Source organism: Bacteroides sp. AM16-24, from assembly GCF_003471885.1.
Classification (GTDB): Bacteria; Bacteroidota; Bacteroidia; order Bacteroidales; family Bacteroidaceae; genus Bacteroides.
Genome location: NZ_QRKI01000012.1, coordinates 1 through 57,671, shown reverse-complemented (window position 1 = coordinate 57,671; position 57,671 = coordinate 1). Strand labels below are relative to the sequence as shown.

Sequence of the window (57,671 nt, the reverse complement as noted above, 5' to 3'; positions counted from 1 at the left end):
TCATGAATTCAAGCATGGAAAAACCCTACGTAGTAGGTATTGACATAGGCGGAACAAACACCGTCTTTGGTATTGTAGATGCACGTGGAACTATTATTGCAAGCGGCTCTATCAAAACCGGCGCTCACGAACAGGTAGATAATTATGTAGACGAAGTCTGCAAAAATCTGTTACCTTTGATTATCGCCAACGGTGGCGTAGACAAAATTAAAGGTATCGGTATTGGTGCTCCCAACGGTAACTACTACAGCGGTACTATTGAATTTGCCCCTAACTTGCCCTGGAAAGGTGTAATTCCTTTGGCAGCCATGTTTGAGGAACGTCTGGGTATCCCGACTGCATTGACGAACGACGCCAACGCCGCAGCTATCGGTGAAATGACTTATGGTGCTGCACGTGGTATGAAAGATTTCATCATGATCACTCTGGGTACAGGTGTAGGTAGCGGTATCGTTATCAACGGTCAGATGGTTTATGGTCACGATGGTTTTGCCGGAGAATTAGGTCACGTCATCATACGTCGCGAGAACGGTCGTCTCTGCGGATGCGGACGTCATGGCTGCTTGGAAACTTACTGTTCGGCTACCGGTGTAGCTCGTACAGCCCGTGAATTCCTAACTGCACGTACCGAGCCAAGTTTGCTTCGTTCTATTCCTGCTGAAAATATCACGTCTAAAGATGTGTACGATGCAGCCGTTCAAGGTGACAAACTTGCACAAGATATCTTCAACTTTACAGGTACTATCCTGGGTGAAGCTATAGCAGATGCTATCGCATTCTCCAGCCCCGAAGCTATCATCCTGTTTGGTGGATTGGCTAAATCCGGAGATTATATCTTCAAACCTATCCAGAAAGCTATCGATGACAATGTGCTGAATATCTATAAAGGTAAAGCCAAGTTGTTGATGTCTGAATTGAAAGATTCCGATGCTGCTGTATTAGGTGCCAGTGCATTGGGCTGGGAACTAAGAGACTTGAAGTAAAAATAGTCCATCATAATTTTAAGTAGAATCCTCCTTTTGCCGGTAAAACGGGAAAGGGGGATTTTTTTATCTCACAAAACTCCAAAAGTTTTCAGGCGTAATTATCTCATAAACAGAGTTTGGATAACTTTCCATAAAAACCTTAGGCTGCTTACTTTTAGCCTTAGCGTTCCATTTAAACTCCAATGCACCCGCATCCGTTCTCAGTTCTAACGGAGCAAAATTGGAAATCACTGCATTTCTGATTCCATTATCATAAAAATAAATTTTCTTTCCTTTTTTTATTTCATTCCTCAGATTTCGACTAAAGAAATCCAGTCTGAATACAACAAAGCATTTTTCCAGAAGACATATATAGTTTTCAACGGTTTCTTTATCTATTCCCAACAGATTACTTAGTTCATTATAAGACACTTCACTTCCTAACTGTAAAGCTAAAGCTCTAACAAGTTTTTGAATAACATCAGGCTTTTTCAAGCCCTTATAAGAAAACAAATCTTTATACAGATAATTGTTAGTAAGAGATGTCAATGTTCTTTTGGCATCCCCCGGCTCCGTTATCACTTCCGGATATAAGCTATAAATCAATCTATTCTCTAACAATCGTTTTTCCTCCCGTTCAGAAGTATCAGCAGCCAGCTCAGCCAAAGAAAAAGGATAAAGATTATATTCTATCAAACGCCCAGTAGCCGATTCATTGATTTCATTTGCCATATCAAACGAAGAAGAGCCAGTGACAACAAAAGTTTTTTTTACCAACCTGTCTTGCTCCCAATAATACAATTACTTTCTTGCGTTTGAAATCAGCAAGAATTGATTTCCGGATTTCCCGTTCAAGCATAACCACTTTTTTCTACAAAGATATAATTTTTTCGATTACAACCGAAAAAATAGTACTTGCAAAACTTCAGACAGTAATTATATCAGTATTGCTGTACATACCGGTCCAAACTATCCTTACCCGACAAACCTATTTTATTCTTAATACGCTGCTTCGTCTTTAATACCGACTTAGGAGTAATAACTGCAATCGCTTTATTGCACAGCCGGGCGCGAATCAGATAACATAGTTTCAAATCCTGCGCACTTAAACCAAACGAATTCAATACAAACCTTTTACGACTGCATATCACCATACCTAAACTATACCCGAGATACACTTGCTCCGTAGTATCTCCCCTCACAAGTACCCCTGAGTGGAGAAACTACGGCCTTGGTACGGAACAAGTGCATCCCAAGTATAGTACGGATAGACCATCTCACACCATTCTAATTTCAACCTCTCAACTCCCTGCATACAAGGAGTTAACTCCCTGTCGGCAAGAAGTCAACTCCTTGCTGACAGGAAGTTAACTTCTTGTAAGGCACAGAATGTCAGCTACCATATATTGCAATAAAAAAGGGAAACCAACGAATTGGCTTCCCTTTTTTATCTCGAAATTAGAGTATAACAGATTAGCTATTAACTCTTTTTTCTTTAATTCTTGCTTTCTTACCGGTAAGAGCACGCAGATAGTACAATTTAGCGCGACGAACCTTACCTACCTTGTTCACCTCGATGCTATCGATAGCCGGTGATTCGATTGGGAAAATACGTTCTACGCCTATGGTACCGGACATCTTGCGTACAGTGAAACGCTTCTTGTCTCCGTGACCGGCAATCTTGATAACAACACCACGGTACAACTGTACACGTTCTTTGTTACCTTCGACAATACGATATGCTACTGTAACAGTGTCACCTGCTTTGAAGCTCGGGTGTTGTTTACCGGTAGCAAATGCTTCTTCTGCAATTTTAATTAAATCCATTGTTATTGTTCTTAAATTGTTTGATCGTTACAACGCAACATACCAGGCTTCTCTCTGGGTCCTGACAGCGATTGCGCGAAAGCGGTGCAAAGGAACGAATTATTCGGCAGATACACAAATAATTCGCTCATTTTTTACTTAGCGGCGATCACCCGAAGAACGGCGGGAAGTGTTACTGGAAGAACTGTTCTCTTTACGTTCCGTACCCGGCTTGGTAGTGGTGCTACGGCGAGTAGTGTTCGTTTTGCTTTTCGTTTCACTGCTGCGATTGCTACGGGAATTATTACTGTTACTGCGGGAACCGCTATTGTTGCGCGTGCTGTTATCTGTTCTGCGCGTAGTGCTACTATTGCTGCGTGAGCTATTATTAGTATTGGTAGTAGCATTACTGTTCGTACTTTCACGACGGGTAGTACCGGTAGTGGCAGAGCGGTTATTATTGGAACTGCTACGACGGGTAGTGTATACATCGTCTCTTGCCGGTGCACGATTGGAACCCGGACGTACAGTTACAGAACCGAAATCCGAACGGCGGTGCGTAGTATAGGATTTAGTATCACGGATGCGGTACGAACCGTTATAGAACGGATGTTTGTAACGTCCACGATAATAGCTTGTATTATTATAATGTGTACGATAGTGCCCACCTGCGTAGGTACGATAATGATATGGTCGAGGGAAATAGAAATGATTGTGATTGGTATACGTGATGTAAACACGGAAGTACCAACGGTTTCCACTGGTATAGATGGGGCGGTAGAAATACTCTGCCTGCATAAAGCGGGCATACTGCCTGCTGCTAAGCACCCAGCGGAGATCGTCATTTCGTACATCCAGATAATCATAATAACGATTGAGCGCCCACTCATTGCCATACAATACATCATCCATCAGATAGCGTATGCCGGAAATGAAATCATAATTGATTTCATACACATCATTGTATTGCTCGGTGTTCAGATTCAACTCATAAGCCATTTTATCGGTGAGGAAACGGGTTTCCTTACGTACTTTGCTATTACTCATAGCGTTGGTGCCTGCACTGCAAACAGCAGTACTCAAAGTGGCAAACAGGATAAATAATATTCGTTTCATGGTAGCGTTTTTTACTTAGTTCATGAATATCTATTCTTTTATTGAAAACAAAAATAGGGGAAGATTATCCCCTATCCGCTTGTTTCTCTCTATTCTTATATAGGGATTTCCCTAATCAGTTTAGGACTTCGGGGAAGTTACCAACACAATACCATCTCCCGGCAAGAGGATGAGATGCTTTTTATAAAGATCGCCCACTCCTTTCTTAAAGGTCTTCTTACTCACCCCAAAGGTAGAGTAGATTTCATCTGCCGGACTTTTATCATTCAATGCAATCCGTCCGCCATTATCCTTGATGTATTGCAACAGGGTTTTCGAAAAATCGTCTACCTTCTCGAAACCGGGTTTCTGGAGTATCAGGTCTATCTTGCCATCTTCGCGTATCTGCTTGATAAAAGCTTTCACCCGGTCGCCCGTGTGCAGGGACTGGAATATTTCACTATCATAGAGCAAACCGCTGTACATATTTTCAATGATTGCCTTGAAACCTAAATCCGTCTTTTGCCAGATCAGTATATCTACTTCATCCCCCGCCTGATAAGGGGCAGCCTCCTTGGAAAGATAGCGATCCACTTTGGCAGAAGCTACGATGCGGTAACTTTCATCATCCAGATGAGCATGAATGACATACTTCTTCCCAACCTGCATCTTCATCTTTTGTTCACGGAAAGGAACGAAAAGGTCTTTCATCAATCCCCAATTCAAGAATGCCCCGTACTCATTTACCCATGCCACTTCCAGACAGGCAAATTCGCCCACCTGCACCAGCGGGGTCAGCGTGGTGGCAACAAGGCGTTCCTCGTTATCCAAGTATATAAATACATTCAGTAAGTCTCCCGGCTGGCAACCTTCGGGCACATAGCGCAAGGGAAGCAGGATTTCTCCGTCTTCACCACCATCCAGATACATGCCAAACTCTACTTCTTTGACTACCTCCAAGACATTGTATTTTCCTAATTCGATGCTCATAATTTCTTTTCCTTTGGGGCAAAGGTAATGTAAACCGAAAGCAGTACAAAATAAGCTTGCTTATTTTTAACGCTAAGATACAGCTAATCTTCGCTTTTGAACAAAGATTAGATATAAGGAATAACTTTTTAATCTAAACCATAACTTTTTTCTATGAACAATTCTCCTGGAAAACAGTTATTTTTGTACCGCGAAATCAGAAATGAGAGAAATAATATTCACCTTTAAATACATAAAAGTTATGGAATTTCTAACAAACGAAAAACTTACGATTGTAGGAGCTGCCGGCATGATCGGCTCTAACATGGCACAGACTGCCATTATGATGCACTTGACACCAAACATTTGTCTGTATGATCCTTACGGCCCGGGCTTGGAAGGTGTAGCGGAAGAAATGTTCCACTGCGGTTTCGAAGGACTGAACCTCACTTACACTTCCGATATCAAAGAAGCACTGACAGATGCCAAATACATCGTATCTTCGGGTGGTGCTGCCCGCAAAGCCGGCATGACACGTGAAGACTTATTGAAAGGCAACGCCGCCATCGCCGAGGAATTCGGTAAGAATGTAAAGGCTTACTGTCCGGATGTGAAACATGTAGTGGTAATTTTCAATCCAGCTGACATCACCGGGTTGATTACCCTGTTGTACTCCGGCCTGAAACCTTCACAGGTAACTACCCTTGCCGCTCTCGATAGTACTCGCCTACGCAGCGAACTTGCCAAGCATTTCCACATTTCTCCCGATAAGGTGGAGAACTGCCGTACCTATGGTGGCCACGGAGAACAAATGGCTGTTTATGCTTCCACTGCAAAAGTAGACGGTAAACCTTTGTTGGAAATCATCGGTACTCCTGCTCTCACAGCCGAGCAATGGGCTGAAATTCAAAGCAAGGTAACCAAGGGTGGTGCCAATATTATCAATCTTCGCGGACGCTCTTCTTTCCAAAGCCCTGCGTACGTATCCATAGAGATGATTGCCGCTGCTATGGGTGGCAAACCGTTCCGCTGGCCTGCAGGTACCTATGTACACAGCCACGGTTTCGACCACATCATGATGGCTATGGAAACAGAAATCACCAAAGACGGCGTACATTACAAAGAACTGAAAGGTACTCCGGAAGAAGAAGCCAAACTGAAGGAGAGCTATGCACACCTTTGCAAGCTGCGCGACGAAGTAATCGGAATGGGTGTACTTCCTGAAATAAAGGATTGGAAAAGCATCAACCCGAATATTGATTAATGTAACGTTCTAAAAATAAAAAGGTATAAATGTATGTGTGCCCAATAAGAAAAATATATTTTCCCAGTAGGAGAAAAAAAATTAGGCAATAGGCTAATAATTTATTGGGAAATAAACACAAGCCTAACCAGAGATTCCCTCTTGCGTCAGCAGAAGCCGAAGGCAAGGGGGATTTTTCTTTTATTTTTTCAGAAATCCTTTGGCTGTATTAAAAAAACTATTTATCTTTGCACCCGCAAACGAAGAAGGTGCCATAGCTCAGTTGGTAGAGCAAAGGACTGAAAATCCTTGTGTCCCCGGTTCGATTCCTGGTGGCACCACTTTTCGAAAGCAAGTATCGGAATGTAGCGCAGTTGGTAGCGCACTACGTTCGGGACGTAGGGGTCGGGCGTTCGAGTCGCCTCATTCCGACACAAAAAAGGTCTGACTCTCAACAAGAGTTAGACCTTTTTTGTTATATATCGGTTCACAAAAGACAATATTTTTCCAAATCCATATCAGCATGGTTGACATTTTACTCATCACATTAGGAGGGATATGCCTTATCGTAGGCTTATTGGGCTGTATCCTGCCTGTCATTCCCGGGCCGCCTATATCTTACGTCGGCTTGTTATTGCTTCACATTACGGATAGATCGCAATTTTCTACCACCCAGTTACTCGTGTGGTTGTTGCTGGTTGTGGTGGTGCAAGTGCTGGATTACTTCACTCCTGTCATAGGAAGTAAATTTAGCGGTGGAACCAAATGGGGAAGTTGGGGATGCCTGATAGGTTCTATTGTCGGAATCGTGTTTTTCAGCCCGTGGGGAATTGTTTTAGGACCTTTCGGAGGGGCTTTTATCGGAGAACTTTTAGGAGAAAGAAGTGCCCGGGACGCCTTCAAATCGGGCATCGGGGCACTGATAGGTTTCTTGGTAGGAACAGTATTCAAAGTAGTGATATGCGGGTATTTCGTATGGTGCTTTGCCAAGGGATTACTTACCGTTGCAGCGTAATGCTCATCAATCCGATTACCACATCATTAGAAAGAGTTTCGAGAACAAGGTGAGAAAGCTTCTTACCGGGGTTCAAAGGCATTTCGAGCAACACAGCCGCTCCACCATCCAATTCACGGGAAGCACCGGGGAATCCCAACTCCTCACCGAAATTATTACTGATTTCGCCTGTTTTAAGTCGCAGGCGGTAGAGTGCCGGCGTATGGCGATTGAATGCTAAACCATCTTCAAAGAAGATGTGTTCGATAGGAGGCCAGTTATCCGGATTGCGCAAGAACATAACATCACGGGTACCGTCTTTATAATAGATACGGATAACTCCATTATCGATATGACACTGCATATGATTCGTACTGCCCGCCATAAGCAAATAAGCACGGGAAGCTTTTCCTTTGAGAGGAATTTCCAGGCTATCCGGATAATTGTCCCAAAGAGAAGTAAAAGCCACATTATGACCTTCAGCAGGAGTACGGAAAGGTATGCCCAACTCAGTATTCAATATACCATTCTGAACAGAAGAACGAAGCCCGGCATCATTAATATCCACTGTATGTAAAGGATGACACCACTCCCCGATACCCTGTTTGGGTATTTGCAAAGTAGTATAAGGAGAACGGGGAGAAAGATATTCGTTACGGAAAATATCCGTCACAGATGAGTTGAAACGGGTATCCATCACTACCGGCTCACATTTTGCAAAATGAACTTGGGTGAAAGTACTGGGTTCTATCAAACTTTGATTAGCTTCAGAATGAGGTCTGCCAACAGGATACCACCATTTCATTTCATCCTGTTGCATAGGAACAAAGCAGACAGGAGCCTCAGCATATATAACGTTGGCAGGAACTGATGCAGGAGAAGAAAACTCTTCACCACCCCATTCAATACGTACATCTGTCTCTTCACCGGAAGAGGCAGGTACCACGACAGACAGCATTGGACGAGTAATAGATTTCTCAACCAATGTCCACGTGGCAGGTTTCCCATTGATTGTAAGTTTTGCCACCTTAGAACGTTGTGCCGGAAACTGAAGTTCCAAGGTACGGACAGCAGGCAAACGATGAGTTACGACATAAGAGGTAACTCCTTCCTTATCTCCCCGCTGAAAATCGAAATCAATATCCGGTGTATGCAGAGAGGCAGACGGCCATGCGGACGGCAAACCGGGTTTCACTAACAAACGTTCGTTCATTGCATCCGGCAGAATACCATAAAGACCTTGTATCAACACGCGGGAAGCAACACCGATAGGATCACCGAAATCGCGGTAACACTCTCCACGGGCAGCATCATAGAAGCTGATCTGCCCAAAGTTGGCAGGGCTTTCACCTAAATACATACCATCCAGAATGGAACTTTTCAACAATTTGAAACCGGCATCGGTACGACCTGCCTGGAAATAAGCAAGGGCGGTATGCATCACTTCGGCAAAAGCTACATTATTAATACTCTAGGAATAAGGTAGCCAATTGGTAGTGGAAATGGTAGCATATCCTTCATCTTTCAGACCTTCGCCACGAACAGGAATATGAGGAATTTCACGGTCTACATAACTGGTGGCAAGGTATGCCTGGAAAGGATCGGCAATATCGCTGTCGAGCGCATGATAGATGGTCCACACACCGGGAGCGGTATGCAGGCGTTTATGTCCCATGAAGTCCTGGAACTCAGCCCAATGTCCACGTTCGGGCATCCAAAGGCGGGCATTCAGTGCTTTCAATATCTTATCAGCTTCCTCGCGGTAAGGTGTGGAATCTTCCCCTATTTTTTCAGCAATCAGAGCAGCAAGGCGATTGGCACGATAGTTATAAGCAGTACTGTGAGTGACGGCACCGCTGTTGTAGTAGAGGGCATCGCTTGCCCAGATACAGGCGTAGGCATCGTAAAGACCGTCATTATCGGGATCATAGTTGAGCTTCTCCCAGGCAAGATGACGAGTAAATACAGGCCATATACGACGGGCATATTCCAGATCACCGGTCCAGTTAAGATGCCACAGGAGTTCATCTATATAACAAAGATTCATATCATAATGATGCATCTGATCGTTACGACGCGGATTACGACAAATATATCCGTTACTGTACTGCGGTGTACCCCATTGCTTTACGGAACGAGCCAGAGCAAGGGCAGAATCCTGTGCAGGATGTGATATCGTATTGGGTACCTCAGTCACCTGGCTGGCAGCATAGGCATCGAAATGCGTACGGGCACGATCGTGCCACCCCAAAGCATCGCCTGTATAAGCTGCACGCCAGCCGCTAAGGGGCATACGCCAACCAATGGCACCATGCAACCAGACTTCACCATCCCAAATACCATCGGCAGCTACGGCAAGGGCACCACCCAGGGTATTAAAAAATGGATCGGGAGTTGTAATCCGAATGCGGGAAGCCAGTTCGGCACGGGCTCGCTCTGATTTATCATAGAGAGCAACACCCTCTTCAAAGGAAGGAATCACCAAGGAATAATCGCGGACAAGAATATAGATATTCTGTGGATCAGTATCCAGAGCTATATCCATAGTCTGTAATTGTTCAGGGTGCTCCGGCGCATCGAAGCAACCCGGAGGATCAGCTCCCATATCACCGTTACGGCTCAGTTTGTCAAGACGGATTTCGCTCAGCAAAGAGCGTAAAGTAGCCCCCTGAGGCATATTGATGGGAGTAATCTTCCAGATAGCAGCATCTTCATCGGGCAAGGCAAGAGCGAAGATCTGCAGTTCTGCATTTTCACCCCAGGCAGGATGCGTCAGGCGATACGAACGGCGACCGGGAGTGTAGCGTGATTCACACCAGGCAGTAGAGTCAAGAGCTACAGAACTGCCATCACTCAGCAGAAGACGAAAACTGATATTCTTACTATTACGTTTCTCATAAACGGCAAAAACGGGACGGTCGCTCGTCTCTAAACGGAAAGCTGTGTGGCTGCCATAGAGAGCGCGGGTATAGCGGTTCTTACCGTTGACGCTTACAAAGTCTTCTCCATCCGGACGATATTGCAAGGTACGGGAGGCACCACGTTTATGATCGTTGAAAGAGGTGGACTCTATGCGATCGCCAGCACCTTGCGGTTTATTGCCAGTGGTATACTGTGCATAAGCGATAGCAGGCAACAGAGAGATAGCGGCATAAAGAAATATTCGTTTCATATAGGGTGATGGATAAGATGTGATAAAGAGTGATAGCACTTACGGCATCGGACTCAAACCTTCCCAACGCACATCCCATGTTCCGTCCTGCGGGAAGCCCGGATTCTTCACCTGACACCCATCCCAACCGGCACACATCAATGCTACGGCAGTCAGCAAACCACCATTACCGGGCAGGTAACAGCGCAGACGGCCATCCTGATAATTATGTCCATTCAACAGGTAGGTATTAGTGCGTTTATCCATCAGTAAAGCGCCTACAGCCTTTTCAGGTTCGCCCAGACGAGTGGCGTTCATTGCAGTCATCGGATAGTCCCACCCCCAGGTTTTCCCCCAATTCCAGTTGTCCCACACCCAGTGCAGGGTATTCTTCATATAGTCGTCACGAATGAGCTTGTTTATCGGAAGGATACCTACGGAACCGAGCACGGCCATGTGGTCGCTGGTAAAACGAATATCTTTGTAAGTATCAACGGCATCTTCGGATGCCAGGTAGAGATGATCCTCGTTATAAGCAAGCGGAGAGAGTTTGTCTATCATTTCGTCCCATTCCAGATTGCGCTTTCCACCGGCACGCTCGCGCCACTTCTGGGCTGTCTGCATAGCAAAGTGCCAGTAAGAGAGTTCGAAAGGTGGGTTGATGGTGGTAGCTGCACGCAATGTTTCCTGTGCAGGGATGGCACCTTTCAGGATGAAACGACCGTGGAATTCATCATAAGTTGCGAAAGCATACATGAACTCGGCAGTTTCCTGCACCAGTTTGTTGTACTTTTGAATCACTTCGTCTGAAGGATTGGAACGGTAAACAAGTTCGGCCAGATAAATGAAATGCGGTTGTTGCCAGATCAGGAAAGAACCTACATTGGAAGGCGCTTCCGTACCGCTAGGATCGGTCATCTTCATCCAGCGCACACCGGGAAACCCCTGGCGACGGGCTATTTCACGGGCAACGGGTTCTACGGTTTCATACCAACCCAACGTACGGTCCAGCAGATCAGTATGCCCCCAAAGCGGCTGCCAGGCTTGATGCCACCAAATCATTTCGAGATGGAACTTACCGAACCAGGAATTATAAGTCAGACCTGTCTCCTGCGGAGGTACACTACCGGCAGACTGGATAGCGAGAAGATACTGACTGAGTACCACACGACGTTCCAGCTCCTTTGCACGCGGATCGGTGCAATGTGAGAAATCGACAGCAGCGCCATTCGTCCAGAAGTTCGTCCAATGAGAGGCACTGGCAGCAGCAGTTTCTGCGAAAGAGGGCAATACCTGACCGTCAGCATAGACAGGAGGTTCACTTTCAAATACGGTTCCCTGAAAATTCGGTGTAAAGAGACAGGAGAATGCCAGCATATCTTCATCCGGAGTCAAGACGAAATAGTTCTTGGACTTCTCGGCCAGGTTGGCTTTACCTTCCCAACGCAGGGTTACATAATAAGTGGTTTCATCGAGCACACGCTTCAGCACGGCACTTTGGGCATCCTGACGGACAATGGTTGTAGAATGTTTATCGTTCGCATCCCAATTGCAGGCATCATCAGCATGTGCACCCGTGGGATACGGAAAGCGCAGATTGACACCGGCATGTGCACGGCTGGTGACACTGGCGGAAATCATATCCTGATCGGGATGGCAGACTGTCTGTACATCGAAAGCGTTACCATTCAGTGTGAAGTGGCTGGTGATTTCACCTTTCCACATATTCAGTGTTTGGCGGATATCGGTGATATCAGATGCTTTCACTCCGTCACCCAGTTCCAAGCCAACGATCCCCAAGTGCAAGCGGTGCGGATTGACGCGGAACCAGTCGGAAGCTTCTTTTTGCCGTCCCTCTTCCTTGAACTGGCAGGCGTAGAGTTCTTCGTGTCCACGACCGAAGTCAAAGGCTTTCAGGACTTCTTCAGACTTGTATCCCTGCGGATTGGCAAATGAATGCCAGCCCCACTGGCTCTGTGTCCCCAAAGGCACACCCTTACTATACATAGACGGGAATGTTTGTAAGCCAGTAGCATCTACCGTGAACGCAAATTCACCATTACCCACGCTGAGCGAAGCCAACGAATCGAACGAGGCCACTTGAGGATTGTTACGAGTCACCAATGCTTCACGGTCTATCGGAGCTTGTTTCTCCGAACCGCAAGCCGTCAGCACGAAAGCGGCGAAAAGGGAATAAAATACTTTTTTCATGGTATTCTTGATAACAGATAATTAGATTAATAGTATTTTGGGGAAGCTAACGGAAGTCGAACATCAGATTCAGCCGTAGTCCTTCGTCTCCTTTCTTGATGCGGATAATTCCCGGCTGGCTCTGTGGACCATGTTGGCTGATGGGCTTGAAACAACGGATACCCGGAATATCGAGTAAGAAAGAAATATCTCCCGCGGGGAAGTCGGGCATGGTATTGATGCCATCCTGGCGGCCGTGGGGTTCTTCGGGCGTGAATACCCGCAAGAAGATGCCATCACTGGCGGCATACACGGTGAAAGGAACCGTAGGGCTTTGCAGGGTAGCCCAATAGAAGTTGGCATGATAGCCCTTGAACTCGGGGTACACAAGGCGGTCGGTGCTTTCACCGGTAATGGTATTGTTATAATCTTTCTGCCAGATGCCATAATTGGCACCGGGGATACGGTTCTTCCAGACACGGTACGGGCCACGTCCCATCCAGCGCATGCCGGAGCACTCGGATTCGGGATATGAGAAGGTGAGTCCAAGGTTCAGGACTTCGGTGTCGGTAAAGGCATCGTCGAAGCCACCGCCACCGGAAGCACGGTTCAACAGCACGGCATCCATAGAGAGGAGACCGGCAGGGGTAAGACGCCAAATGATAGAGTCGGCAGCACCCCGATAGCGTGCACAAAGAACAGCATCACCATTTTCCGTACGAGCGGAGAGATTAGACAGGATCATCTTCATACCCACGGCAACAGGACCATCTTTCAGAGGGATAACCCGACTGTCGGCATTCCTTATCACAGAAGTGATAGTAGCGTCACTCTTCCGGAAAGAGACGGTAACGGCAGGAGAATGCAAAGTAATCAGAGTATCGGTTTCTTCAACACGGCAATTACCCGTGACTGAAGTTTGTGAAGCGGACGAATGAGCATTTGCCTCCAGTTCACCTTGCAGATAATCTTTCGCATAATGTATCGGGAAGGTACGTGTACAGATACTTTCGCCATCCACTCCATACGCTTCAAGTTCCAGAATGTCCCCCTCAAAAAGCTTGGGAGCAGTGATTCGGGCGAACCCAGTCTCACCGGGAACCAACGAAGGAAGTTGTACCATTCCGCTATCTACTACCTGACGCCAGGCTTGGGCACCTCCATCGGCTACAGATACCGGGCTGCCCACAGCTTCACCTTGCAACGGCGATGCACAATGGAGTACGCGCCAACGCATGGAACACTTGTCCAGATTCGTAAACAGGAATCGGTTCGATACCCGGAATTCACCACGGAACGAGGGGGTAATCATCAGAGGCTCCACATATATAGGCGACCAGACTTCACGGACAGAATAGTAACTGCCCTCCTTTTCGCGATAGGGACCGAGGATACCATCCGGGGCATTGTAATCTTCACTATCCAGCGCTCCGCCACGGTCGGAACGGCGTACAGCTTCGTCGCTGTATGCCCACATGAAGCCTCCGGCAAAGAGAGGGTGAGCAGTGTAACGTGCCCAGAAATCCTCCAACCCGGCACCATGTCCCTGATCGTACTGGCCATGCATGAATTCGGCAGGCATGAAGACTTTATAGCCATTGGTAAAACGAGCCACACCGGTGAGATAAGCAGGATAGTGGTGCGTATCGAGTTCGTCGAAATCCGCCCAGGGATGGATGACATGACGTTTTTGCGGGTCGTAAGTACGGAACAGGCTATCAATTGCAGTATTCCATCCACCTTCGTTACCATTACTCCAGAGCACGATACAGGGATGATTCACGTCACGCGTCAACATTTCACGAACAAGACGAGTACCTGTAGGGGTATCATAAGCATCTTGCCAACCAGCCAACTCGTCGATGTAGAGTAAACCAAGGGAGTCGCAGGCATCCAGGAAGTGTTCATCAGGGGGATAGTGAGAACGGACGGCATTCATGTTCATCTCTTTTATAAGCTTGACATCCTGTATGCTGAGTTCTTTATTCGTAGTTCGTCCGCCATCGGGGTGGAAGGTGTGTCGATTGATGCCTTTCATAACAAGCTTGGTACCGTTCAGGTAGAGTCCGTCGCGAGGACGGAAATCAATGGTGCGGAAGCCGATGCGGGTATCCATGGAGTGAATGACGTTTCCTTCCTTACCGAGCAGAGAAACTGTAAGCCGATAGAGTACAGGAGACTCAGGAGTCCACGGAGATATACCGTCGAAATGAGCAGTCAGCAACTGAACGGAATCTTTAGTAACTTTCACGGGACGGTGTTCGGCATCCTTGGCAGATATCGGCGCCACTTCCATGGAAAGACTTTCTTCTCCGGTAGTACCTTGCAAATGTACTTCTACTTTTAGCTCTCCATCCGCACGGGCATCTACAGCCAGACGTTCGATATGCGTAGCCGGCTTTGCTTCCAGCCATACGGGGCGATATATTCCACCAAAGAGCCACCAGTCCGCCTTGCGCTCGGCAGCGTTGATGGACTTGTTGTCAGAGTGCTTCTTTACACGAACTTCAATTTGATTGTTGCTTCCGAATTTCAGCAGATCGGTGACGTCATAAGAGAAGCGATAGAAGCCTCCCTGATGTACGGGGCCTGCGGATTGGCCATTGACGAAGACTTCGGTATCAGTCATTACGCCACCAAACCAGAGGCGTACATTCTGTCCCTGCCAGTTGCGGGGAACACGGAAAGAGCGCTTATAAGTACCTTCTTCCATCGAAGGATTCTTCACTCCGGCTTTCTTATACCAACGGCCATAGGTATATTCACCGAAGCCTTGCAGTTCCCATTGTGAAGGAACTTCTATTTTACTCCAACGCCCGCTGTTGTGTCCTTCGGATACACGAAACTGCCAGGTTACGGTGTTACCCAACCCTGTGCCGGAAAGATATTGACGTTCTGTTTCCTGAGCTTGTACAACCCAAGCTGTCAGTAAGAAAAGGATGGTACCCAAAAAGTGCTTTCTAGTCATAGTATTTGGCTTTATTATTCGATTTTACAAAGAAAGACATTCTCTGGCAAATAATAAATAAGCAGAATGATTTTCTGGCTGTACAAAATGACGGAGAGAGAATCTCCGCTTCTTCCCACTTAACTCTTTATATCACAAGAAGTCACTCATTCCGCCTCACTGCGAACAAAAAGCTATCAAAACAATCCTTTTCCCAACAGAACATTTTCCACAAACAGTTCAAATAGAATCCGGCTGCATAATCTATAGAATATAAATGCTGTATTTCCGTATAAAACAGACAACGAATGCAATACTTATGCAAGAAACTATAGTTCTTTCACAAAGGAACTATAGATCTAACGCAAACAATCTATAAATGAAACACGTCTGATCTATAGATGAAGAACAAACGATCCATGGATCGAACATAAACGGTCTATAGATGGGAAGCAAACTATGTGTTTTCAGTGGACAGACCATCTGTTTTTCTTTTTTCAGAGTTGTACGTATTTCTGTATTCCACTCTCAATCAACAATATGCTGATTTCCGTTCGTTTCTTTTCGTTCTCCCCCTCCGTCGGACGGAAATATCACATTCTCATTATGCATAAAAAGCAAAGTGTCAAAGTGCTTTCCGCTTTAACTTTACAATAAATCTTCCTCCTCTACATTCGTCTCACGCCCGAAAGACCTGTATTCTAATGGAGTAAATCCTGTACGTTTTTTGAAGAGAGAGAAAAAGTGTTCAGTAGATTTATAATCGAGCATAAACGAAATTTCCTTTACCGATTGGGAAGTGCCAACGAGTAACTGCTTTGCCTTACGCAACTTAAGTTCCTGGAAATACTTAGCAGGCGCATATCCCGTATAATCCTTAAAAACCTTACGAAACCAAGAATAACTGATATTCAATTTCATGGCCAACTCTTCCGGGTCAATATCCTTGAATATATTCTCATTCATAATAATTTTCGCCTGTTCAATCTTTTGATCAACATCACCCATCTCGAATATCTTGTTCTTGGATATGGAAAGAATCATTCCTATCATGTGCAATACAATACCTGAAAGATATTGCTGGGATGAAATCTTATCAGCCTCAGCTATCTCCAATGCACGTGAAAAAAGGGTAACCAGTTCCTCATTCAGACCTACTTCCAGTATTTGATTGTCTTTAGAGAGGAAGCCTCCTCTCAGCATATCATCGATGACCGGCCCCTCAAAACCGATATAATACTCATTCCAGCCTGTTTGCTGATATGGATGATACGTATGCCATTGCCCAGGGAAAAGAACCATAAGCCTGCCTTTACAGACTTGTTTCTCCGGAGTAGAATCGGAAGCAAACAAACCTCGTCCTTTAGTTATATAAACCAACTGATATTCACGTAAAACACGCCCCTTCTGGGCATTAAAGAAATATCCTGAAGGATGATCCTTCAAGGGATAAGGAGAATTTGGCTGAATGGACTGGAACCCCACGGTATTTACCCACAGACCAAATTTCTGGTCCATATCATTCACTATCAAATATTTGAATTCAACCCCTAAATCATTATAGTTCTTAGTCATAACACGTGTTTTACATAATAGATATGTGGCAAAAATAGAAATTATTTATGAATAAAAAAATGTCCGTTCCTGCTTTATTCTAAAATATACCGGAGCGGACTAATAAAAACGAGTAATAGGGGAAAGATTATTTTTTTACAACAATTTTATCATATTGTTCTTCGGCCTTTATTTCTGTGTACTTGGGTGCATCTATCATTTCAACCAATGCACGGAGTACAGGGCCTTCACCCATAGGATCATTTTCCTGTGTAGGACGGTTATAATAATATACCAATGAAGGCATGATACCTGTTCCTACACAAATAGAAGTAACATCTCCATTATCAGAAATCTTTTTCATCATACCTTTCAATCCCTGCTCAGCTACGTAAATGAAATCAGGATGTAGCCATCCTTCTTTCACACCACGGGCAATACCAAAAACAAACATTGCTGTTCCTGTGATTTCTTCATAAGAATCTTCTTTATCCAACAACTGATGCCAAAGTCCATTCTTACCTTGATAACGGGCTACACCACTTGCTTGTTGGCGGAAATTTTCGATAACAGCTTCACGCATCGGATGATCTTTCGGCATCATACTAAGCAGATCAGCCTGTGCCATAAATACCCATCCGTTAGCACGGCTCCAGTGAGCTACTCCATGCTCCTTGTTATCCGTATGATAACAATGATAATAAATCTGTTTTTCAGGACACCAAAGATAACGGGTATAGTTTAGCACCTGATTGGCTGCATCATTAAAATACTTCTCATCACCAGTCATCTTACCCATGCGTGCCAGAAAAGAAATTGCCATAAAGGCATCATCTGCCCAAATCGTATTGACATGCGGCCATATACGGGCAATAGTTCCATCCACCAAACGAGGTTCACCGTAATTCAGGTGTTCGGCTGTTTCGTTAACATAATCCAGAAAAGATTGATTAGGATATCTCATCTGCAGTTCAATCAGACTGGCTCCCATCGGACCATTATCATCCAGACGCTTGCCACGGAAGATCATGTGCCAACTCAATTTTCGCACGGCATTCCAACCATCTTGTTTAAAGGCCTCATCGTACTGTTTGCGAAAGAATTCAAGATTACCTTCATTGAACACAAAATTCATGTTCTTCAAAACATATTTCTCATACTTCTTGTCAGCAAGTTTATCCCCCAGTTCCATGAGAGCCATATTGGTTACACCATTCGTATAATGCCAGTTATTGTACTTGCATGCTACCTTCACATTCATGTCAAGAGGTAATTTCTTGACGGACTTATAAGTTTCACCAGTCTTCGTATTCTTAAACTCGTATGTGGTACTGGCAAGAATGCGGTCTGCAATCTTTACAGCAGCTTCTCTTGCCGTCATATTGGTCTGGGCGGCGAGAGTTGTTACTGCCAGCAGCAGAGCGAGAGAAAAGAATATTCGCTTCATATTATACTTTTAAAGAATTAGTAAAGTAGATAGCAGTCAATAAGAAATGCCTGCCATCTACTTAAGAATCATTTAGGCAGATTAAATGCACGAGTCATTTCCTGCATTTGTTCTTGGCTCATACCGTCAGGTTCAAAGCCCATATTTTTGGCTGCAATATAAATCAGGGCAGACTTATTCAGTACATCCACCTGATCGAAAGCCGACATGATATCCACATCCACTGCAAATACACCATGCTTTTCCCACATAGCCACATCATAATCTTCCAATTGTTCGATGGTAGCTTCTGCCAATTTTACGGAGCTTGGCAATTCATAAGGAATAATACCCAAACCACGCGGACAGAAAGCCTTAGTTTCGGGAATCATACTCCAAAGCAAATTGGTAGCAACATCTTTTTCAAGGAATTTCTTACAATGAGTCATAGCAATCAATTCAATGGGATGAGTATGCAACGAAGCTTTATAAGGCGAACCTTTCTCAATCAGACGATTGTGTACACTGAGATGGGCAGGTAATTCAGAAGTAGGCATCACAGGATGATCCGCAATAATCACATAACTGGCACAGTCATCCAGAATACGAATTACAGAACCATGTTCCATCGGCCAACGAGCCAAATCGCGCATACGCTTATTAGTTCCTTTGCAATAGAAATAGCAACCTTTCAGATAAGGTAGAGTAGCACCGATCTGCTTTACATCGCTAATAGCAGGCAACGCCTTTATCTCATCGTCTACAAATTCAGTAATATTCAGTGTGATGTTGCCGCCATTACGTTCAGCCCATCCCTTTTGCCAGAGATATCCGGCAACTTCTGCCACTTGATTGACTGCATAAGTCAATGCCTGGCGATTTTCAAGAATTGATTTCATTATAATAAATTAAGTTACGATTTATAAGCTACGAGTTGCTGCGCTATCATACCGAAAAGTACTTGTAGCTCGTAACTCGTAGCTATACACTATTATACCTGTGCCATTGCCACTACTATAATGGAAGATATCAGAACCACCAAGCCTAAGATAAGAACGGCAATCGTAGTATTGCTGACACCTTTCCACTCTTTCAGCAAAATACCCCAAACATTACTGAACGTAACATTCAGTGACATCAGGATACTCCAAGAGAAAGCAAGAAGTATAGGACTGTCTGTCAGGAAACTCTTACCCATTTCAAGACCAAAGAACTGTGAATACCACAGTACACCGGCAAGAGCACAAAATAAGAGATTATTCGTCAATGTCGTACCTTTTACAGAGAAATATTCCTTACCGGTTTTATTCTTGATATTCTGCCAAATACAATAAACAGCATTTGTACAGAAACCACCGAGAGTAACTAGGAAAATTACAGGTAAACCAGCATAAAGAGCTTCTACTCCACCTACCAAAGCAGCTCCTTTGATAGGTGTTCCGGCATCCAACCCAAGAGCAAAACACGCACTCATCACACCTGCCAGCAATGCCACGAGCAAACCTTTCGTCAGGGCAAAGTCCTTAACAGCTGCCCGTTTTTCTTCTTCCGTCATATTCTTAGAGCGAAGACTACCGGCATATCCGATGATAGCAATACCAGCCAGCGTTATGCAGACGCCAATAAGTAGCATCAGTCCTTCACCATGCAGCAAATCTTTTCCGGCAAACAAAGCAGGGAAGAGTGTTCCGAATCCGGCGCATGTACCGAGGGCTATACTTTGTCCAAGTGCTACACCCAGATAACGCATACTTAACCCAAAGGTCAATCCACCTACGCCCCACAGAACACCATAAACCATAGCAGGCAAAGCACCGCCTGCCCCCCAAAGTTCAATCAGCGAACTTCCCGCCGGAATGGCAAGCAATGCCCCCAACAACGGGAAAACAAGCCATGCAAAGATTCCCTGTACAAGCCAGAAACTCTCCCACGACCAGTTTTTCACCTTGTTAATGGGTACATACGAACTACTCTGCCCGAAGCTCCCGATAGCTATAATCAACAATCCTATCAGTGTATTCATGATAATAACGTTTAGTAATCACTAACCATTAATCACTTAATTACGTTTCGACGTAACGTCTGCTTCGTATTTCTGTATCTCAGTAATGAATTCTTCACCTACAGGTACACCGTTCTTTAAGCAGAACATATCCCAAACTGCATTCCAAGGTAAAGATTTTCCTTCTTCGAGCAAAGCAAGACGCTCAAATAACTGATCATTTGCTTCATATTTGCGCAAAGTATCCAGCGGTTCCAACAGAGCTTGCAACACACATTTCTGTGTAGCACGGCTACCTATAACATACGCACCGATACGGTTAATAGAAGCATCAAAATAATCCAGACCGATATGTACGCGATCCAAAGCATTACAACGTACAATTTCTTTGCAGAGATCCATTGTTTCATCATTCATAATCGTCACGTGGTCAGAATCCCAACGTACCGGACGGCTCACATGCAACATGATTTCCGGAATGAATAACAATAAAGAAGACAGTTTGTCCGCAACGCTTTCAGTCGGGTGGAAGTGGCCTGTATCCAGTGTAACAATCTTATTACGGCTCACACCATAACCAATATAGAAGTCATTGGAACCTACCGTATAACTTTCCAGACCGATACCAAATACTTTAGACTCCACACAGTCTTTCATATTCTTGTATTCCACTTCGAAAATGCGATCCAGAGAATCCTTCAGTAATTCACGATACAACATACGGTTCACAGTGATATCCTTGCTGCCATCATGTACCCACAGATTCATGATACAAGGATCACCCTGGCGCTTACCCATCTCTTCTGCAATAGCACGGCAACGCTTTGTATGCTCTACCCAGAAGTCACGAATACCTTTATCAGGATTAGAAAGGGAAAGATTACCACTCTTCGGATGAGAGAAAGAAGTGGAATTGAAATCCAACTTCATATTATTTTCAGCTGCCCACTGTATCCAACTTTCGAAGTGAGCCGGTTCTACTTGGTCACGGTCAACAAATTTGCCACCGAAGTCACCATAGATTTCATGAAGATTCAAGCGGTGAGTTCCAGGAATATAGCTGGCTGCTTTCAATACGTCTTGTCTCAGTTCTTCCATATTACGAGCCTTGCCAGGATAGTTTCCGGTAGCCTGAATGCCTCCGGTCAATGCACCCTGTGCTTCAAATCCGGCTACATCATCTGCCTGCCAGCAATGCAGGGAGAGGGAAATCTTTTGCAAGGTGTCCATTGCTTTCTCTACATCTACGCCGATAGCTGCGTAACGTTCTTTTGCCACTTCATAGGCTTTTTGAATCAATTCTTCTTTCATGATGGTACTAGTTTTTTAGTTATTAGTTATAATTTATTAGTTATACGTTATCACTGACAAGTAATATTAGGCTAACTGCAAGAAATGCAGATAAGCGGTATTCCAAACTTCAACGTTCTCCGGAGTAAAAGTCTTCAATGGAATAGAACGATTGATAAGTTGGCGCATGGAAACAATGTCACTTGCTGCACCTGCTGTGAGAGCTTGTATCATTACGTTGCCGATAGCGGTCGCCTCCGACGGTCCGGCAACAACAGGAATACCTACCGCATTGGCAGTCCACTGATTCAGCAAATCATTACGGCTTCCTCCTCCAATAACGTGCAGTACTTCTACAGGACGGGGAGAAAGGCTGCACAGGTTCTCCAAAACTTGGCGATAGCGCAGTGACAGGCTTTCAAAAATACAACGTACAATTTGTCCACGTGTCTCCGGTATCGGTTGATGATGGTCAGCGCAATAAGTACGAATAGCCTGTTCCATATTCATCGGGTTGGCAAACAGAACATCATCCGGATTTATCAGACTACGGAAAGGTTCGCATGCCTCTGCTTCAGCAATCAGCTCAGGATAAGATATTTCTTCCCAATCGCAACGGCAGCGTTCCAACAACCACATGCCACAAATATTCTTCAGTAAACGAATCGTCCCCGCAACACCTCCTTCATTCGTGAAGTTCAGTGCTTCTGTTTCTTCATTAATAACCGGTGCATCTGTCTCCACTCCCATCAATGACCATGTGCCACTGCTCAGATAAGCAAAGTTACGGTCCAATGCTGGTACGGCAGCCACAGCGGAAGCCGTGTCATGTCCGGCAACTGCAATCACAGGTATTGCTCCCAGTCCGGTAATCGTTTGTATTTCTTTGGTCAATACGCCTATTTTCTCACCCGGATATACAAAACGCCCGAAGTTATCTTCCGTTAATCCAAGCTCTTTCAGCAATGCCGGTTCCAGACGACGCGTTTCAGCATTTACCAATTGAGCCGTACTGGCAATGGTATATTCAGTCACCATCTCTCCGGTCAGTAAATAACTAAGTGCATCCGGCATGAAAAGGATCTTATCAGCCATTTCCAGTGCACTATCCTTATTCCGGCGTAAAGTATCCAACTGGAAAAGCGAATTGAAATTCATGATCTGAATACCTGTCCATCCATATACCTGCTTGCGGGGAACGCGGGCAAAAAAAGCCTCAGGAGCTCCCATCGTATGCGGATCACGATAAGAATAGGGCTGACGAAGCAAACCACCATCTTTACCCACACATACAAAATCGACTCCCCAGGTATCAATTCCAATAGAGGTTATCTGCACATCATCCATCCGGGCAGCCAGTTTCAAACCTTCCAGAATATGACGGTACAATTCGTAGATATCCCAGTAGTAATGTCCTCCAACTTCAATCAGATGGTTAGGGAAGCGGTTCACATCTTGTAGTTCTAATCCTTGCGGAGTGAATGTTCCCAGTATGGTACGGCCGCTGGTAGCACCCAAATCAACCGCAAAAAAGCAATGTTTCATGATATTAAATAGATTTTTGACGATACAAAAATAGGGGATTACTCCCCTATACTCTGTATTAGTTTTGATTGAAAAGATGTTATTTCTGATATTCTTACCACAAAGGATACTGTATATGCAAACGCTCAAAAGATAATATGGTACATAAATGATAATTTAGCGCAGAACGCTAAATTATCATTTTATACTCTGCATCGGAATCAAGCGCACAGGCCCCAACAAACCACTTGGCACCGATTCCCACTTTCCATAATTATCCTTCTTATAATGGATATTCACAATATTGGCATCTTTATAGATACGCCAAGGCACATTACGACGATCCATATCCGCAATACGGTTGGCAGGCAGATTCGTTACTTCCACTTCAAGTGTATTCACACCCGGACGAAGATATTTACCCACTAAACAACGGTAAGGAACAGCTATAAGCGTAGCTACCTCTTGTCCATTAATGCGTACACGTGCGCTCTCGCGAACATCGCCAAGATCAAGCATCCATTCTCCAGCCTCAGCAGGAGTTTTCAAAGTGAATGTGGTGGTATAACAAGCTGTCCCCATTGTATTTTTCACACCTTCGGCAGCTATTTCCGTCCACGAACCAAGAGAAACACTATCCGGTACATTACTTACCGCAGGCATTGCTTCTACGAAACTAAATCCCCATTTACCGGCAAAAGTACAAGCACCCGGAAGTATCTTTGCCGCTTCGTCCTGGGGCATAGCTGTCCAATACCCATATTCCGGTACGGCAACATCGTGATCTGTAAATGTTTTCAGAATAATAGACTCACCGGATGCCAATTGCAGGAAGACTTCTGTCCTGCCATTATTCTGACGCAACCGCGCCTTACCGGATGTACCATTCATCGGATTATAAAGCATTGCAGAACGTGCCTGTACAGCCAATGGTATCCAACTTTCAGTGTCTTCTGTCTTTAAAGCTGAGATAAAATAGTGGTATCCTTCGGAATGTGAGCGGCGGATGCTACTCAATCCAAAAGTAGTCTTCATTTCTTCGGGAACGGTGGCGGTGGCAGCCAGTGTGCGGGCATAATCTGTTCCGAAAAGGACATGCCCTTTTCCTTCCCGTTCCTTTATTTGTGCCAAAGCTTTATTAAACTCTGCACGACGTTGACCCAAATCATTCAATCCCGGTACATCTTCCGGATACTGTTCCAGGAAAACAATCGTAGCTCCCTCATCCGCCAGGCGAAGTAATTTCTCCATCACATCAGCAGGCATCAAGCGCGCACCGGGAACTACCAATGCCTTATAAGAAGCTCCACCGGAAGTCAATATCTTACCGTCCTGACACATAGCGTTACGGATAAAGTTATCGGAAATATAATCCATATCATATCCTGCACCATAAATGCGATGCACTGCCTCTATAAACCGAGGAGCACGTTTCGCCATCTTATGAATATCGAAAAGCAGCAGACGACCGTCCTGATCGTCCCACATATCATAAACAGGCAGATAAACCAGGAAGTCATTATCCGGTTGTCCCATTTGCAGGAAACTCTGGCAACGGGTGACATAATCAAAGAATGCCGGAGCATCCCGCCAGATATTATTTGTAGGGCTCATATCAATAGAAGCATAAAACTTCCATCCCGGCCATGCGGCCTCAGCCGGCGAGTAAGTCGTTCCATGGAAATACATGTGATTCACACCGGAAACGAACATCAAATCCATATCGGGCTTACACTGCGATAGTGAAGTACGGAAATGCTCTGTCAACCAAGTGAATGTCTCCGAAGTCGTATAAGGCTTTCCTGCGATATGTGCCGCCGAAGAAGCATATTTCAGCATGGAGAGATCAGAGTCGTTAGGACGAGTCAACGAGTCTTTACGTAGTCCGCGGATACCGAAGTCCGACAGTCCAAAGCCCTCACATTCGGGAACATCGACCGTTGCATAAAGATCTATAAGATTACCGGGTGAGCCGTGTGCCTGATTACGGGTACGTGAACCATGTTTGTGCGCCCAGTCCGTCCACTGACGGGTAAAGTTCTCCTGAAGCAGTTCTGCAAGAGTCTCACGATAATCGGAAATAACACGGCGGGTAGTCTCTGTACGCTCTTCTGAAAGGAAATCGGGCAAGAACTCCTCCAATTTATATCCACGACGAAGAGCAAATTGCTCGAACAGGTCACCTGTCCAGTCAGCACCGTAAACCTCATAAGAATCATTAAAGAAATTATGTGGATACTCAGTTGGAGTCCCGGCTGTTCCATTAGCTGTCTTTCCTGAGAAAGCCTGTTCAAAACGATTCAAGTAATTGGACACAGCTTTTGCCGAGAAGTGATTCATCACATATCCTTCACCGCCGGGTGCAGCACGTTTTACCTTCTGAAATGTTTTTCCTATGAAAGCGGCAATCAAACGCCACTCTCCTTTCGGAGCTTTCCATACCAGCTTTCCGTTTTCTATCTTCGATGTCAGGTCATAGCAGCGCACAGCTTTTTGTTCTTTCGGAGTAGAAGTGTCTGTCAGAACCCTAAAAGCCATCAGCCGACACAATTTGGCATACGGACGTTGTTTTTCATCCGTCACTTCTATGGTTGTATTCAAGCGTTCGCCGCCTTTCAATGTATATTCTTCAATCAATAATTTACAGGCAGCATCTTCTATACCTACTTCCGGACCACCAAAAGGCCATCCCGTACCCGTATTCATATCAATCTTCATGCCCAGACGCGCAGCCTCACTTTCCGTATGGCGCAACATCCGCATCCACTCGGGCGTAAGGAACTGAATTTCGTTTGCGTCATTGCCCTGCACTCCATAAATAGGAGTAACTTCCATCGTCCCCATTCCGGCTTTGGAGTATGCTTCCAGATTACGAGTCAGATTAGCCGCATCTACTGCACTCCCCATCCACCACCAACGGGCACCAGGTTTAGCTTCCGTGGTTACCTCAGGCCACGAGATGTTCTGTGCAGAAATGGTTCCGGCACAGAAAGAAGCAAAAATTATTGCTAATAAATTCTTTTTCATGATATATATTATTTATAAAAGCGACAGTTTGTCACTTTCCCAGCTCAATGCACCCCATAATAAACGGTCCTGTTGCTTTCGCATCATTATCCCGCATCTTTTCACCTATATAATATTCAAAGCTGCCATCGCGATACGGATGTCCACCCAAGCCGCCTACCTGACAGCAGCGTGTCAATGTCAATGTACCATCCTGGCACTCTACTATCAATTTGCTCTTCAAACCATTGAAAGCCTTCTCCGCCACAGCACGATACTTTTCATCAATATATCCCTTGTTCACAGCCTTTGCATAAGCATACATGAATTGCGTTGTCACAGATGCCTCCGGGAAGTTTCCTTTCCGTTTCGGCTGATCAAGCACCTGATACCACAAACCATTCTTATCCTGATATGCAGGTAACACCTCAGCCAACCCTTGTATCCACCCGATCATCCGGGCACGGCCTTCATGGTCTTCTGGAATATAATCCAATGCATCCACCATCGCCATAAACCACCAGCCGATACTGCGTCCCCAGAAATTAGGGGAATGCCCGGTTTCCGGATCAGCCCAACGCTGGCTCTTACTTTCATCCCAAGCATGATGATAAAGCCCGGTCTTGGCATCATAGGTATGTTTCTGACAAAGCGTGAATTGTTTCACTGCCTCATCAATCCATTCGGGTTTATTGAATTCTGCACCATACTGGGCAAGGAAAGGGGAAGCCATATACAAACCATCCAACCAGATCTGGTGTTGATAAATCAACTTATGCCAGTAAGCACCTTCCAACGTACGCGGATGATTTTTCAACTGTCTGACAAGGGCATCCATTGCCGTCTTATATTTCTCCTTACCAGTTTCACGATACAAGTCGAACAGAACCTTACCTGAATTTATATAGTCAAGGTTGTATGTTTCCACACGATACAGATGGATTTCCCCTTTGTCATCAATCAAGGAGTCTGCCCATTGCTCCACATAGTCAAAGTAACGGCGTTCTCCCGTCTTCTTCCACATTTGCAGCATCGCACAGCAACCTACCCCTTGTGCATACCCAAAGAAAAGACGCTTTCCATGATCCAGCTGATACGCCTGCGGAAAACGTACCATCTCCGAATCAGCAAACCAACGGGCATACGAATCCGGTTGCCATGTATCTGTACGGAAAGGATTGGTCATTGCATCCGGAGTTTTCAGTTTTAATGTCCATTTACCGTTGGCAGCTGCTTTTGCTGTTACTACTTTGTCTGCCCACGATGCTTTAACAGTTACTTTTTCTCCGGGCGTAGCCTTGCCCCACACATTCACTTGTGCATTTTGTTGCAATACCATGTTATCTGAGAAAATGGCAGGGAGCGTCACCTTTGCTTCTGTGGTGAGAGAAGCAAATAAACCTAATACAAGGAATATTGAAAATCTAAGAAGCTCTTTCATGTGCCTTTAATAGTTTATAGATTCACATAGATTATTTTATAGAACATGCCAATACCTGACGGCACAAAAATAGGGGTTTCCACCGAAACCCCTTCTTTATATTTTGATAGTTTTCTTATTGCTTTTGTTGTTTCCATAAATAATAGAATCAACATTATCTATTCCTTTATCTTCAGCCAGCCCCAAATCATTTTCTTTCGGGAAATGGCAATTAAAGCAGTCCCCATTAGACAGCAGGCACAGCGTAGTTCCTTATTGGAAAGTTTATTCAGATTATCAACAATACCGGGTAAGGGGTAATTCTCTTTAAAAAAGGAAAATACATCGGCTGAGTTTTCTAAGTCGGTTTTCATTTGGCAGGAGCAAGTAAAGGGTTCATCCATCGTGTTATAAGTTTTAAAGGTTGATGTTGTCCCTATGCTATGCTCTTATAATAAAAGTGGCATGGGAACTATTGACATATTATCCACTTTCGAGGCTCTGGTAAACCGGCAAGAAAATAACAAGCAATAGCCCCACGCCACAAAATGTATATAACAAAGTTATATGCAATCCGGACGTGGAGACTTTCACTTATTATTCGCTCTTATTTAAAATTTACCAGATTTCCGAAAGTACGAATAATAAAATGATCTCCAAATCACAAAACACATCTCTTCACTATTGAAGAAATATGCAACAAAGATACACAAAAAATTGGAATAGATATCATAAGATAGGATTTTAGGAAAAAGGTACAACCTTATGGCAAATAACATTATTAGTTTTGATGTAAAAGACCGTTTGTTTTCCGTAAAAACATTATATGTTTAAGACCAGAAAAAGCATCAAACTGAATAATTCTTCATATCCACTTCGGACTTGACCCGCACCTGAGGCACACTTGCTCCATACATTCTCCGTCCAGAGGTACTTCCGACCGAAGAAATCCCGGACTTGGTACGGAGCAAGTGCGCCTCAGATACGGGTCAATCAGTTCCTAATCTCCGATTTCGATTGCATATATTCTCCGATTTATGCATAAAACATAGCATTCATAGTATAAAAAGTACAAAATTTCTCTCTTTAATGCATATTCTTTCCAAAATTATCCCTACTTTTGCGCCATTCTTAGAATAATTATACAGAAAAATGAAGAAAAAAGCCAATCGGTTAGACGCCATCAAGATGATTATCTCAAGCAAAGATGTCAGTTCTCAGGAAGAACTGCTGCAAGCTTTAGGTAAGGAAGGCTTTGAGCTGACACAAGCCACTCTTTCCCGCGACTTGAAACAACTGAAAGTTGCCAAGGCGGCAAACATGAATGGGAAATACGTATATGTATTACCCAATAACATCATGTACAAGCGTTCCAATGACCAGAGTGCCAGCGAAATGCTGATGACCAGCGGTTTTGTTTCCCTGCAATTCTCCGGTAACATTGCCGTTATTCGCACACGGCCTGGCTATGCCAGCAGTATGGCCTATGACATTGACAACCGCGAATGTCCCGCTATCTTGGGCACCATCGCCGGTGACGACACCATCATGCTGGTAGTGCACGAAGCCGCTTCGCACAGCGAGGTACGCGAATTCCTGTCACAAATCATCCCTAACATAGAATAAATGAAGAACTAAAAATGAAGAATGAAGAATTGCCATGCGGCATACTTGCATAGCGCAGCAAAATTCTTCATTCTTCATTCTAAAATTATTAATTAAATACGAAATGGATACCAAAAAAGTGGACGTGATGGTGGCTGACGCCTCTCACGAAATTTATGTGGATAAGATTTTGGATACCATCAGAGAAGCGGCCAAAGTACGTGGAACGGGCATCGCAGAACGCACACACGAATATGTGGCGACAAAAATGAAGGAAGGAAAAGCCATCATCGCCTTATGCGGAGACGTGTTTGCAGGTTTCACCTACATCGAAAGCTGGGGAAACAAACAATACGTCGCCACCTCCGGTTTGATTGTACATCCCGACTTTCGCGGCATAGGATTGGCTAAGCGTATCAAAATGGCATCCTTCCGCCTGGCACGCTTGCGATGGCCCAACGCCAAAGTATTCAGCCTCACCAGCGGAGCTGCCGTCATGAAAATGAATACGGAACTGGGATATGTCCCTGTTACCTTCAATGAATTGACAGACGATGAATCCTTCTGGAAAGGTTGCGAAGGTTGCATCAACCATGATATATTAGTAGCCAAGAACCGCAAGTTCTGCATCTGCACCGCAATGCTCTACGACCCGGAACTGCATGAAGATGATAAAATATAACCGTCCGTCATCCTGAGCGTAGTCAAAGGATCTCTTTTCCCTTGTACACACTACAGAGACGAGATTCTTCACTACGTTCAGAATGACAAATACTCAAGAAAAGAAGAAAAATAATACATAGCATTATGGAAGAAAAGAAGAAAAAAGTAGTAGTCGCATTCAGCGGCGGTCTTGATACTTCATTTACGGTAATGTACCTTGCCAAAGAAAAAGGGTACGAAGTGTATGCAGCTTGTGCAAACACCGGTGGCTTCAGTCCTGAACAGCTGAAAACGAACGAAGAAAACGCCTATAAACTGGGCGCAAAAGAATATGTTACTATCGACGTAACTCAGGAATATTACGAAAAGAGCTTGAAATACATGGTGTTCGGTAACGTGTTGCGTAATGGCACCTATCCTATTTCCGTAAGTTCCGAGCGTATCTTCCAGGCACTTGCCATTGCACGTTATGCCAACGAGATTGGAGCAGACGCTATCGCTCATGGTTCTACAGGGGCAGGTAACGACCAGATTCGTTTCGACATGACATTCCTCGTACTGGCTCCGGGTGTAGAAATCATCACACTGACCCGTGACATGGCATTGAGCCGCCAAGAAGAAATCGATTATCTGAACAAACATGGTTTCTCAGCAGACTTCACCAAGCTGAAATATTCCTATAATGTAGGCTTGTGGGGTACTTCCATCTGTGGTGGTGAAATTCTGGATTCAGCACAAGGCTTGCCCGAAACGGCTTACCTGAAACACTGCACTAAAGAAGGTAGTGAACAATTGCGTCTCACTTTTGAGAAAGGTGAGCTGAAAGCAGTAAACGATGAGACATTCGACGATCCCATCAAAGCTATCCAGAAAGTGGAAGAAATTGGTGCCGCTTACGGCATTGGTCGCGATATGCACGTAGGTGATACGATTATCGGCATCAAAGGCCGTGTAGGTTTCGAAGCTGCTGCCCCGATGTTGATTATCGGTGCACATAAATTCCTGGAAAAATATACGCTGAGTAAATGGCAACAATACTGGAAAGACCAAGTTGCTAATTGGTACGGTATGTTCCTGCACGAAAGTCAGTACCTGGAACCGGTAATGCGTGACATCGAAGCCATGCTGGAATCTTCACAACGCAACGTGAACGGTACGGCTATCCTGGAACTCCGCCCGTTAGGTTTCTCAACCGTAGGTGTGGAGAGTAAGGACGATTTGGTAAAGACTAAGTTCGGCGAATACGGCGAAATGCAGAAAGGCTGGACGGCAGAAGATGCAAAAGGTTTTATCAAAGTGACTTCTACCCCGCTGAGAGTGTACTATAACAATCATAAGGACGAAGAGATTTAAATCTTATGGACAATAATAATAGGAAACTTACCCGCTCACGCAGCGACAGAATGCTTGCCGGCGTTTGCGGAGGACTGGCAAATTACTTCGGGCTCGACCCGTCTCTCGTACGCATCGGTTATGCATTGCTGACATTTTTCACCGTATTTGCCGGTATCCCTGTATACCTTATTATGTGGTTGATTGTCCCTGAAGAGAAAAACTTATATAACAGATAAAGAACACACAATGATTAAAGTAGGAATCATCGGCGGAGCAGGATATACGGCAGGTGAATTGATACGCTTGCTGATTAACCATCCGGAAGCGGAAATCGTATTCATCAACAGCTCTAGTAACGCCGGAAACAAAATTACCGACGTACACGAAGGATTGTACGGCGAAACGGATCTTGTCTTCACCGACGAGTTACCTTTGAATGAAATTGATGTATTATTCTTCTGCACCGCCCACGGCGATACGAAGAAGTTCATGGAAAGCCATAACCTCCCTGAGGAACTGAAAGTAATCGACCTTTCTATGGATTATCGTATTGCTTCTCCGGAGCATGAATTCATCTACGGCCTGCCGGAACTGAACCGCCGCGCCACCTGCAAAGCGAAATATGTAGCCAATCCCGGCTGCTTTGCCACTTGCATCCAATTGGGATTGTTGCCTCTCGCCAAGCATCTGATGCTGAACGACAACATCATGGTAAACGCCATCACCGGCAGCACCGGTGCAGGCGTGAAACCGGGATCAACCAGTCACTTCAGCTGGCGAAATAATAACCTGAGCGTTTATAAAGCATTCGATCACCAGCATGTTCCCGAAATCAAGCAATCCTTGAAGCAATTACAGAACAGCTTTGATGCAGATATCGACTTTATCCCCTACCGTGGCGATTTCCCGCGTGGTATTTTTGCTACCATCGTAGTAAAAACCAAAGTAGCACTGGATGAAATCACCCGTATGTACGAAGAATACTATGCAAAAGACTCTTTCGTACACATTGTAGAGAAGAACATCGACCTGAAGCAAGTGGTAAACACCAACAAGTGTCTGCTGCATCTGGAAAAACATGGTGATAAGTTACTTATCATCTCCTGCATCGACAACTTGCTGAAAGGTGCCAGTGGACAGGCAGTACATAACATGAACTTGATGTTCAATTTAGAAGAAACCGTCGGCTTGCGATTGAAGCCCAGTGCCTTCTAAGTAATTCGTATTTCGTAATTTATAATTAAAGAAATGAATTTATTCGACGTATATCCTCTTTTTGACATCAATATTGTCAAAGGAAAAGGCTGCCACGTATGGGACGAAAAGGGTACTGAATACCTCGATCTCTACGGCGGTCATGCCGTTATCTCCATTGGTCATGCGCATCCGCACTACGTGGAGATGATAAGCAAGCAAGTTGCCACGTTGGGATTTTATTCCAACTCTGTCATCAACAAGTTACAGGAACAGGTTGCTGAACGCTTAGGAAAAGTTTGTGGTTATGATGATTACTCCTTATTCCTGATTAATAGCGGTGCAGAAGCCAACGAGAATGCCTTGAAACTCGCTTCGTTCTACAATGGACGTACGCGTGTTGTTTCCTTCAACAAAGCATTTCACGGACGCACTTCACTGGCTGTAGAAGTAACCAATAACCCGAAAATCATTGCTCCTATCAACGATTGCGGACACGTAACGTATCTGCCTTTGAACGATATAGAAGCCATGAAAGCTGAACTGGCTAAAGGGGATGTTTGTGCAGTAATCATCGAAGGTATTCAAGGTGTGGGTGGTATTCAATTGCCGACGGATGAATTTATGCATGCCCTGCGTGAAGCTTGTACGGCACACAACACGGTGCTGATTCTCGATGAAATCCAAAGCGGTTACGGACGTAGTGGCAAGTTCTTCGCTCACCAGCATAACGGCATCAAAGCCGACATCATCACCGTAGCCAAAGGTATCGGCAATGGTTTCCCGATGGCAGGCGTACTTATCAGCCCGATGTTCACCCCCGTTTACGGACAGCTTGGCACTACTTTCGGTGGCAACCACCTGGCATGTAGCGCAGCGCTCGCCGTGCTGGATGTGATAGAACAAGAGAACCTGATAGAAAATACCGCCAAAGTAGGTAACTACCTGATGACGGAACTGAAAAAGTTCCCGCAAATCAAGGAAGTTCGCGGACGCGGCCTGATGATTGGCCTTGAATTTGAAGAGCCGATCAAGGAATTACGTTTGAAACTATTGAAAGAGCAGCATGTATTTACCGGTGTGAGCGGAACCCATGTCATCCGTCTGTTGCCGCCTCTCTGCCTCAGCATGGAGGAAGCCGACATGTTCCTCGAGCGCTTCCGCAAAACTTTATAGCGCATACCACATAAGAATTTGTCTTTACAAAAAGACATAGCAATAATCTAATCAGCAAAGCCCTGCCAAGACAAAAGTCTTGGCGGGGCTTTTTCCATATTCGCCCCACCGTACAAAAGAGCCTATTCAGTTCTTCCTCCTTTTTACCGTTCAGAAAGCATACTGAAAGGAGATGTCACAAACTTATTCCTCCAGATGTCACATGGAAGTTAGGTTAAAGCCACCCCAATCGGCGCCACTGTTGTATTTTTAGACTCACTTTATCGCACGAGACGCGCACACGCCTTCCACACGACAAAGAACATTGACATTACTAACTGTAAAATCATCAACAGAATGACGAACAAAACTTCTTCTTTTCTGGCGGGCTTTGCCTTGTTGACAGCCCTCTTCTCCACCGGCTCCTACGTCAACATCATTGACGATGACGATGACGACGAAACGGAGGCAACCTCCACCCAACTGCACATCACCACGCGCGGCAGCTCCGCAAACGACACCTTATCTTACCCCATCACGCTCTACGCTTTCAACGCCGCCTCCAAACTGCAAGCATCGGCCACTCTGAACAGCTCCACCGACAACAGCGTACTGGCACTGCCCAACGGCAGCTACCGCCTCGTAGCCCTGGCCGGAACAAGCCGGGAAGCGAAAAAGGTCGTGACCGTAGCGTGCACCAAGCAGTCGGACGGCTCGTGGACAGCACCCGCCTTTTACACCCTGCCGGGAAGCGACAACACACTGACGCTCTCCATTGCGCTGACAACCGGCAGCAGCATCACAAAGACTTATGGCTACACTTACAATGGGATGTTGAAAGCCGACATCCCCTACTCGCTGGTTGGAAACTACGAGAACGGATTCAACGTGGACGGGAATATCACCACTGGAGAATGGGGCACAGCAGAGAATATCAGCTTCAACTTCGGGGAGAACACGGGCGGAAGCGGCTCGGGAAGTGAAGGCGGTGGCAGCGGCCGCCGCCGACGCCCAAACCCACCTGGCCGAGTACTACCTCGAAACCTCGGAGTACATCAAAATCGCCACCGTCGCCCAAGAGTCCGGCTTCGGCACCGTGCGCCACTTCTACCGCCTCTTCCAGAAGGAATACAACCTGTCACCCGCCGATTATCGCAACGCAGTGAAGGGAATGGATGAAAAAGAAGAAAGCAAATAAGCCGATAGACGAAAAAAATATCTACCTTTGCCCATCGTCAACCCTTTTAATAACAGAATGATATGAAAACAGCAATCATCGGAGCCGGAAACATGGGCGGCTCCATCGCCCGCGGACTGGCAAAGGGAAGCATCATTCCCGCCAGCGATATCATCGTTTCTAACCCCTCGCAAGGCAAACTGGACAAGCTGAAAGCCGAGTTCCCCGCCTTGCAGACCACTCACGACAATCAGGAAGCTGTCACCGGCGCCGAATTCATCATACTCGCCGTGAAGCCCTGGCTCATCAAGCCCGTGCTGCGCGAGCTGAAGCTGAAAAGCAAACAAATACTTATCTCCGTTGCAGCCGGCATCTCTTTCGAAGAACTGGCACAGAACGTGGCCGACAAGGAAATGACCATGTTCCGCATCATCCCCAACACCGCCGTCAGCGAAATGGAGAGCATGACGCTCATCGCCAGCCGCAACGCCACCCCGGAGCAGGAACAACTGATGCTGGACATCTTCAACCAGATGGGCCTTGCCTTGCTCATCCCCGAAGAAAAATTCGCCGCCGCCACTTCCATGACTTCCTGCGGCATCGCATACGTACTGAAGTACATCCAGGCAGCCATGCAAGCCGGCATCGAAATGGGCATCTACCCCCAGGACGGCATGCGCATGGTGGCGCAAACCGTGAAAGGAGCAGCCGAGCTGATACTGAACAACGACACGCACCCCAGCGTAGAAATTGATAAAGTATGCACCCCCGGCGGCATCACCATCCGGGGCATCAACGAGCTGGAACATGGAGGCTACACCTCAGCCATCATCAACGCCCTGAAGAAAAGCGTGTGACGATGTGCTGATGTGACTAATGCGCCAATAGTCCGCAGACTACGCTCAGGATGACAGATAGTATCAATTATACAGCAACCATTATCATTTATAATGCCACAGTATTAATTCATTAAATAAACAACCACATGGACGAACAAATTAAGCAAATTGCCGAACGCCTCCGTGGCCTTCGTGATGTACTGGAACTGACAGCCGAAGACATTGCACGCGAATGTGATATTTCTGCCGAAGAATACCGTCTCGCAGAATCGGGAGAGTTTGATATTTCCGTCAGCATGCTGCAAAAGATTGCGCGCAGATACGGAGTTTCGTTGGATGCACTGATGTTCGGCGAAGAACCGAAGATGAGCTCCTATTTCCTAACCCGTGCCGGAAAAGGAACCAGTATTGAACGTACTAAAGCCTACAAATACCAATCGCTTGCCGCAGGCTTCATGAATCGTAGCGCCGATCCGTTCATCGTGACCGTAGAACCGAAACCGGATAGCGAACCGATACACTACAACAGCCACGCCGGACAAGAATTCAGCCTCGTACTGGAAGGGCGCATGATGGTCAACATCGACGGCAAAGAACTTATACTAAACGAAGGGGACAGCCTTTACTTCAACTCCAAGCTGCCACATGGCATGAAAGCGCTGGATGGAAAGACGGTACGATTCCTGGCAATAATAATGTAATCATGGTAGAAAGATTTTTATCGCAAACCTCTTTCACTACACAAGAGGATTTTATCAAAAATTTCAAAATAAACGTACCGGAAAACTTCAACTTCGGATACGATGTAGTAGACGCCTGGGCTACCGAACAACCTGACAAACCTGCATTGTTATGGACTAATGATAAGGGTGAACACCACCAGTTTACGTTTGCCGACATGAAACGCTATACGGACATGACAGCTTCGTATTTCCAAAGCCTCGGCATCGGTCATGGTGACATGGTAATGTTGATATTGAAACGTCGTTTTGAATTCTGGTTCAGCATTATAGCTTTGCATAAACTCGGTGCTGTCGTTATTCCTGCCACTCACTTGCTGACCAAAAAAGATATTGTATATCGCTGCAATGCCGCGGATATCAAAATGATTGTTTGTGCCGGCGAATCGGTTATCACGGAGCATATCACAGCTGCCATGCCAGATTCACCCAGCGTGAAGAAACTCGTCAGCGTAGGACCTGAAGTAGCTGAAGGATTCGATGATTTCCACAAAGGCATCGAGAATGCTGCACCTTTCGTGAAACCGGAACATCCGAATACGAATGAAGACATTTCGTTGATGTACTTCACCAGCGGAACCACAGGTGAGCCGAAAATGGTTGCCCATGACTTCACTTATCCACTGGGACACATTGTCACCGGTAGTTTCTGGCACAATCTGACGGAAAATAGCCTGCACCTTACTATTGCCGATACCGGCTGGGGAAAGGCTGTATGGGGCAAACTTTACGGACAATGGATTGCCGGAGCAAATATATTCGTATATGATCACGAAAAGTTTACTCCCGCTGCCATTCTGGAGAAGATACAGGATTATCATGTAACCTCTCTTTGTGCCCCTCCCACCATCTTCCGTTTCCTCATTCACGAAGACCTGACGAAGTACAACCTCTCGTCCCTGCAATATTGTACAATTGCCGGTGAAGCACTGAACCCTGCTGTATTCGAAACCTTCAAGAAACTGACTGGTATCAAACTGATGGAAGGATTCGGACAAACAGAAACCACCCTGACCATCGCCACTATGCCTTGGATGGAACCGAAACCGGGTAGCATGGGATTGCCCAATCCACAATATGATGTAGACCTGATAGACAACGACGGTCGTTCTGTGGAAGCCGGCGAACAGGGACAAATCGTAATTCGCACGGATAAAGGCAAGCCGTTGGGATTGTTTAAAGAGTACTACCGTGATCCGGAGCGTACACACGAAGCTTGGAATAATGGTATCTACTATACGGGAGACGTTGCCTGGAAAGATGAAGACGGTTATCTTTGGTTTGTAGGCCGTGCAGACGATGTGATCAAGAGCTCCGGTTATCGTATCGGCCCATTCGAAGTGGAAAGTGCCTTGATGACGCATCCCGCTGTAATAGAATGTGCCATCACAGGCGTACCCGATGAAATCCGCGGTCAGGTAGTGAAAGCTACCATCGTACTGGCTAAAGAATATAAAGGGAAAGAGGGTGAAGAGCTTATCAAGGAATTGCAAAATCATGTAAAAAAAGTGACAGCTCCTTACAAGTACCCACGTGTGATTGAATTTGTAGACGAACTACCGAAAACCATCAGTGGAAAGATCCGTCGTGTGGAAATCCGGAAGAACGATACAAAATAAAGGAAAAAATAGAAGGAATAGGCTACTTCTAAATCGTTTGCACCTTTTATGTTACTTTTTGATCAATTTGAGTTATTCTGTTTCCCGCAAACCGCTTACATTTGCGACCGGAAAGTACAACTAAAAGATTTAAAGCACATGATTACAAGTAGAAAGATTTCTCAGATTAACGTTTTCGCAGGTAGTCCCTGGGAAGTGGAAAGCGTGAAGCAGCTGTTAAAGTCAGCTTACATCAACGCTTCAACTGAAGACAAAGGCAACGGCATTCATGTGTCTGTTCCCTGTCAACAGTACACCGCTGCTGTACGGGTTATCAGCAACCGAAAGGCTTTATAAGACTTGAGAGAAGACGAAGTGAAAAAGACTGCCCCTTGGAAGAAATTCCTTCAGGGGCAGTTTTTATATCAATATACCGCTTCTCCACCTTCGGGTTTCTCACGATATTTTATATCAAAACGCCCCTCTTTGATACTCCCACCACTAAATGTGCCACTGATAATGGTTCCATCCATACGAGTAATATAGGCTTCACCATCTTCCAAATCTTCTCTATCAAAAACAGCATCTATGTAAGTACAACCAGCTCCTTGTCGGGGATTCACAATCACCAGATGCAAACCACTAAAGATACCGACTTCCGCATCAATTGCAACATAATGATTTTCCTCATCATCATAAAAACGAGCAGATGGTATTCCATACCGCCCACTGGTATATACCCAACCGTCTATCAGACAACCCAATGTATTTTCACCTGTAGTTGTAGCTTCCGGCATCAATGTCGGGTCTACACTTCTATCTTCTTCACAGGCACAGCAACAAATCAGCAGGAACAGAAATAACAACTTTTTCATAGCGCTCAAAAATGATAGTTTAAACCGAAGACTAAAGATAACTGACCGAAATAACCGGTACCGGTTTTCGGTTTTTCCACATTCCACTTCTCATCGTGATACTTCACCGAATAAGTTTCTGTGCTGGATGCCAGCCAGTTCAGGCGGGCCGAAGCTCCCCAGTGGCTCGTCAGGAAATACTCGCCCGAGAGGGCCAGGTTACCTGCAAGTTTATTCATCGAAACATCCCGCGGCTTGCCATACACCTTACTCTTATCCTTATAGAACTGATAGCCTATTCCACCTGCCAACTGAAGTTGATAATGTTTCTTCACCATCGTCAAAGAAACCTGCGGCGCCATGTAGTGCATCAGAATCTTATCCGCCCCGGTGTCGTGCGTATTTTTATAGGAACTTCCCTGATACAGCGCTCCCACCCCGAACTGAAACTTCCGGCCGGCAACTTGTGCCAGATAGCTGACATCCCAAGCCACTCCTTTTCGTAAATCACTGCGATAGGCATCCGATCTGTCGGTGATTCCCATCAATTGTCCCAAATACCATGACGGTCCGGCATGAACAGAAAAAGAGGACCTTTTATCACCTGCACTTTGGGCGTACAGAGAGGTAGTTAACAACACCCCTACAAGGAAACAAAGCAAGTACTTCATAATGATTTGTATAGCGTTTTTCTTATTAAATGCAAAAAAAAGAAAAGTACTGCATACCGACAGCTTTTTCTGTTATCTTTTTCGTTCCACGTCTTGCGTACGGAAGAATGCTTCGGAATAGCGCGCCCCCCAAAGTTCATAACGTTCATACTGCGTCTCTACTTTACGGGAGAAGTTCTCCCAGTTCTTCTTCTCCAAAGGCGACCAGACATTTTCCGCCAGTGCCGACATACGTGGGAAAACGGCAAACTCTGCTTTCCAGGTAGTAGGGATGTATTCAGTCCACAAGCACCCCTGTGCTCCCCAGACAAGTTTCTGTTGTTGCGCAGTCAGCGAATCGGGCACAATCTGAAAACCATATACTTTCTCCAGAGGCAACGGACCACGCGGACCGATTTCCACTTGGGTACGGCTCTCTTTCAGATTGAAGTACGACCAGGCAGAGCAGGTAAATATGGTGCGGTGATTCGTCTTCAACGCCTTCTTTCCAAATTCCGGACGGCGCCAGTTCATCACGATGCAATCTTCCGAAATACCTCCTTCAAGGATTTCATCCCAACCGATAAGCGTCTTTCCTTTACCGTTCACCACATCTTGCACATAATGAACGAAGTAACTTTGCAATGCCTTCTCATCTTTCAGTCCATGTTCACGCATGAATTGCTGCGTTTCTTCCGACTCCTGCCACCAACGCTTGGCACATTCGTCTCCGCCAACATGGATATATTGGCCGGGGAACAAGTCACACAATTCAGAAAACACATCTTTCAGAAAGTCGAAAACTTCCGGTTTGGGCGCCAGCACGTTACTGAATTTATTGAAGATACCCCACGTCAGTGCCGCTTTCTTCGGCTCATCCGGCGTAGTACTGAATTGCGGATAGGTGGCAAGGACAGCCATGCAGTGACCGGGAATATCTATTTCGGGTATCACCGTGATGTGACGTTCGGCAGCATAGCGCACTATCTCGCGCACATCTTCATGGGTATAATATCCGCCATAAGGCAACGGTTGGTATTTTCCCGGATAAAGTCCGAGGATTTCCCCTTCACGGACGGAACCTTTCTCTGTCAGTTCCGGTCGGCATTTCATTTCAACACGCCAGGCTTGGTCGTCTGTCAGATGCCAGTGGAAATAGTTGAGTTTATGCAGTGCAAGATAATCGATATACTTCTTAATGAATGATACCGGAAAGAAATGGCGCACCACATCGAGATGCATGCCCCGATAGGTAAAGCGGGGATAGTCATTCACCTTCACAGCCGGAAGGATAGGCAACACTCCGGCACGGGTAGGCAGCAATTGTATCAGTGTCTGCACACCATAGAAAACACCTGCTTCGTCATTTCCTTCAATGCGTATGCCCTCCGCCGGAATAATCTCCAACTGATAACCACCGGAAACCTCTCCGTTCTTCCGGTTAATTAGAACGATACAAGCTGGTTCACCAGGTTTCAGAGTGATTGCTTCTACCGCAGGATTCCCTTTCCTCCGGGATTTACCCGTCTTAGGAATTTCCGTTTGCAGCGGTATGCCGAGATAACGGTCCATATAATCCGCCAGATACGTAGCCGAGGAAGCCAATGCAGGCTCCGACACACGAATCATCGTATTACGTTGGATTTGAAACTCTCCCTGTCCGGTCACGGTAATTTCCACCGGTTCGGGAATGATGTTGAAAGGTTTCTCCTGTGCCTGCCCGGCAAGCGCAGTAAGGGCAAGGGTTGCAGCCATAATTTTCTTTAAGTACATAGATGATGATGATTTATACTGCAAATATAAGGCTTTTACGGAAAGCTGCTTAATCATTCGCCCGGAATAAAGGGAAAAATGAAGTAATGCCCAAGGCAAAACATGCTTTGGCCTGATGCATTTTCCCATTTTGGTACCGACAAATCTTTGTCCTTCAATTGCAGGCCCGACAGTTTCCATGTGGGGGCCCGGCAGCCCGCAGTTGGAAAACGGACAGCCCGCAATTGGAAAATAAAGTTTTGAACCGGGCATCCGGGCATTTTCCTTTAAGCAAATCAACAAAAAGAATAGGGTAAATGCAAGTTTATCTGCCTTCTACGCCTCGCATTGCTGCCCATACCACCCGGAAGTACCTATCAATAAAGAGTTTAAAGCATAGCGGTGTGGAATGTAAAGAGTAGAGAAACAAGAAGATGCCTAAAAGAATAAAACTCCATAAATCAATGATTCATGGAGCTCTAATCAAGTACCCTTAACGGATGAAATATTGAACCTTTGGAATGATTTTCTAGAAATAGTAGATTATCTGCAATCAACGCCACAAATTAGCAAAATTATAGAGAGTATTTAGCAAGTATAGTAATAAGGACAAAAATATCAGTACACCTATAAAATACAACTATAATAAATTAATATACAACAATTTAACGCCGTAATCCGAGACTCAGAAAGTACTATTTTAGTAGGTGTGATAAAGACCTAGCTGTTAGCCATCCATCAAAAATTTTCCAGATATTTTTTTGAAAATTCAGCCTATTAGACTTTACTTTCCTACTAAACCACATATTTATATATGTATAAAACAAATAAACTATGGATAATAACAACTACAAAAGACAGTATCGACAACTGAATGATACAACCAAACAAAAGATTAGCCAAAGTCTAAGAGGTAGAACAAAATCAGCCACTCACACCCAAGCTATATCTAACGGACTGAAAAAGTATTGGGCAACAGTACCCAATCAACCTAATAATAATGAAAATAAAAATGAAGAACATGAATACAATATACGGTTTAAATATAGATGCGTTGAGGCTCGTTCGTCTAACATTTCATCAGTGATATGGACATACAAGATGGGATCAGGCACGACAATCACTGTGAATTTTGCTGTTAATGTTCTGTTAGGACAATGACTTTCACAATCGAAAAAATTGGGAAATATAAAAGCCTCCGTAACCGTTTAAGGATTATAGAGGCTTTTACTTTAGAAGTTCAAAGACAACTGTAACGGTCTTGCTTTTTCAGTGATTTGCTCTTTTATTTCAGGGCTTTTTTCAAACGTTTGTTCCAGGCGCTTAATAAAACAAGTTTCTCCTGCACCTTTCACCTTCAAAGATGGAAACCATATTCCACCAATCAGTATCAGATCTATGCAATAACTTCTCCAGTGCTCCATAGTGAGAGCATTCATCCATGCAATTTCACCGGGAATTGAGTTCATTAACATATTGACAACTGCCATTTTCACGCATATAATATCAATATCAGAACCAAAGCATCTAGGTCTCCTGCCCTGATTTTTATCTGCACATGTCTTTGCGGCTGCCAATAACAATGTACCTGAACCACAAGTTGGATCACAAACGGACTGTTCGGGTGTTAGCTCGTCACATCTGACAGCGAAAGCCATCATTCTTCCTATATGATTGTCAGTGAAAAATTGTCCGTTGTGGCCATTTGAAATAAATTGCATGAACACGCCCCCTAAAGCATCCTCGAAGTCTTCCGAAGCATCGGCAATAATATGGAGCATTTCAAAGAAAAGAGGCATTTCTTCCTTTGTATATTGTTTCTCTACCCTCAAATAATCCTCTGACAACATACCTGCAGATAGACAATAGAGGCTTACATCTAAAAAATCACAGAATACATTTTCCCTACTTCGGCTATAACAAAGCCTGTCATAATGCGCTTGAAACTCTTTTGAAATCATATTATTATTGTTTTAAAGATTAATGCTCGTCTAGATTTGAAACCTATCTATATCACTTTTTTCGTTCTCTCTTCTAACGGCAGACTTTTTTTAAAAACTTATGCCCTTACTGAGTTATCAACCTTATCTATAGGCGTTTTTAGTTTTGTAGACAGCTTATACAAGGCTATGGGATTAAATACTACCCGCAGGTGTGGAGATTTCAGCCCATACCCGTAGGGTTTGCCTTGAAGGAGCTACAGGCTACGAAACATCCTTTGCCGTATAGATAAGGTTGATAACTCAGTAAGGGCATACAATATGAGGATGCCGGTAGGTAAAAGAGAGAGAAAAAAAAGGAGCGCAAAAAGTCCACTCTCCCGTTGTGTTCCACAACGGGGTAAAAAAAGAAAAATAGGAAATTGTGGGGATATGCATTATGTGAACTACCGCTAAGCTAAAGACTTAGCGGCTTCGGAGATACTAATACTTTCTCTCTTTTCCTGCTTCTTCCTGCCATTGCTTTTTAGGACACGAGGTCGGTCATCCCCGGAAATGTCAGCCAGGAGACTATCAGAAAGTATATCGAAAGCCAAGGGTAGCCTATGCTACCCTGCATTTTTCATTCTCTAAACTAAAGATTTAGGGGTTTTCAAATGTGATTCCTTATAAATTCTCATTTTTCCCAATCCGGTTTAGGGAATATCCGAATCGGACTATAACGGATGTAAGTTTCGAATATCTCCTTATCAGGACCGATCATACGAGGATCACCTGAACGCTCCATTTCATTTTGCAAAGCTGTTTTGAGTTCTTTTTCGACTGATACATAATTAGCGTTACCGGCTAAGTTATGTAAACAAAATGGATCGTCGTTCACATTATACAATTCGAATTCAGGACGTTTATCATATGCCATGCAGAAATAGGGGTGTATGACAGGATCTTTATAATTCTCGATCAGAAATGACTTTGACGGTGCATCATCAACATCAGTAAATGCCCATCCGGAATGATGAATACCTTTTTCATCGATGCCGTACATCGGGTAAACTTTCCCCGTTTCATTATTGATTGCCTGAGGTGCACCGGCAGGCCAACGTTCTGGTTTTATATTCCAGATAAAGAGGTGTTCCCTGCTACGTATGGCGCGCTGCGGATATCCAAGGTTTTCCCAACGGGAAGAGGAGTGCCGCTCACGGCCCATAAATACATATTTCCTGGTTTCATCCACAATGCCATTTTTTTCGGACCGGAGAATATTCACAATGCTTCGCCCTGAAATAGGAAGCATTCCATCAGGTTCCACTCCCGCAAGTTCTAGAATGGTTGGCGCGATATCTACAAAACCTACCAAATCGTCCACCCGCCGTTTACCCGGAAACCCTTTCGGGTAACTGATTGCCAGGGGCACATGTACACCATATTCGAAGCAGTTTGCTTTTGCACGCGGAAAAGGCATGCCATTATCGGCCGTTACCATAACGACCGTATTGTCAAGTTCACCGATGGAGTCTAGGTAATTCAGCATTTTATAAAGATGAGAGTCTGCCCATTCTATCTCTACGGCATAATCAAGCATATCTCCCTTTATCTCATCTGTATCGGGAAAAAAACCGGGTACATCAACCTGAACAAGTTCTTTTCCATTACGCTTCCATGAGCCTTTTTCATAAGCCCGGTGGGGTTCGGTTGAACCGTACCAGAAATAGAAAGGTTGGTCCGGTTTGCGTTGTTGCATGAAATCATGGAAGTTACTAAAATAGTCTATCAATCCAATCCCTCCTGCAGTTCTCGGATCCGACGAATCGTTTTTTGTGTATCGGTATTTATTGTAGGCATGTCCGGCTGCATTCTCTTTTCTCCATAGTGAATCTTTCTCATTCTGGGCGTAGCGGAAAGGGTCAACTCCTTTTCCGGTAAATCCGGTGTGGTAACCATTTGCTTTGAGAAGATCAACAAAGGGAATGAATTCTTTCATCCAGGACGAAGCATGCTGTCCTGCCTGTTTATTTTGCCAATGATGACGCCCCGTTACCAATGTACTCCGGGATGGCGCGCTTCCCGGTGATCCGGCATAACAATTGGTAAAATAGATTCCGTTGGCTGCTACTCTGTCAAAACCAGGGGTGTGGACAAACTTGCTTCCAGCAAATCCTGTGTGTATATACGTCTGATCGTCATTGATTACAAAAAGTATATTAGGCGGTTTTATCATTTCTTTCTGATGTTGTTTGCATCCGCCTAAAACTCCTGAACTAATGGAGAGAAAAATTATTCCAGATAAATGTTTCATGATATTATTTATATTTTAATTCAAAAGTTAACTTTCAATCCGGATGCTTCCGGTTCAAAATCTGACTTGTTTATTGAGCGTGCCGGAACACTTTCACCTTTTTTTATACGATTCCATGCATCTCGGGCAGATCCCATATACGGATATGAGTCAAATATATCCCCCTGACCAAGCATCCTTGGATCCTGCTGTTCTGTCAGCTTTTGTAGAAGTTCGCTCCGCATTTGTTTTTTCAATACATTGTAATTAGCATCTTCTGCCAAATTTGCCATACATTCCCGGTCTTCTGCGATATTATACAGTTCCTCTTCCTGCCGTTTACCGAAAGAAAGCTGCCAGTAGCTCTCCGTTTCGGGATTCCGGCGCGCTTTTAATACTTCTGTTTTTGTCGGGCTGCCGTCTACATTCATATATCCTGTTTCTGGATTTCCCGCCGGCCAGCGACTGGTTTCAAAATTTATCAGATAAAGAAAGTCGCCTTTTATAATACCTCTGATAGGATATCCTTGATCGTTTGGGCGTCCCACATCATGTCTTTCCTTACCGATCAGAACATAGTCCTTCTGCGATTTACTGTCTTCTTTTGTTAACAGGTCGAGAAAACTTTTACCCTCTATCGGTTGCATCCCCGATTTATCTTCCGGTATGCCGGCTACAGCAAGAATTGTAGGTGCCAGGTCAATAAAACTCAGAAGATCCTTTATCTCCCGTCCGGCTTTCGTTATCCCTTTTTTCCACATCATGGCAAACGGGACATGATTAGAGTATTCGTATTCTTGTCCTTTGGCGCGAGGAAACGGCATTCCATGATCGGCAGTAACAATGACGATTGTGTTTTCCAGTTCTCCCGCCGCTTCCAATATCTGAAGAATAGCGACTAGGTGTTTATCAAAATGTTCTATTTCCAGCGCATAATCCAACATGTCCGTGCGTACTGCCTCATTGTCCGGCCAGAAAGATGGAACAGAATCAATCTGATTAATATTTTTTCCAGCTTTTAAAGAAGAACCGAATTCGTATCCTCTATGTGGTTCCAAAGCCCCATACCAGAAACAGAAAGGCTGGTCTTCGGACTTATTTCTGAGGAACTCTTGAAAGTTGGCTGCATAATCAATATTGGATATTCCTTTTGTCGGGGGTGTCAATTTGATCTGATTCCACATTTTCCCGACTATATTTCGTGCATTTCCTAACGAGTCGTTAGCAAAACCGGGTCCCCAGCCTTTTCCTGTTGCTCCTACCTTATAGCCGTTCTCAGCCAATACCTCGGGATAAGATTTGAATTTTGCAGGGAAATCGGGCCAGTGATTGCAGGCTTCTTCCAGTTGCCAGGAATTACGTCCTGTAATAATGCAGGCTCGGGAGGGCGATGATTTGGCATTACAAGTGTACATGCGCTGAAACAACAGGCCTTTTTGTGATACTTGGTCGAAACCGGGTGTGTGGAGCCAGGGCGTTCCATATGCTTGCATGTGGGGATAAGATATGTCGTCGGCAATGCAGAACAGGATGTTAGGACGTTGTTTTTCTTCAGCCTGTTTGCAAAATAGGTTGCTTATTCCGGTAACTAGGAATAAAGGAATAAATATTTTTTTCATTTTATATCATTATTAATCGAAAGTATTATAGAATGTTTTCAAATGTAATGGATATATCCCTACTTCCTTTTGAATATAAGGTAATTTCATTTACATTCTGTGATAGCACATTTCCTCCGATAATTTTTATCGGTTTCTTATCTTCATATTTTATACACACGGTTGAAGCTGATGCAACCTTAATGACCAGCAGGTTGTTTTCTAACCGTATATCGTCCAACTGTCCTGTGGATGAAATGACGGATACTTTTTCTCCTTTATTTCCAATAAGAAAAGCGCTTATCGTATCGTCCGGTTTATTGAAATTGAAGTCCATGTTGATAGTTTTGGGATTACTTGTGTAAGAATGATTTAAGATTCCAAGTAGTTGTGACCGATTCAAATCTAATTTGTAAGGGAGTCTGGTCTTTGATCCGCTGAATCCGATAATCTGTCCGAAAGCATGCACGGAATCTACCTGGGTGTATATCTCCGGTGATGCTCCTACGTTAACATTATAATCGGTCATTATACCGTGAATATAGGGTCTTACCCGTTTAGCTTTTGCTAATGTTTTACCGATGCCAATCCTTTCTTTGGGAGTAAGTTGGCTTAGATCTCCCCAAAAACCATGCCCGGCAATTAATGTGTTATTTATATTATAATGTTGTGCGTGGTATGGTGCTACATCATGCGGGTAAACTGCATAAGTAAACAACTCTTTTGGGAAAAAATGTCCATAATCATTAATGACCGTACGCATAGATTTAGTTCGGTAAGTGGAATAGTCACCATAAGCGGATGCACCATTATTGATGAAAAAGAATATTCCCTCTTGTAGAGGCATCAATCCAATCATGCACCGTTCCGGCTCTGTAAGGTCTACTTCTATAACTACATCGTTATTGTATTTCCGTAACTCTTTCATAATACGGGTTACATAAAAAGGGAAAAGATAATTATATCTTTCTATCCTTTCTTTTTTTGTATGGCTATTATCTCCATGATTGAGACCGGCCAAAGAACTATTGAAAGTATTCATTGCATCCCATTTAAAAAAACGAATACCTTGATCAATCAGTCTTTTACAATCTTCAAGAAATAAATCAGAAAAAGGTCCTACGATATCAAATACTGGTTTTCCCCATTGTGCTACAATAGGAACTCCGTCGGATCGGCGGATAATCCATTCAGGATGTTGTCGGTATCTTTTAAAGAGGCTATCTATTGCCATCGGAGATAACCAGATCCCTGGTATCATATTATGCTCTTTCATCCGGTTAACAAGTGGGGTTAATTTATTAGGTAAACGTTTTTGATGTGGAGTCCATACACCTAACGCTTCTTCCCATCCGTCGTCGAGTACAAAAAGTTCAATATTCATCTGAGCAGCATAGTCAATTTCTCGGAGTATTCGCTCCTCTGTCAAGACCTCTCTTAAATCATGCCCTTTCTTATTTAGTTCTCTTTGCATGGCCCAGGTATTATAATAAAAATGAGATTCCCGGGATTTAGGATGCTCTGTTATTTGGCTGAAAAGATAATTGTGTATCAACGGTTCAATCTGTTCATCTTTTCCGATAAAACTGAAACTATTCCATACGGTTTCGTAAAAAGAGTCGCATGGTATTTTCTCATTATCGAAATAACCTCCTCTTATTAGTTCTGTAGCTATTGTCCGAGTATTTCCGTTTTGACTGTAATGGTGAGCAATGAACCAAAAATTTTCATCTTTTATTTCTGTTTCATCTCCTTCTACTCCTTGATTAGCGTCAATATCCCCTTTTTTTATGGAGGTGACTGCCGACAACCGGAAACCTTGTGCTCCATCTTGTGAGGCATGTTCGTACGTTAACATTACTTTATGACTTCCCGTGCAGGTTACAGAGAAAGGACCTTTCAGGAAAAGTTCACCGCTATCCGTCAGCGTATGATTTCTAATAGAGGGATAAAATGTATGATTCCAATGCTGGTAATTAGCTATTTGTATTTCCTGTATAGCCCCTTTCATATTATTGTTGAGAGATAACCTTGGGTAAATGAAATGTAGTTTTCCTTCCTTTTTATTCAACTGAAAATTGTGTCCTTTGGTCGATTTCAGTTGTATCTTCTCTCTGGTAAGTGTTGAGTTCTGAAAATATTGTCGGTACAATTCTATTTTCAAGCCTTTGTATGCTCCCTTACCCTTAAAATAAAAAATATACTCCAGACCTTGATTAACCAAACTTCTTTCTTCGTATTTAATAAATTCCCATACCGGCATGGATGAGAGCACTGTTTCTTTGTTAATCTGAAATTCGAAGTAAGGAAGCGCATTTTCAGCTATCAATTCTTTCTGGTTTTTCTTATCGAATACCGATCGGACGGAGATCGTATTATTCTCAAATGATAATATCTGCCGCATCTCTGTATTTTCATAGATGAACTCCTTTCCAGCCATGTATCCGTTAGCCAGCATATCATTATCACAATAAAAGAATAAAATGATTAGTAAAAAGATGTTCTTAAGTTTCATTGAATTTGTTGAGGTATTGAGGGGTGTATCAAAAGTCCACTCCTTTTTATCCGGAGGGGAGCTTGTGATACACCTCAATGATTTTTATTTATTTAGGCGTAATCTGATAATCATTTTGTTTCAATTCCGGATTTACATCAACCTGTTTCTGCGGAATCGGAGTAGTGAGGTTGGTCTCGTTGAGTTTAAAACCTTTACTCGTCATAACTTCAATCGCACGGCCGGTGCGGATTAAATCGAACCATCTGTGCCCCTCAAAAGCCAGTTCCACACGGCGTTCGTGTTCAACGATCAGGAAGAATTCATTTTTATCCGAAGTTTTAATATCTACGGGAGAAGTTTCGGTTGTCTGGTAACCGAATCCTCTACGGCGCACTTGATTGAGGTAATCACATGCCTGCGCTGTTTTTCCATTTTGGTTTAATGCTTCGGCATACATTAAAAGTACGTCGGCATAACGGATTACCGGGAAGTTGTTGTTACTATCGCCATTTTGATAAGGGATGTCGAAGTATTTTTTCACATAGCGTGATTCTACCCATTTTCCGTCTTTACGTGAATCATTATAGCCGAGTGCCATGGAAAAGTCACGTCTCAAGTCGCCATCTTCGTATGCGTTATACATATCCATTTCCGGAATGTTGTTACCTCCCGTTCCTCCTACTTGGACAACATTGGTTCCTGAGTTGAAAGGCGCAAATGTGTTCGGGAAATCACTACCTTCTCCGTATCCGCCTTTCTTGAACTGAACTTCGAAAACGGTTTCTTTGTTGTTGTGATTATCCGCATGGAATACACTGGCATAGCCCTTATTGTTCAACGAGCCTGCCTCGTTCTCTAAAAGTGCGTACACTTTGCTATTTATCACTTCGGCTAGTTTAGTTTCGGCTTCCGAGTATTTGTTCAGTGTCAGATATACTTTGCCTAATAAAGCTTTGGCAGCTCCTGAAGTTGCCCGACCAATATTCTTGTCTTCTTTATAAGATATAGGCAATGCTTCGGCTTCTTTTAGGTCGGCAATGATTTGTTCGTATACTTTTTCTTTTGGATCTCTCATGTATTTATATGATTCATTGATACTTATTTCATGCAATACTAATGGAACGTCTCCATACACACGAACAAGATTAAAGTAAGTCAATGCCCGGAGAAATTTGCACTCCAGTTTGTACCGGTCACTCAGCGTTTCGTCTATATCTATATTATCGATACGATCTAAAACCGTATTAACACGATTAATACAAGCATAGCTCTTATTCCAAAAATTGGCAATATAAGGATTCGTAGTACGGATATAGAACTTATCGAATTCATCTTGATCGACTACGGAACCGGAAAGTAAATTGTGTGTATTGTCCGATGGAATTTCCGAAAAAACATACCAGTTGCCATATTGACCGCCTTCCTGAAGTGTGGAGTACGCACCGTTGACGGCCATTGTAAATTGTTCCGCTGTTTGATAAAACTGTTCCCCCCCTAATTTATTTTTCGGTTGTAAGTCCAGAAAATCGCTACAGGATATAAGGCCTAAACACAAGCCTAATGCTACTATTTTATATATTGCTTTCATACTCATTATTTTGTTTTTAGGTATTAACAATTAGAAAGTCACATTTACGCCAACCGTGAAAGTTCGGTTCAACGGGTACATTCCATAGTCGGTTCCCGGTGCCAGCGAGCTATCCTCTTTATGGCTTGTTTCAGGGTTGAATCCGCTATAACTGGTGAATGTCGCCAGATTCTGGATAGACATGTATACCCGGGCATTCTGCATAGCGCACTTTTGAGTAAGTACCTTAGGCAAAGTGTAACCCAGCGTCAGGTTATTGATCCGTATAAAAGAACCATCTTCCACCCAACGGGTTGAAACGGCATTATTTTGTCCCGTAGTCAAGGCATTTGCGCGTGGAGTTTTGCCGTCTCCCGGATTTTCCTCAGATTGCCATCTGTTGAGCACTTCCCGCATCTGATTCATATTTCCTTCTAATTGTGTAAAAAAACGTTTTCCTAAGAACAGTACATCTCGGCCATGAACACCTTGTAGTACTATACTGAGATCAAAATTCTTGTATGTCAACTGGTTAGTCATCCCCCAAGAAAATTTAGGTTCATTGTTTCCGATAATGGTACGATCATCGGCATCAATTATTCCGTCTTTGTTTATATCGGCATATTTAGCATCACCCACATGCGAATCGGCCAAATGGGGACTGTTATCCAGATCGGCTTGGTTCATATAAACGCCTATTTGTTTATAACCATAGAAATTTCCCATCGGTTTACCAATCATTGTAATGTGCGTTGTTCCAGCACCACCGTCGCTTTGTATCGGGTCACCTGCGGGACCAAGCTCAACCACCTTATTACGGTTCATGGACATATTCAGATTGGTGGTCCAACTAAAGTCTTTATTCATCACATTGACAGAATTGATTGTGAATTCAATCCCTTTATTGTTTACTTTACCAATATTACGCCAAGCTTTGGAAAAGCCAGTGATGGTTGGAATATCTACATTAAGCAATAGGTCGGTTGTTCTGCGCTTATATAAATCCAACATAAACGATAAACGATTTTTGAATATGGAGAACTCAAATCCCAAATCATATTGCAAAGTCTTTTCCCAAGTCAGAGCGTGATTGGAAAAACTGTCTTGTGCTGATCCGGCAACAACATTTCCAGTTCCGGAACCAAATACATAATTTGCATTACTCATCGTACCGATTGATGCATAATTGTCCGACATGCTGTTGTTTCCGGTTAAACCAATACTTGCCCGTATTTTCATATCACTAATCCACTGGATATTTTTCATAAACTTTTCCTGTGAGATTCTCCAGGCTACTGACCCCGACGGAAAATAACCGTAGCGATTGTCTTTTCCGAAGCAGGAAGAACCATCTGAACGAATCGAAGCTGTCAGATAGTATTTATTGTTATATCGATAATTCACACGAGCCAGATAAGAAATCAGTGACCATTCATTCATATCAGAAGAACCGCTTTTTACCTTTGCATTATTCAAGGTACGGATAATATCGTCAGGAAAATCCGAACCTTCCGCTTTGCTCTGATTGTAAGTGTTCTTTTGGAAGGTAAGCCCAGCTACAGCATCAATTTCATGAGCTCCGAAAGAAGTGAAATAACTTAGTGTATTTTCGTTCAGCCAATTAAAAACTTCTTTGTTCTCAGTATTACCTTTTCTATCAGTTGAAGGAAGTGGAGCCACCGTTCCACCTTTAGGAACGTTAGATGGGCGGAAAAACTTACTTCTGTAGTTCATCATGTCAGCTCCTATTGTTGTCTTAAATTTCAAATTTTTTAATATGGAAATTTCAGCAAACATATTTCCGAAAAAGCGGAGATTGGCTCGTTTATTTTCGATATCTTTTGCTAAAGCAACAGCATTGGGAACCCCACTCAGACCATCGCCAGCTACAGCGTATTCTGCTTGCGAAGACCAGGTTCCATCCGGATTATAAACAGGCATAAGGGCAGTGGTTGCTAATGCCGGAATGATTACTCCGTCACCCGTCCAGTGTCCTTCGTTCACCCGGTTTTGATTGATATAGGTTGGCGCAAGATTGATCCCGACTTTTAGCCATTTAGTAAATTCACTTTCAATTTTCGCACGGGCTGAGAAACGTTCATAATCGCTTCCTATGATGATTCCTACTTGATTGAAATATCCGGCAGAGAACATATATTTTGTTTTGCTATCCCCACCGCTAACAGAAACCTGATAGTTTTGAATAGGCGCCGTCCTGAAAATTTCGTCCTGCCAATCTGTTCCTTTGCCTATGGCTGCCATAACTTCTGGATCATCGTATATGGCTGGATAGCGATAACGGTTACCAGCAGGGCGCATTTCTAATGGATCATTGGGTGATGCACCCGGAACACGATCGACATAATTATTGTTGAAAGCTTCTCTACTAAATGCAACGAACTCCTCAGCATTCAACATGTCCATTTTTTTAGTGACATTCTGAAAGCCATAATATATATCTAAGTTTATACTCACTTTTCCGGCTTTACCCGACTTAGTGGTAACCAACACAACTCCGTTTGCTGCACGCGAACCATAAATGGCAGATGCAGAGGCATCTTTCAATACTTCTATAGATTCTATGTCATTCGGATTGATCGAATTCAGATTTTGTTCGCCTAAAGGAAAACCGTCAACCACGTATAGTGGGGAACTGGAAGCGGAGATTGAACCCGCTCCACGCACACGGATAGTGGCGGCTTGTCCGGGAGAACCGGCTACCTGCTGAACTTGCACGCCAGCTAGTTGTCCGGCCATAGCTTGTGTAGGGTGTGATACTTTCAGGTCTTTCATAGAACCGGCTGATATTTGACCTACAGATCCTGTTAGGTCTTTCTTCTTAACAACTCCATAACCTATAACTACTACTTCATCCAGAGTTTCCGAATCTTCTTTCATGATTATCTTCAAATGAGTCTGATTGGTGATTTTAATTTCTTGAGTGAGATAACCAATATAGGAAACTTGAAGAATAGCGTTTTCGTGCACATTGGTAATGATGAACTTACCATCCAGATCTGTAATGCATCCGTTAGTGATACCTTTTTCAACTATATTCGCTCCGATTATCGGTTCACCTTTTTCATCAGTGACTATACCGATAATTTTTTTAGTTGATTGCTGGCTTATTCCATTTTGGCGAGAAAGGTCATCACGTTTGATAAGCGTAACGTTTTTTCCGACTAATTTATATTCTATGTTAGTCCCTGTAAATATTTTATTTAAAACTTCAGAGACAGATTCATTATCAGCATTCACGGATATCTGTCGGTTTACATCAACCTCATTCCTGTCGTATACGAACAGGTATTCGGTTTGCTTCTCTATCTTATAAATGATTTCCCGTAGGGAAAGATTGTCGGCATGTATAGACATTTTTGCATTCTGTGAATTGGCTTCTGTTGCAAAAAGGTTGCAAAAACATGCGAACAGGACAATAACTGTGATTTTCATAATACGAAATATGTGTTTAATTTCGGATATGGATTGTTTATACAAAAAATAATTCATAATTTTGTATGCAATTACGTTAGTACTTCGATTAATTATTCAAGGTCGGGAGTCTAACCCTTAACCGGTAAGTGTTGGAGCACTTGCCGGTTTTCTATTTACTCTTTATATCTATGTCATAGGCTATTAGTATTTAAAGGTTTAACAATAAAATTTATATAAGAATCAATCTCTGCAAGAATTTATATGTTGAATTAATTAATAATAATCAGATTTTTCTCATCATCTTTTTGGTAAGTAAAATGATGGGTAAGTTGCAAAACATCTAGGATGTGGTATAAACCATCTCTTGTTCGAAATTTGGCAGTAGAATGTATTTTATTTTGTATAATAAATTTGTTGTTTATCTGAATGTTTACATCAAAATATAATTTCAGTTTTTTTAGAACTTCCATCAGTGACTCATCAAAATAGAGAATTCCTTTGCGCCAAAGAAAATAGTCTATGTGCTGCATAGGAGTAACTACTAACTTCTTATTTTCCAATATAGCCCGATTATCAGGTGTCAAAGAAAGCTTTTGATTTGTCGCATGATCGGTAATTTCAACTTTTCCAGTTAACAAAGCTGCTTCAAAATCTTTTGATTGCTTGTAAGCTCTTACATTAAAAGAGGTTCCTAACGCCTTGATATCATAATTGGATGTAGATACAATAAATGGTTTGTCTTTATTTGCTTTTACTTCAAAAAAACCTTCCCCATTGAGACTAACTTTTCGTTTTCCTTTAGCGAAGCGGGTAGGAAAATTTAGTGTACTACCGGCATTCAACCAAACCTGAGAACCGTCGGCTAAAGTAAGTTGTGCATTCTGCCCTGCCGGAACATATATGGTTTGCATGGCAATATCTTCTTCTGTATCTACGAATGGTAAATGTATCCAATAATGCAAAATAAATCCTAGAATAAAGATAGCAGCTACTTCTATTGCTTTTTGCCAAATATGTCTGAATTTTACCTTCTTTAGGACAGAATTTGTAATAACTTCAGGTACCTCATGCCAGAAGCTTATCTCATATAAACGGCATAGCTGCTGATAGTGTTTCATATTCACCTCATCGGCATCTAGCCATTCCGTAATCAAACGTGATTGTTCATCAGTTGTACGTCCTTCGAAATATAATTGTAGTAACTTATCATCCATATTTTTCTTTGCTTTATATATAAGACGATAGTTAGGAAAGGTTCACTAGTAGCAAACTAACTTTTTTAATAGAAAAATAAAAAATAAAATAGAGGCAGGTAATCTTTTAGAGAAATACGTAGAGCTTTCAATGCTTTGGCTATATGATAATCTACCCCTTTTACGGTGATACCTAATGTTTGTGCTATCTCTTTTCCGGATTTCTGTTCGAAACGGCTCATTCTAAAAACGTTCCGTGTTTGCTCGGGAAGTTCTTCCAGAGTATGATTTAGGATCGTTTGTATTTCTGTAGAGAAAATATCTTCCGGATTGCATCCTTCAAGAGTTGATATACGAATGGACAATTCCCGCCGCCGCCATTCAGCCATAGCCTCAAGTCTTTCTTTGTGGCTAATCTGTACTCTGAGGTAATCCTGGGATTTATGTTTGAGTATTGCTAATAGCAAGACCAAAGGTTTCTCTACGGTTTCCTTATTCATTGTTTCCCATAACTTAATAAGGGATTCTGTCGCTATATCTTCGGCTGCCTGGTCGTTTCGTACATACATCAGAGAGAAACGGTAAGCTTTCCTGTAGTACTTTACATAGATGTCGTTAAACTGTTCGATTTGTAACATTATTACTAAGAACCTGTTAAAATATGATTGAAATTTTGTTTTAAGAATGTTTCTGATTAATCCAATAGTATAAGTGACTAAATCCAATGTATCAGACTGATTTTACAGAAACAGGGCGGAAATATATATAGAAAGTTTTGAATGTACAAGCAGAAAGTGTAAATATAATCTTTAGATGGTTTAAAGTGTTAACTTAAAAAGATGCAGAGCTATTGCTACACGTCGTCAGACCTCCTACAGCCTACCTATCCAATGGCAACGCACCCGCATCTTTAGACGAGAACGCTCGCCTAATGGATAAGTTCTTACGATAGCCTTTTGTATCAAGTGTAGGAGTTTGACAACGATTAGGCTATTTATACATCATCCACTTTGAAACGCTAAATTTTATTATTGTAATAAGTTCAAATCGTCAGTAACCAGTCCCTCTAACACATGTTGGATTTTATCAGATATAGCCTTATCTATATTATATTGGGCACACAATGATTGAAATTTGCCTACTGCATTAAATACTTGTAATATCTTTTTTTCGGGCTCTTCCACAAAATCCTCTGCAAAGTTAACAAAGTCACTTGTGGTCAAGGCTGATCTCTTGCCCATCACACCCATCGAATGAATGTATGCAGAAGGATCATCCCATGTATTTGCCGTGAACATTACATCATATGCAGGTGATAATCGCCACACTCCTGTCTTATCCATAATAAACGATATATTCTTATTATGGTCATCAGATATACCTGCGACATAATTAAATACCATTCTAATAAATATCTGATCTTTGTCTTCTTGAGGAAGATTTAGAGTTCCCGCTATCCAACATAGCTTTAGATAATCATCTGCACCTGGCATGATAGCAGCGAGAGTTTGACTAAGAATTTTGTTTCCATCCTTGCGATCAAACCTTTCCGTTTATGGGGCACAGAACGAAGCGGTTTAAATATGAATAGTGAAGAACTACACGGAAAGCCTTTATTCATAGGAGTTTCAGAAGGATAGGACACGAACGCTGGTTTAAAACGAAACGGTTTTTGCTTTACACTTGCTTAGCTTTAGCTTTACACTTGAAGCTATCTAATTAAAGCAAGCGATGGCCGCCATTTACTTTTCTCTTTACTTTGCTTATATTTCCCCGATACGAAAAATAAAGCCGTCATAGAGCCGCAAAACGAGGTTTCCGGCGGCTTGGTTTTTGCTGTTTTTTATTTTTCCTTTTTTTGGTAGTTTAACGATATAAAAACTTCCAAATGCTTATTATTTGGTAGTTTTGCAAAAATAGACTTCCAAATAATAAGCATGAGAAAGACAGAAACAAAGGTGATACATGTTGGAAAATCCAGTGTAAGCTGCCCCCTAAAACCAAGCGATTCTGCCCCCTTGT

At 43.7% G+C, this 57,671-nt stretch carries 39 protein-coding genes, 2 tRNA genes and 6 pseudogenes; 18 read left to right on the top strand and 29 right to left on the bottom strand.

All coding sequences use genetic code 11. The features are described 5' to 3' along the window. Positions 1-2 precede the first annotated feature (2 nt). Positions 3-983: an ROK family protein gene (locus DW182_RS14495; protein WP_021967915.1), complete on the top strand. Its 981-nt coding sequence runs from the start codon at positions 3-5 to the stop codon at positions 981-983. 66 nt (positions 984-1,049) lie between these two features. On the opposite strand, the gene DW182_RS14490 is transcribed toward DW182_RS14495, so the two are convergent. The 5 genes and pseudogenes from DW182_RS14490 to DW182_RS14470 all read right to left on the bottom strand — a co-directional run bounded on the left by DW182_RS14490 (position 1,050) and on the right by DW182_RS14470 (position 4,856). Beyond that, on the bottom strand, positions 1,050-1,697 hold the full coding sequence (locus DW182_RS14490; RefSeq protein WP_118295942.1) for an ATP-binding protein: 648 nt from the start codon (positions 1,695-1,697) through the stop codon (positions 1,050-1,052). Positions 1,698-1,906: 209 nt separating this feature from the next. Beyond that, positions 1,907-2,089, bottom strand: a pseudogene (locus tag DW182_RS14485) (helix-turn-helix transcriptional regulator); the annotation flags it as partial. 349 nt (positions 2,090-2,438) lie between these two features. Further along, positions 2,439-2,792, bottom strand: a complete 354-nt coding sequence (gene rplS, locus DW182_RS14480; RefSeq protein ID WP_007660372.1) for a 50S ribosomal protein L19 — start codon at positions 2,790-2,792, stop codon at positions 2,439-2,441. A gap of 138 nt (positions 2,793-2,930) precedes the next feature. Next, positions 2,931-3,887, bottom strand: coding sequence for a hypothetical protein (locus DW182_RS14475; protein WP_118295941.1), 957 nt, complete (start codon positions 3,885-3,887; stop codon positions 2,931-2,933). Between the two features lie 120 nt (positions 3,888-4,007). Further along, positions 4,008-4,856, bottom strand: coding sequence for a S1 RNA-binding domain-containing protein (locus DW182_RS14470; protein WP_044534131.1), 849 nt, complete (start codon positions 4,854-4,856; stop codon positions 4,008-4,010). Between the two features lie 241 nt (positions 4,857-5,097). On the opposite strand from DW182_RS14470, the gene DW182_RS14465 reads away from it, so the two are divergent. The 4 genes from DW182_RS14465 to DW182_RS14450 all read left to right on the top strand — a co-directional run bounded on the left by DW182_RS14465 (position 5,098) and on the right by DW182_RS14450 (position 7,093). Further along, complete coding sequence (locus tag DW182_RS14465) at positions 5,098-6,099, top strand: malate dehydrogenase (RefSeq protein ID WP_021967914.1); 1,002 nt, start codon at positions 5,098-5,100, stop codon at positions 6,097-6,099. A 247-nt stretch (positions 6,100-6,346) separates the two neighbouring features. Beyond that, positions 6,347-6,419 (top strand) — tRNA-Phe (locus DW182_RS14460). A gap of 18 nt (positions 6,420-6,437) precedes the next feature. Beyond that, positions 6,438-6,510, top strand: a tRNA-Pro gene (locus DW182_RS14455). Between the two features lie 91 nt (positions 6,511-6,601). After that, positions 6,602-7,093, top strand: a complete 492-nt coding sequence (locus DW182_RS14450) for a DUF456 domain-containing protein (protein WP_044532497.1) — start codon at positions 6,602-6,604, stop codon at positions 7,091-7,093. Here DW182_RS14450 and DW182_RS14445 read toward each other — a convergent pair. The 12 genes and pseudogenes from DW182_RS14445 to DW182_RS22550 form a co-directional block, all read right to left on the bottom strand. Beyond that, positions 7,077-10,244: pseudogene (locus tag DW182_RS14445) on the bottom strand (DUF4450 domain-containing protein). The gene DW182_RS14450 and the pseudogene DW182_RS14445 sit on opposite strands and share 17 nt — an antisense overlap. Positions 10,245-10,283: 39 nt before the next feature. Further along, on the bottom strand, positions 10,284-12,434 hold the full coding sequence (locus DW182_RS14440; protein WP_118295940.1) for a hypothetical protein: 2,151 nt from the start codon (positions 12,432-12,434) through the stop codon (positions 10,284-10,286). Between the two features lie 46 nt (positions 12,435-12,480). Next, entirely contained in the window at positions 12,481-15,381 is a 2,901-nt protein-coding gene (locus DW182_RS14435) for a glycoside hydrolase family 2 TIM barrel-domain containing protein (RefSeq protein ID WP_118295939.1), read from the bottom strand. A gap of 627 nt (positions 15,382-16,008) precedes the next feature. Continuing rightward, entirely contained in the window at positions 16,009-16,935 is a 927-nt protein-coding gene (locus DW182_RS14425) for an AraC family transcriptional regulator (RefSeq protein ID WP_115503116.1), read from the bottom strand. A gap of 127 nt (positions 16,936-17,062) precedes the next feature. Then, on the bottom strand, positions 17,063-18,361 hold the full coding sequence (locus DW182_RS14420) for a glycoside hydrolase family 105 protein (RefSeq protein ID WP_007660389.1): 1,299 nt from the start codon (positions 18,359-18,361) through the stop codon (positions 17,063-17,065). A 68-nt stretch (positions 18,362-18,429) separates the two neighbouring features. Further along, the gene (rhaD, locus tag DW182_RS14415) at positions 18,430-19,239 is read right to left on the bottom strand and encodes a rhamnulose-1-phosphate aldolase (RefSeq protein WP_118295937.1); all 810 of its coding nucleotides are present in this window, start codon (positions 19,237-19,239) and stop codon (positions 18,430-18,432) included. 92 nt (positions 19,240-19,331) lie between these two features. Beyond that, a complete protein-coding gene (rhaT, locus tag DW182_RS14410) occupies positions 19,332-20,363 on the bottom strand; it encodes an L-rhamnose/proton symporter RhaT (RefSeq protein WP_118295936.1) in 1,032 nt (343 codons plus the stop codon). Between the two features lie 36 nt (positions 20,364-20,399). Continuing rightward, positions 20,400-21,653 carry an L-rhamnose isomerase gene (locus DW182_RS14405; RefSeq protein ID WP_007660398.1) on the bottom strand — a complete coding sequence of 418 codons (1,254 nt, stop codon included), beginning with the start codon at positions 21,651-21,653 and terminating at the stop codon, positions 20,400-20,402. Positions 21,654-21,719: 66 nt separating this feature from the next. After that, the gene (locus tag DW182_RS14400; RefSeq protein ID WP_117691844.1) at positions 21,720-23,177 is read right to left on the bottom strand and encodes a rhamnulokinase family protein; all 1,458 of its coding nucleotides are present in this window, start codon (positions 23,175-23,177) and stop codon (positions 21,720-21,722) included. A 177-nt stretch (positions 23,178-23,354) separates the two neighbouring features. Further along, on the bottom strand, positions 23,355-26,183 hold the full coding sequence (locus DW182_RS14395; protein WP_118295935.1) for a glycosyl hydrolase: 2,829 nt from the start codon (positions 26,181-26,183) through the stop codon (positions 23,355-23,357). Positions 26,184-26,214: 31 nt separating this feature from the next. Then, positions 26,215-27,339: pseudogene (locus tag DW182_RS14390) on the bottom strand (glycoside hydrolase family 105 protein); the annotation flags it as partial. Between the two features lie 422 nt (positions 27,340-27,761). Next, positions 27,762-27,986: a hypothetical protein gene (locus DW182_RS22550; RefSeq protein WP_044535521.1), complete on the bottom strand. Its 225-nt coding sequence runs from the start codon at positions 27,984-27,986 to the stop codon at positions 27,762-27,764. A 748-nt stretch (positions 27,987-28,734) separates the two neighbouring features. Here DW182_RS22550 and argR point away from each other — a divergent pair. The 12 genes and pseudogenes from argR (at position 28,735) to DW182_RS14330 (ending at position 38,245) form a co-directional block, all read left to right on the top strand. Continuing rightward, positions 28,735-29,208, top strand: coding sequence for an arginine repressor (gene argR / locus DW182_RS14380; RefSeq protein WP_118295933.1), 474 nt, complete (start codon positions 28,735-28,737; stop codon positions 29,206-29,208). A gap of 103 nt (positions 29,209-29,311) precedes the next feature. After that, positions 29,312-29,869: a GNAT family N-acetyltransferase gene (locus DW182_RS14375; protein WP_118296002.1), complete on the top strand. Its 558-nt coding sequence runs from the start codon at positions 29,312-29,314 to the stop codon at positions 29,867-29,869. 125 nt (positions 29,870-29,994) lie between these two features. Beyond that, positions 29,995-31,203, top strand: coding sequence for an argininosuccinate synthase (locus DW182_RS14370; RefSeq protein ID WP_118295932.1), 1,209 nt, complete (start codon positions 29,995-29,997; stop codon positions 31,201-31,203). 5 nt (positions 31,204-31,208) lie between these two features. Continuing rightward, positions 31,209-31,421 carry a PspC domain-containing protein gene (locus DW182_RS14365; RefSeq protein WP_025832193.1) on the top strand — a complete coding sequence of 71 codons (213 nt, stop codon included), beginning with the start codon at positions 31,209-31,211 and terminating at the stop codon, positions 31,419-31,421. Between the two features lie 10 nt (positions 31,422-31,431). Next, positions 31,432-32,400, top strand: a complete 969-nt coding sequence (gene argC / locus DW182_RS14360) for an N-acetyl-gamma-glutamyl-phosphate reductase (protein WP_118295931.1) — start codon at positions 31,432-31,434, stop codon at positions 32,398-32,400. A 33-nt stretch (positions 32,401-32,433) separates the two neighbouring features. Then, entirely contained in the window at positions 32,434-33,555 is a 1,122-nt protein-coding gene (locus DW182_RS14355; RefSeq protein ID WP_118295930.1) for an aspartate aminotransferase family protein, read from the top strand. Positions 33,556-33,891: 336 nt separating this feature from the next. Beyond that, positions 33,892-34,194 (top strand): annotated as a pseudogene (locus DW182_RS22795) (FimB/Mfa2 family fimbrial subunit); the annotation flags it as partial. A gap of 319 nt (positions 34,195-34,513) precedes the next feature. After that, on the top strand, positions 34,514-34,732 hold the full coding sequence (locus DW182_RS22790) for an AraC family transcriptional regulator (RefSeq protein ID WP_370449814.1): 219 nt from the start codon (positions 34,514-34,516) through the stop codon (positions 34,730-34,732). 62 nt (positions 34,733-34,794) lie between these two features. Beyond that, positions 34,795-35,568: a pyrroline-5-carboxylate reductase gene (gene proC, locus DW182_RS14345; RefSeq protein WP_118295928.1), complete on the top strand. Its 774-nt coding sequence runs from the start codon at positions 34,795-34,797 to the stop codon at positions 35,566-35,568. A gap of 128 nt (positions 35,569-35,696) precedes the next feature. After that, a complete protein-coding gene (locus DW182_RS14340; protein ID WP_115503110.1) occupies positions 35,697-36,251 on the top strand; it encodes a helix-turn-helix domain-containing protein in 555 nt (184 codons plus the stop codon). A 2-nt stretch (positions 36,252-36,253) separates the two neighbouring features. Beyond that, on the top strand, positions 36,254-37,909 hold the full coding sequence (locus DW182_RS14335; protein ID WP_044532233.1) for an AMP-binding protein: 1,656 nt from the start codon (positions 36,254-36,256) through the stop codon (positions 37,907-37,909). 138 nt (positions 37,910-38,047) lie between these two features. After that, positions 38,048-38,245, top strand: a complete 198-nt coding sequence (locus DW182_RS14330; RefSeq protein WP_025834708.1) for a DUF2007-related protein — start codon at positions 38,048-38,050, stop codon at positions 38,243-38,245. Between the two features lie 68 nt (positions 38,246-38,313). Here the strand turns inward: DW182_RS14330 and DW182_RS14325 are convergent, their stop codons facing one another. The 3 genes from DW182_RS14325 to DW182_RS14315 form a co-directional block, all read right to left on the bottom strand. Next, positions 38,314-38,763 carry a hypothetical protein gene (locus DW182_RS14325; RefSeq protein WP_021968149.1) on the bottom strand — a complete coding sequence of 150 codons (450 nt, stop codon included), beginning with the start codon at positions 38,761-38,763 and terminating at the stop codon, positions 38,314-38,316. 5 nt (positions 38,764-38,768) lie between these two features. Next, entirely contained in the window at positions 38,769-39,413 is a 645-nt protein-coding gene (locus DW182_RS14320) for a hypothetical protein (protein WP_021968148.1), read from the bottom strand. A gap of 72 nt (positions 39,414-39,485) precedes the next feature. Continuing rightward, complete coding sequence (locus DW182_RS14315) at positions 39,486-41,147, bottom strand: beta-N-acetylhexosaminidase (RefSeq protein ID WP_233564163.1); 1,662 nt, start codon at positions 41,145-41,147, stop codon at positions 39,486-39,488. An 831-nt stretch (positions 41,148-41,978) separates the two neighbouring features. Between DW182_RS14315 and DW182_RS14310 the strand changes: the two are divergent. Next, positions 41,979-42,170, top strand: a pseudogene (locus DW182_RS14310) (hypothetical protein); the annotation flags it as partial. Between the two features lie 206 nt (positions 42,171-42,376). On the opposite strand, the gene DW182_RS14305 reads toward DW182_RS14310, so the two are convergent. The 9 genes and pseudogenes from DW182_RS14305 to DW182_RS14260 form a co-directional block, all read right to left on the bottom strand. Continuing rightward, positions 42,377-43,105 carry an N-6 DNA methylase gene (locus DW182_RS14305; protein WP_115503106.1) on the bottom strand — a complete coding sequence of 243 codons (729 nt, stop codon included), beginning with the start codon at positions 43,103-43,105 and terminating at the stop codon, positions 42,377-42,379. Positions 43,106-43,760: 655 nt separating this feature from the next. Continuing rightward, complete coding sequence (locus DW182_RS14295; protein WP_115503105.1) at positions 43,761-45,380, bottom strand: sulfatase; 1,620 nt, start codon at positions 45,378-45,380, stop codon at positions 43,761-43,763. Between the two features lie 20 nt (positions 45,381-45,400). Beyond that, a complete protein-coding gene (locus tag DW182_RS14290; RefSeq protein WP_115503104.1) occupies positions 45,401-46,978 on the bottom strand; it encodes a sulfatase in 1,578 nt (525 codons plus the stop codon). 25 nt (positions 46,979-47,003) lie between these two features. Continuing rightward, on the bottom strand, positions 47,004-49,472 hold the full coding sequence (locus DW182_RS14285) for an alpha-galactosidase (RefSeq protein ID WP_115503103.1): 2,469 nt from the start codon (positions 49,470-49,472) through the stop codon (positions 47,004-47,006). An 88-nt stretch (positions 49,473-49,560) separates the two neighbouring features. Next, a complete protein-coding gene (locus DW182_RS14280) occupies positions 49,561-51,042 on the bottom strand; it encodes a RagB/SusD family nutrient uptake outer membrane protein (protein WP_115503232.1) in 1,482 nt (493 codons plus the stop codon). Between the two features lie 30 nt (positions 51,043-51,072). Next, positions 51,073-54,474: a TonB-dependent receptor gene (locus DW182_RS14275; RefSeq protein WP_233564162.1), complete on the bottom strand. Its 3,402-nt coding sequence runs from the start codon at positions 54,472-54,474 to the stop codon at positions 51,073-51,075. A 251-nt stretch (positions 54,475-54,725) separates the two neighbouring features. Continuing rightward, on the bottom strand, positions 54,726-55,670 hold the full coding sequence (locus DW182_RS14270) for a FecR family protein (protein ID WP_115503101.1): 945 nt from the start codon (positions 55,668-55,670) through the stop codon (positions 54,726-54,728). A 65-nt stretch (positions 55,671-55,735) separates the two neighbouring features. Further along, a complete protein-coding gene (locus DW182_RS14265; RefSeq protein ID WP_117707057.1) occupies positions 55,736-56,287 on the bottom strand; it encodes an RNA polymerase sigma-70 factor in 552 nt (183 codons plus the stop codon). 390 nt (positions 56,288-56,677) lie between these two features. After that, positions 56,678-57,202, bottom strand: a pseudogene (locus DW182_RS14260) (HipA domain-containing protein); the annotation flags it as partial. Positions 57,203-57,671 lie beyond the last annotated feature (469 nt).

Excerpts from the sequence above, each read along its gene's own strand:
- DW182_RS14420 (WP_007660389.1), bottom strand. The coding sequence starts at position 18,361 with ATGAAGCGAATATTCTTTTCTCTCGCTCTGCTGCTGGCAGTAACAACT.
- DW182_RS14340 (WP_115503110.1), top strand. The coding sequence starts at position 35,697 with ATGGACGAACAAATTAAGCAAATTGCCGAACGCCTCCGTGGCCTTCGT.
- argR (WP_118295933.1), top strand. The coding sequence starts at position 28,735 with ATGAAGAAAAAAGCCAATCGGTTAGACGCCATCAAGATGATTATCTCA.
- DW182_RS14465 (WP_021967914.1), top strand. The coding sequence starts at position 5,098 with ATGGAATTTCTAACAAACGAAAAACTTACGATTGTAGGAGCTGCCGGC.
- DW182_RS14335 (WP_044532233.1), top strand. The coding sequence starts at position 36,254 with ATGGTAGAAAGATTTTTATCGCAAACCTCTTTCACTACACAAGAGGAT.
- DW182_RS14490 (WP_118295942.1), bottom strand. The coding sequence starts at position 1,697 with ATGGCAAATGAAATCAATGAATCGGCTACTGGGCGTTTGATAGAATAT.
- rhaT (WP_118295936.1), bottom strand. The coding sequence starts at position 20,363 with ATGAATACACTGATAGGATTGTTGATTATAGCTATCGGGAGCTTCGGG.
- DW182_RS14435 (WP_118295939.1), bottom strand. The coding sequence starts at position 15,381 with ATGACTAGAAAGCACTTTTTGGGTACCATCCTTTTCTTACTGACAGCT.
- DW182_RS14370 (WP_118295932.1), top strand. The coding sequence starts at position 29,995 with ATGGAAGAAAAGAAGAAAAAAGTAGTAGTCGCATTCAGCGGCGGTCTT.
- DW182_RS14275 (WP_233564162.1), bottom strand. The coding sequence starts at position 54,474 with ATGAAAATCACAGTTATTGTCCTGTTCGCATGTTTTTGCAACCTTTTT.
- DW182_RS14495 (WP_021967915.1), top strand. The coding sequence starts at position 3 with ATGAATTCAAGCATGGAAAAACCCTACGTAGTAGGTATTGACATAGGC.
- DW182_RS14290 (WP_115503104.1), bottom strand. The coding sequence starts at position 46,978 with ATGAAAAAAATATTTATTCCTTTATTCCTAGTTACCGGAATAAGCAAC.
- DW182_RS14330 (WP_025834708.1), top strand. The coding sequence starts at position 38,048 with ATGATTACAAGTAGAAAGATTTCTCAGATTAACGTTTTCGCAGGTAGT.
- DW182_RS14270 (WP_115503101.1), bottom strand. The coding sequence starts at position 55,670 with ATGGATGATAAGTTACTACAATTATATTTCGAAGGACGTACAACTGAT.
- rhaD (WP_118295937.1), bottom strand. The coding sequence starts at position 19,239 with ATGAAATCAATTCTTGAAAATCGCCAGGCATTGACTTATGCAGTCAAT.
- DW182_RS14470 (WP_044534131.1), bottom strand. The coding sequence starts at position 4,856 with ATGAGCATCGAATTAGGAAAATACAATGTCTTGGAGGTAGTCAAAGAA.
- DW182_RS14315 (WP_233564163.1), bottom strand. The coding sequence starts at position 41,147 with ATGGCTGCAACCCTTGCCCTTACTGCGCTTGCCGGGCAGGCACAGGAG.
- DW182_RS14285 (WP_115503103.1), bottom strand. The coding sequence starts at position 49,472 with ATGAAACTTAAGAACATCTTTTTACTAATCATTTTATTCTTTTATTGT.
- DW182_RS14440 (WP_118295940.1), bottom strand. The coding sequence starts at position 12,434 with ATGAAAAAAGTATTTTATTCCCTTTTCGCCGCTTTCGTGCTGACGGCT.
- DW182_RS14355 (WP_118295930.1), top strand. The coding sequence starts at position 32,434 with ATGAATTTATTCGACGTATATCCTCTTTTTGACATCAATATTGTCAAA.
- DW182_RS14320 (WP_021968148.1), bottom strand. The coding sequence starts at position 39,413 with ATGAAGTACTTGCTTTGTTTCCTTGTAGGGGTGTTGTTAACTACCTCT.
- proC (WP_118295928.1), top strand. The coding sequence starts at position 34,795 with ATGAAAACAGCAATCATCGGAGCCGGAAACATGGGCGGCTCCATCGCC.
- DW182_RS14375 (WP_118296002.1), top strand. The coding sequence starts at position 29,312 with ATGGATACCAAAAAAGTGGACGTGATGGTGGCTGACGCCTCTCACGAA.
- DW182_RS14280 (WP_115503232.1), bottom strand. The coding sequence starts at position 51,042 with ATGAAAGCAATATATAAAATAGTAGCATTAGGCTTGTGTTTAGGCCTT.
- argC (WP_118295931.1), top strand. The coding sequence starts at position 31,432 with ATGATTAAAGTAGGAATCATCGGCGGAGCAGGATATACGGCAGGTGAA.
- DW182_RS14475 (WP_118295941.1), bottom strand. The coding sequence starts at position 3,887 with ATGAAACGAATATTATTTATCCTGTTTGCCACTTTGAGTACTGCTGTT.
- DW182_RS14400 (WP_117691844.1), bottom strand. The coding sequence starts at position 23,177 with ATGAAACATTGCTTTTTTGCGGTTGATTTGGGTGCTACCAGCGGCCGT.
- DW182_RS22550 (WP_044535521.1), bottom strand. The coding sequence starts at position 27,986 with ATGGATGAACCCTTTACTTGCTCCTGCCAAATGAAAACCGACTTAGAA.
- DW182_RS14295 (WP_115503105.1), bottom strand. The coding sequence starts at position 45,380 with ATGAAACATTTATCTGGAATAATTTTTCTCTCCATTAGTTCAGGAGTT.
- DW182_RS14365 (WP_025832193.1), top strand. The coding sequence starts at position 31,209 with ATGGACAATAATAATAGGAAACTTACCCGCTCACGCAGCGACAGAATG.
- DW182_RS14265 (WP_117707057.1), bottom strand. The coding sequence starts at position 56,287 with ATGTTACAAATCGAACAGTTTAACGACATCTATGTAAAGTACTACAGG.
- DW182_RS14395 (WP_118295935.1), bottom strand. The coding sequence starts at position 26,183 with ATGAAAAAGAATTTATTAGCAATAATTTTTGCTTCTTTCTGTGCCGGA.
- rplS (WP_007660372.1), bottom strand. The coding sequence starts at position 2,792 with ATGGATTTAATTAAAATTGCAGAAGAAGCATTTGCTACCGGTAAACAA.
- DW182_RS14325 (WP_021968149.1), bottom strand. The coding sequence starts at position 38,763 with ATGAAAAAGTTGTTATTTCTGTTCCTGCTGATTTGTTGCTGTGCCTGT.
- DW182_RS14450 (WP_044532497.1), top strand. The coding sequence starts at position 6,602 with ATGGTTGACATTTTACTCATCACATTAGGAGGGATATGCCTTATCGTA.
- DW182_RS14425 (WP_115503116.1), bottom strand. The coding sequence starts at position 16,935 with ATGACTAAGAACTATAATGATTTAGGGGTTGAATTCAAATATTTGATA.
- DW182_RS14305 (WP_115503106.1), bottom strand. The coding sequence starts at position 43,105 with ATGATTTCAAAAGAGTTTCAAGCGCATTATGACAGGCTTTGTTATAGC.
- DW182_RS14405 (WP_007660398.1), bottom strand. The coding sequence starts at position 21,653 with ATGAAAGAAGAATTGATTCAAAAAGCCTATGAAGTGGCAAAAGAACGT.